Here is a 57671-nt window from a genome sequence, read left to right as displayed (position 1 = left end):
CTGAATACCAAGTAGGCGATAAGGTGAATCTAGAAAAAGCCATGTTGCCAACAACGAGATTGGGTGGACATATCGTTTCTGGCCATGTCGATGGGGTTGGTGAAATTGTCGAACGCAATTCAGTTGGCCGTGCGATAGAGTTTTGGGTTGCAATGCCTGCGGAAATTAGCAAGTACGTTGCAGAGAAAGGCTCGATTACTGTTGATGGTATTAGCCTAACCGTCAACGACTTACGTAAAAATGCTTTTAAGCTGACGATCGTTCCTCATACGAGTGAAGAAACTACGATTGACCAGTTTCAAGTGGGGCGCAAAGTCAACTTAGAAGTTGATGTACTTGCGCGTTATATGGAGCGTTTACTGCAAGGACAACAAGAAGATAAGGCCGAGTCTCGTATCACGATGGACTTTTTACAGCAAAACGGTTTTGCATAAGTCTTGGGAGTGGCTGCGTGAGGCATGCGATAAAGAGCAGACTCACAGAACACCGCGAGATTCATTGACTTGCTTAATGCAAAGCTCAAACTATTGACCTAACTAGCATTCACTGCAACGTGATTTTTCATTGCTGTCGCAATAACAAATTTAGAATAACGGGATAACAGACTATGCCAATCAGTACGCCACAAGAAATTATTGATGATATTCGCGCAGGCAAAATGGTCATCCTAATGGATGATGAAGACCGCGAGAATGAAGGTGACTTGATCATGGCTGCCGAGCATATTACGCCGGAAGCCATCAACTTTATGGCAACCTATGGCCGTGGCCTGATTTGTTTAACCATGACCAAAGATCGTTGCGAAAGCCTAGGTCTGCCACCAATGGTGCAAGACAATAATGCGCAATACACAACCAACTTTACCGTTTCTATTGAGGCGGCAGAAGGGGTAACGACGGGTATTTCAGCCGCGGATCGCGCACGTACCGTTCAAGCAGCAGTCGCGCCAAACGCTAAAGCTGCGGATTTGGTGCAGCCTGGTCACATCTTCCCTCTCGCAGCTCAAGACGGCGGTGTACTGACTCGCGCAGGTCACACTGAAGCTGGCTGTGATTTGGCTCGTCTTGCTGGTTTAGAGCCAGCATCGGTGATTGTTGAGATCTTAAATGACGACGGCACCATGGCTCGTCGCCCAGATCTAGAGATCTTTGCAGAGAAGCACGGTATTAAATTGGGCACTATTGCCGACCTAATTGAGTACCGCAATAACACTGAGACAACGATTGAACGTGTGGCTGAGTGCAAGTTACCGACAGAGTTTGGTGAGTTCACGTTAGTCACGTACAAAGACACCATTGATAACCAAGTGCACTACGCAATGTGCAAGGGCGATTTGAAAGAAAAAGCGCCACTGGTTCGCGTACATCTTCAAGACGTTTTTACCGACTTACTACGTAGCGATCGTAATGCAGAGCGCAGCTGGACACTAGATAAGGCCATGAAACGCATTGGCGAAGAGGGCGGTGTGCTGGTTGTTCTTGGCCATGAAGAATCGACCGATCTACTTATTCATCGTGTGAAGATGTTTGAAGCGCAAGACAAAGGTGAAGCACCAACGCTTGCTAAGAAACAAGGCACGTCTCGCCGTGTTGGTGTGGGGTCACAGATTCTTGCGGATCTCGGTGTACATGATATGCGCCTTTTGTCATCGACCAACAAAAAGTACCACGCGTTAGGTGGTTTTGGTCTGAACGTTGTTGAGTACGTCTGCGAGTAACAACCGAACAATAAGTTCCTAGTCTTTGACGTGCTTAACTCGTCAATGGCTAGGAACCGGTGATTTGCCTCCAATTTCCATTAGATATTGCTCACAAATTTGTGCTAGAATCCGGCGATTCTCACTTGATGAACATATTTCACTTATAAATAGAGTTAAAGGAAAGCTTATGAAAGTGATCGAGGGTGGCTTCCCAGCGCCAAATGCAAAAATTGCTATCGTTATTTCTCGTTTCAACAGTTTTATTAACGAAAGCCTACTTTCTGGTGCGATCGATACACTAAAGCGTCACGGACAAGTAAGCGAAGACAACATCACGGTTGTGCGTTGTCCAGGTGCCGTAGAACTACCTCTAGTAGCTCAGCGTGTTGCTAAAACTGGCAAATTCGACGCTATTGTTTCTCTAGGGTCTGTTATTCGCGGTGGAACGCCTCACTTTGACTATGTTTGTAGTGAAATGAACAAAGGTCTAGCACAAGTGTCTATGGAATTCAGCATTCCAGTAGCATTTGGTGTTTTGACTGTTGATACGATCGATCAAGCGATTGAACGCGCAGGAACCAAGGCTGGTAATAAAGGTGCAGAGGCTGCACTAAGCGCACTTGAAATGATTAATGTACTATCTGAAATTGATTCCTAATGGGGGCCAGTGTGAAACCAGCCGCACGTCGTAACGCACGTCAATTCGCTCTACAGGCGATCTACTCATGGCAAATTACTAAAGAGAATGTTGCCAAGATTGAAGAACAGTTTTTGTCTGGCGACAAATACGATGAAGAAGAACTTCATGCATCTGAGCCAGCGCTTGCTGCTCCAGAGACAGACGTAGCTTACTTCCGTGAACTATTAAGCGGTGTTGTACTTAGCCACGCTGAGCTAGATAGCAAAATTCGTCCATACATCTCTCGTCCTATGCAGGATTTAGATATGATGGAACTTGCTCTTCTTCGCCTTGCTATGTACGAGATGACTCGTCGCGAAGATGTTCCTTACAAAGTTGTTATCAATGAAGCGATTGAACTTGCAAAAGTTTTCGCAGCAGAAGATAGCCACAAGTTTGTGAATGGTGTACTTGATAAAGCAGCACCTCACATTCGTAAGAAATAACGATTTCTTCAATGAAAAGGTCAGCACATGCTGACCTTTTTTGTATCAAAAGCTTTTACATCAAAAAGTAAGTGAATTATGTCTGGTGAATTTAATCTGATAGACAAGTATTTCGTCGGTCGTCAGAGCCAACGTAAAGATGTCCATCTAGCCGCTGGTGATGATTGCGCTTTGGTCAAAGCGCCAGCTAATGTTCAGATTGCGATTAGCACGGATACATTGGTAGCTGGAACGCATTTCTTAGCCGACGCGAACCCAGCATGGGTCGCACACAAAGCATTGGCTTCTAACATCAGTGATTTGGCTGCGATGGGCGCAACGCCTGCGTGGGTGAGCTTCGCATTAACGATGCCTGAGCCAGATGAAGAATGGCTTGCACCTTTCTGTGATGCATTTTTTGAACTGGCTGATTACTATGGTATTCAGTTAATTGGCGGTGACACAACCAAAGGACCTTTGTGCTTAACGCTGACGGTGCAAGGTTTTGTGCCTGAAGGTAAAGCACTCACACGTTCCGGAGCAAAGCCAGGGGACTGGGTGTACGTAACAGGGAACCTTGGCGATGCCAAAGCTGGCTTGGATGTGATTCTAGATGGTTCTCTACGCAGCAGGGCAGGTGCGGAAGCACTAGAGCGAGCTCATTACCTCAGTTCTCCGCGTGTGCTTGCTGGACAAGCTCTGATTGGCTTAGCCTCTTCGGCGATAGATATTTCAGATGGTTTAATCTCTGATATTAAGCACATTTTACAGCGATCTCAGGTTGGGGTGAGTATTGATGTCTCTCAGCTACCGATCTCTTCAGAATTAGTCCAGTTTTTAGATGATAAGATCAGCGCGCAGCAGTATGCTTTAGCAAGTGGCGAAGAGTACGAATTGTGTTTTACCGTGCCGGAGCAAAATCGAGGCTCGTTACAAAGCGCTTTATCTCATACTGGCTGTAAGGTCACATGTATTGGTCAAATCCGACCAAATGGAACCTTCGAGCTGCATGATAACAATCAACCACTTGATTGGGACTTAAGTGGCTTCGACCACTTTAAATGATCTGAGCTAAGCTCTAGCCAAGAGCCTGTTACCATTGAGCAACTCGCAGGCGTGACGATTGAAACCAAACTAGCAGTATAGGTTTAAGGATATGACCAACCCTCTTTCTCTGATTTCATTAAAGAACCCGTGGCATCTATTGGCGACGGGTTTTGGCAGTGGATTATCCCCGTTTATCCCAGGAACAATGGGGACACTGGCGGCCGTGCCCTTTTTTTTGTTGTTGGCGCAATTGCCATTTTCGGCGTACGTCATTGTTGTTCTGATTTCGTGTGTGATCGGTATTCAAATCTGCCAAGTGACGTCAGCAGACATGAAAGTACATGATCATGGTTCAATCGTATGGGATGAATTTGCGGGTTTTTGGATTACGATGGGCATCGTCCCTGCGTTAAATATTCCTCTCACTGAGTGGAAGTGGTTGCTCACTGGTTTCATCTTGTTCCGTTTTTTCGACATGGTAAAACCGTGGCCAATTGGGTGGCTAGATAAGCGAGTTCACGGTGGGCTGGGTATTATGGTTGATGATATCGTGGCGGGAATTATGGCTGGTGTTGCCCTGTTTCTAGTCGCAAAATATGCGGGCTGGATGAACTAAACGCTGAACGTAAAAAAGGGATGCTATGAGCATCCCTTTTTACATTCTATTTTGCTAAATACTCCAAGATGGATTTTTCAATCCCTTTTGCATCGAGACCAAGCTCTTCATGCAGTTCATCTTGTGTTCCTTGATGAATAAACTCATCGGGTAAGCCTAGGTTTAAGACTGGCTTAATGATTTTATCTTTCATCATAAACTCAACGACACCTGCACCTGCACCACCTGCGATAACATTTTCTTCTAACGTCACGAGCACGTCATGATCTGCTGCTAATTGACGAATTAATGCTTCATCGAGCGGCTTCACAAAGCGCATATCAGCAACAGTGGCGTTAAGGTATTCTGCCGCTTCTAGCGCGTTACCCAAGAAAGTACCAAAGTTCAGAATAGCAACTTTTTCACCTTGGCGAACCATGCGTCCTTTACCGATTTCTAAAGCCGTAAACTCAGTTTCGATTTCTACGCCCATCCCGCTACCGCGAGGGTATCGAACCGCACTAGGGCCAGTATGTTTATGGCCAGTGTAAAGCATTTGTCGACATTCGTTTTCGTCACTTGGCGCCATGATCACCATGTTCGGAATACAGCGCATGAAGCTTAGATCGAATGCGCCTTGGTGAGTTTGGCCATCTGCACCAACGAGACCTGCACGGTCGATAGCGAACATTACTGGTAAATCCATGATCGCGATATCGTGGATCAGTTGGTCATAACCACGTTGCAAGAAAGTCGAATAGATAGCAACGATTGGATGATCGCCCGCAATTGCCATGCCTGTTGCAAGTGTCACAGCGTGCTGCTCAGCAATCGCCACGTCAAAGTATTGGTCTGGATATTCTTTTGAGAAACGTACCATACCAGAGCCTTCGCGCATTGCTGGCGTAATTGCCATTAGCTTAGGATCTTGGGCCGCCATGTCACATAAAAAGTCACCAAAGATCTTTGAGTAAGTTGGCTTACCGCCACTGCTTTTCGGTAGACAGTTATGCGTTGGATCGAATTTAGGAACACCATGGTAGCCGATAGGATCTTTCTCGGCAGGCTCATAACCTTTGCCTTTCTTGGTCATGATGTGTAGGAACTGAGGACCTTTGAGCTCACGCATGTTTTTTAGCGTTTTGACGAGTTCATTGACGTCGTGCCCATCAATCGGGCCAATGTAATTAAAGCCGAACTCTTCGAACAGAGTACCAGGCACTACCATGCCTTTGAGGTGCTCTTCCGTACGGCGAACCAACTCTTTAATAGGTGGAACACCAGACAGCACTTTCTTACCGCCTTCACGGATAGAAGTGTACAAGCTGCCAGAAAGTACCTTAGCAAGGTGGTTATTCAGCGCGCCTACGTTTTCTGAAATCGACATTTCGTTGTCGTTCAAAATCACCAACATATCAGGATGAACGTCGCCAGCGTGGTTCATGGCTTCGAATGCCATGCCTGCTGTAATTGCGCCATCACCAATCACACTGACGATTTTGCGACCTTTACCTTCTTTTTGTGCGCTGATGGCCATGCCAAGACCTGCACTAATCGATGTCGAAGAGTGGCCGACAGATAAGGTGTCATATTCACTTTCTTCACGCCAAGGGAAAGGGTGTAGACCATCCTTTTGGCGAATTGTTGGCATTTTATCGCGACGTCCGGTGAGGATTTTATGCGGGTAAGCCTGATGACCAACATCCCAGATCAATTTGTCGATAGGGGTGTTGTAAACATAATGCAGAGCGACAGTTAGCTCTACGGTGCCTAAGCCAGACGCTAAGTGTCCGCTAGATTGGCTCACTGAATTTAGCAGATACGTTCGCAGTTCATCACACAGATTTGGTAATGTTTCTTTCGGAAGAAGACGTAATTCTTCCGGTGTATTTGCTAACGCCAGTGTTGGGTACTTTGAAATATCAAGAGTCATATAAATGCGCGCTTATAGTGTTAATTTTTGCGCTCGATGACATATCGGGCGAACTCTTCGAGTAACTGAGTATTGTATGGGATAGCTTCCAATGCTTGAAGTGCTTCCTGTAACAGAGTGTGAGCTTTCTCTATGGCTCCCTCTAAACCCAGCAGGGAAGGATAAGTGCTCTTATTCAGACCTTGGTCGGAACCTTGAGGCTTACCCAGTGTTTCTGTGTCACTGATGATATCAAGAATATCGTCTTGAACCTGAAACGCCAAACCAATTGCTTTTGAGTAGCGCTCCAAGTGAGGTAAAACCTCGATACCTTTCTCACCAGCAGCTAATGCACCTAATTTTACCGCACAATCAATCAGAGCTCCGGTTTTTTTACGGTGTATCTCTTCCATTTCTTCAAGAGAAACTTGGCGATTTTCCGCGCCTAAATCTAAGGCTTGTCCAACACACATGCCGTTAGCGCCAGAAGAATGCGCCAACGCTTTGATCATGTTGATGCGTTGAGTCTCGGCTGCCGGGTTTAATTGACCATCGGCAATAATGGTGAAGGCGAGAGTTTGTAGTGCATCACCTGTCAGTATTGCGGTTGCTTCATCAAACTTAATATGACAAGTTGGTTGACCTCGACGCAGTTCATCATCGTCCATGGCTGGCAGATCATCATGAATGAGTGAGTAGGCATGTATACATTCGATAGCAGCGGCAGGAGTATCTAAGTCTTCTGGTTTACAGCCGAGCATTTGACCTGTGATGTAAACAAGAAAAGGGCGAACGCGTTTTCCACCTAGCAAAAGGCCGTATTTCATTGCCTGAATCAATGGCTGCTCTTGATATGGAAGCTGATCGAGCCACAAGTTCAATTGCTGATTGTTTCTTTGTTGAAAAGACGTCAATGTCTGTTGCATCACATTGCTCACTACTGATGGTTATTCTGAATCTGGTTTGAAGTCACTCAGTGGTGCTTCATCATCTTCGCTAAGAAGAATACTTACGCGCTGTTCGGCGTCGCTAAGTTTAGTTTGGCCGGCACGAGCTAAGGCAATGCCTCTTTCAAACTTACGTAGAGCATCATCTAGGGCAAGATCGCCATTTTCTAATTGATCAACCAAGCTATCAAGCTCTTCAATGGTTGCTTCGAAGGTCATGTTTTCTGGTTTCTTGACCGCCATCTTTTTTCTGCCTTAATCAAGCCTTGGAGAAGATGCACGAAAGTTACCTTAGCCTAGTAACTTGGTCAAATTTAACCTTATATAATTGTCACAAAATTAGCGTTAAACGAGCCTAAGCGCTGAAACCCCATATTTTGGTTAAGGTTGTTAAGTCTAATTTGTGATCCATTAGCTAAGATTTTTCTAAAAATTCTGCGCGAGTTGTCGATACAGGTAATAATCCGCCCAATGGCAGTATTTGAGTATAGCGTGAGGAGTGCTTTGTGGATTTAGCAACCCTATTAGGTTTGATTGGTGGTTTTGCATTCGTCATTATGGCGATGGTGCTTGGTGGCAGCATCGGCATGTTTGTCGATGTCACGTCGATCCTTATTGTCGTTGGTGGCTCAATATTTGTAGTACTGATGAAGTTCACAATGGGACAGTTCTTTGGTGCAACAAAGATCGCAGGCAAAGCCTTCATGTTTAAAGCGGATGAACCGGAAGACTTGATCGCAAAAATTGTGGAAATGGCCGATGCGGCACGTAAAGGTGGTTTTCTTGCTCTTGAAGAGATGGAAATTAATAACACTTTTATGCAAAAAGGTATTGATTTGCTTGTTGATGGCCATGATGCCGACGTGGTAAGAGCGGCCTTAAAAAAAGACATCGCGCTTACGGATGAACGACATACTCAAGGTACTGGCGTATTTCGCGCCTTTGGTGACGTTGCCCCTGCAATGGGGATGATTGGTACCTTGGTTGGCTTAGTCGCGATGCTTTCAAATATGGATGATCCAAAAGCGATTGGACCAGCAATGGCGGTTGCACTCTTAACCACATTGTATGGCGCGATCCTGTCCAACATGGTGTTTTTCCCTATTGCGGATAAGCTTTCTCTGCGCCGTGACCAAGAAACGCTAAACCGCCGTTTGATCATGGATGGTGTATTAGCGATTCAAGATGGTCAAAACCCGCGAGTGATTGATAGCTACTTGAAGAACTACCTCAACGAAGGTAAACGTGCCCTTGAGATTGACGAGTAACTTGGAGAGTAGTGATGGATGATGAAGATAACAAATGTGATTGTCCGCCACCCGGTCTCCCGTTATGGATGGGGACATTCGCGGACTTAATGTCGCTACTGATGTGTTTCTTTGTTCTTCTGCTCTCGTTTTCTGAGATGGACGTGCTGAAGTTCAAACAGATTGCGGGATCAATGAAATTTGCCTTCGGTGTACAAAATCAACTTGAAGTGAAAGACATTCCCAAAGGTACTAGCATCATTGCTCAAGAGTTTCGACCGGGCCGACCGGAACCAACGCCGATTGATGTCATCATGCAGCAAACCATGGACATCACTCAGCAGACGCTCGAATTTCATGAAGGGGAGTCTGACCGAGCTGGTGGCACAAAGCGTGATGAAGGCAAGTTAACGGGGGGCCAGTCGCCAGAAACGTCAACGCAAAACAATCAATCTGCAGAAGCGGACATGCAACAGCAGCAATCTGAAGAGATGTCGCAAGAGATGGAAACCTTGATGGAAAGCATCAAGAAAGCCTTAGAGCGAGAGATTGAACAAGGTGCCATTGAAGTTGAAAATCTTGGCCAACAGATTGTCATACGCATGCGTGAAAAAGGTGCATTCCCTGAAGGTTCGGCCTTCTTGCAGCCTAAATTCCGCCCTTTAGTTCGACAAATTGCAGAGTTAGTAAAAGACGTGCCTGGCATTGTGCGAGTATCCGGTCATACGGACAACCGACCGTTGGACTCAGAGCTTTATCGTTCTAACTGGGATCTCTCTTCTCAGCGCGCCGTATCGGTCGCACAAGAGATGGAGAAGGTGAGAGGCTTCTCTCATCAACGTTTGAGAGTGCGAGGCATGGCAGATACTGAACCATTGTTGCCGAATGATTCTGATGAAAATCGCGCGCTTAACCGACGGGTTGAAATCAGCATCATGCAAGGCGAACCACTATACAGTGAAGAAGTGCCTGTAATTCAATAACTAGACTTTAGTTTTAAGTCAGTAGAGGGATAAGAAAGCGAGCAGATTGCTCGCTTTTTTTGTTTTTCCAATCCGCTTGGGTGTATAATCTTGCGCCTTAAAAGTGAGCTCAGACTACTTTTTGTGACTGAAACGCGGTTTTACTGCGTATGAAGCATTGAAGTTGAGTGTCACTCTTTGTTGATTGCGAAACTAACCTGCGAATTAGACTATGAAATTTATTGTAAAGCCCCATCCAGAAATTTTTGTAAAAAGTGAATCTGTGCGTAAGCGCTTCACAAAGATTTTAGAGTGCAACATTCGTAACATCATTAAGAGCCGCACGGAATCTGTCGCGGTATTCAACCGTCGTGATCACATTGAAGTGACCTCTGAGAGTAACGAATTCCACGCTGAAGTTCTTGAGGTTTTGACTCATACACCAGGCATTCACCACGTACTGGAAGTGAAGCAGACCGAATTTAAAGACTTGCACGATATCTTCGAACAAGTACTGGAGCTAAATCGCTCTGCACTCGAAAATAAAACCTTTGTTGTACGTGCGAAGCGTCGCGGTAAGCACGACTTTACCTCTATCGAACTAGAGCGTTATGTCGGCGGTGGTTTAAACCAAGCGATTGAGAGCGCAAGAGTTAAGCTGCAAAACCCAGACGTGACGATCAAGGTGGAAGTCTCGAACGATAAGCTAAACCAAGTGCTGGCTCGTCATAAAGGTCTAGGCGGCTTCCCACTGGGCACGCAAGAAGACGTGTTGAGCTTGATCTCTGGTGGTTTTGACTCTGGTGTTTCTAGCTATCTGCACATCAAGCGTGGCTCAAAAGTACATTACTGCTTCTTTAACTTAGGTGGTCCAGCGCACGAAATCGGCGTTAAGCAGGTTTCTCACTACCTATGGAACAAATACGGCTCTTCAGCAAAAGTACGTTTCATCTCAGTTTATTTCGAACCTGTGGTTGCGGAAATCCTAGAGAAAGTCGATGACGGCCAAATGGGGGTTATCTTGAAGCGTATGTTCATGCGTGCAGCAGGCATGATCGCTCAGAAGATGAAGATCGAAGCATTGGTGACTGGCGAAGCGCTCGGTCAGGTATCGAGCCAAACGCTAACTAACCTCCGCCATATCGATAACGTAACGGACACGTTGATTCTGCGCCCACTTATCAACTGGGATAAAGAAGACATCATTAACCTAGCACGCGAAATCGGCACAGAAGACTTTGCGAAGACTATGCCAGAGTATTGTGGTGTTATTTCTAAGAAGCCGACAGTAAAAGCGATTAAAGCGAAGCTAGAAGCGGAAGAAGAGAAGTTTGACTTTAGCATTCTTGAGCAAGTAGTTCGTGATGCACGCATGATGGACATTCGTGATATCGCGAAAGAGTCTGAGCAAGCAGCACCAGAAGTCGAGCAGGTTGAAGCGGTAGAAGAGCACGCGGTTGTGCTAGATATTCGTAGTCCTGAAGAGGAAGACGATAACCCGCTCGAAATCGAAGGTGTGGATGTGAAACATATCCCATTCTACAAGTTGGGTACACAGTTTGGTGATTTAGACCAATCTAAGACATATCTATTGTACTGTGACCGTGGGGTGATGAGCCGTCTGCAAGCACTTTACTTGCAAGAGCAAGGCTTCAATAACGTAAAAGTTTACCGCCCATAGTTGACTGATAAAAAGACGTTAAAAGGCGCAAATTGAGACATCAATTTGCGCCTTTTTTGTTTTTGATCGCGTTACAGCTAATCATTACTTAGCATAATGTTGAGGCTTATCGCAAAGCCATACACTTTGTGTTGATATAACGATAATTAATCCGAAAGAAGAGTAATAAAGTGATGTTGCTGCCAGATATACGGATGAGATTTTCGATAGATAAAAAAACACCGCCTAATTTAGGCGGTGTAACAAATTTGACAGACAGGTCAAAAATAAATACAGGAAGTATATGTTTTGTCACAGGGAGTGTGGACAAAACATTATGGTAGAAATCTACCTAACTCGAAATACGAGTTTGCAAACACAACATCGCAACAACGAAGCCAATTGATTTCCAAAGAAATCAAGCCGTTCAGGCTCGTGTTGCGGGGTGAAATATAGAATTTATCTGGCTGTTCGACAACGGACATTTTATAATGTTTCAGATTAAAAAAACTAATCCTATTTGAGGTCCCATATGTCTCGCAGATTGCCTCCATTAAATTCGCTTCGAGTCTTCGAAGCGGCTGCTCGTCATCTCAGTTTTACGCGAGCGGCAGAAGAGTTGTTTGTTACTCAAGCCGCGGTCAGTCACCAGATTAAAGCACTCGAAGAGTTCTTATCGTTGAAGCTCTTTCGTCGCCGTAATCGTTCGCTATTGTTGACAGAAGAAGGACAAAGTTACTTTCTCGACATCAAAGATATTTTCACCTCGATTGCCGAGGCGACAGATAAGGTATTGGAACGTAGTGAAAAAGGGGCATTGACGATCAGTCTACCGCCGAGTTTTGCTATCCAATGGTTGGTGCCTCGTTTGGCCGATTTTAATGCTCAAGAGCCAGATATCGATGTACGTATTAAAGCTGTGGATATGGATGAAGGTTCACTGACTGATGATGTAGATGTGGCTATCTACTATGGCCGTGGGAATTGGCCGGGTTTGCGAGCGGATAAATTGTACCAAGAGTTTCTGATCCCACTTTGTTCACCTTCGTTACTTTTAGGCAACAAACCATTAGAATCTCTAAGTGACCTCAAATTACACACTTTGTTACATGATACTTCGCGTAAAGACTGGAAGCAGTTTGCGCGTCATTACAACATCGAAGGTATCAATGTAAACCACGGTCCTATTTTCAGTCACTCGACGATGGTGCTACAGGCTGCTGCGCATGGTCAGGGGGTTGCGCTTGGTAACAACGTACTCGCCAAGCCAGAAATGGAAGCTGGACGACTCATCGCGCCATTCGACGAGGTGTTGATCTCCAAGAATGCATTCTACGTGGTGTGTCATGAACAGCAGGCAGATATGGGCCGAATCGCAACGTTTAGAGACTGGATGTTAGCGACCGCGAGAAAAGAGCAAGAGGAAGTACTAGATGAGCCAATGGATAGTTGAGGGACCTAAAAGCGGTCCTCTATTTATCTTTGCCCATGGCGCTGGAGCGGGGATGGAACATGATTTCATGGCCGCCGTTGCCAAAGGATTAGTTGAGCAAGGAATTCGCGTGGTGCGATTTAACTTCCCGTATATGATTAAGCGAGCGGAAGATGGGAAAAAGCGTCCACCAGATCGTGCGCCAAAACTGCTGGAAGCCTATGAAGAAGTGATTGCTCACTTTACCTCTCAACCTATTGTCATTGGTGGTAAGTCAATGGGTGGCCGCATGTCGAGTTTACTGGCTGAAAATGAGCTGGTGGCGGGCATTGCCTGTTTAGGGTTTCCATTTCACCCACCGGGAAAGCCAGAAAAGTTCAAAGGCGATCACTTAGCGAATATCGAGAAACCTACGCTGATTCTACAAGGGGAGCGAGACACCTTTGGTAAGCGTGAGGAATTCGATGACTTTGTCCTTTCATCGCAAGTTAAGGTGAGTTTTTTACCCGATGGTGACCACAGCTTTAAACCGCGCAAGAGCTCAGGCCATACCGAGGCGGGTAACATCGAGCTCGCGGTAGAGCAGTTAGCGGCGTTTATCAAAGAGGTGTACCGTGAAAAGTAAGTGGTTACTCTCATTTTCTGGTCTGTCTGGGCTGGTTTCTGTCGCTCTAGGTGCCTTTGCTGCACATGGGCTAAAAGCTCAGCTGGCTCCGTATTTACTTGGCGTATTTGAGACCGGAGTGTTGTACCAATTTATTCACTCGCTGGCGATTGTGTTTTGTGCGGTTTTATTGCTATTGAATTTGGGACAAAAAGCACAAAAATATTTTTTCATTGCAGCGATTTGCTTTATCATCGGCATCTTTTGTTTTAGCGGCAGTCTTTACGCACTGGCGCTGACAGGCATTAAGTGGTTTGGGCCGATTACTCCAATGGGAGGATTGCTGTTCATGATTGGTTGGTGTCTGTTCTTTTTTGCTGCGTTCAATATCAAAGAGGTCTCCAAGTGAAACAACTAATGCTCTATTGCCGTTCTGGCTTTGAGAAAGAGTGTGCTGGTGAAATTCAGGACAAAGCGACACAGTTGGAAGTGTATGGCTTCCCTCGTGTGAAGAGAAACTCAGGTTATGTTGTCTTCGAGTGTTACCAAGATGGAGATGCGGACAAACTTGCGAGAGGTTTGGACTTTAAGTCGTTAATCTTCGCTCGCCAAATGTTTGCGGTAGCGGCTGAGTTTCAATCGCTGCCAAGTGATGACCGCATTAGCCCAATTTTGAATGAGCTAGCAGACATTGAAGCGTTTCCTCGCTGTGGGGATTTGAGAATTGAAACTCCGGATACGAATGAAGCGAAAGAGCTACTGAAATTCTGCCGTAAATTTACTGTCCCAATGCGTCAAGCGTTGCGCGGTAAAGGTTTAATGTTGAACAAAGACAACGCGAAGAAGCCAGTACTGCACATTTGTTTTGTGGAGTCTGGCCACTGTTATGTCGGTTATTCTTACACTGACAATAACTCTCAGTTCTTCATGGGTATTCCTCGCCTTAAGTTCCCAGCAGACGCCCCAAGTCGTTCAACGCTTAAACTGGAAGAAGCATTTCACGTCTTTATTCCTCGTGAAGAGTGGGATGAGCGTTTAGCACCAGGAATGTGGGGGGTTGATTTAGGCGCATGCCCAGGCGGTTGGACGTACCAATTGGTGAAGCGCTCGATGTTCGTTCACTGTGTCGATAACGGCATGATGGCAGACAGCTTGATGGAAACTGGCCAGATCAAGCATCATATGGTGGATGGTTTTAAATTCGAACCAGACCGTAAGAACGTAACATGGATTGTTTGTGACATGGTAGAAAAGCCAGCTCGTGTTGCTCACCTTATGGGCCAGTGGCTGTTAAAAGGTTGGGCGAAAGAGGCAATCTTTAACCTTAAGCTGCCAATGAAAGGCCGCTATGACGAGGTGCTGCAAGACCTTGAAAACCTGAAGCAGTTCCTGATTGATAATAAGGTAAAGTTCAGACTACAAGCTAAGCATTTGTATCATGATCGTGAAGAGATCACGATTCATATCCAGTGTCTATCGAACATTTCGCCGTACTAATTCTATCTCCGAGTCATTTGGGGATAGTCCCGAGAATAGAAAAAAGCGCCTTCAAATGGCGCTTTTTTATTGTCTGAGAGCTTTATGGTTTGAAACCATCATCAGACACTATTCCGCTTTATTTGGTCCTGTAAAGCGAATGTCCTGTAAGTTAAAGCCGAGTTCAATGTCGCACTTTAAAGCCGCGACGCGTTTACATAGGCGTGCAGACTCAATGTGCTCGTCTAATTTTTTACGGTATTTCGGTGCGAGGTCTTCACTGGCGTAGGCTGCTTCAATATTCTCAAACTGAGTAAGAATCTCTTTCGCCGCTTTTGGTCCAATGCCCGGAACCCCCGGCACTTGGCTAGAGCTGATCCCCGTTAACCCCCAATAATCGGCCAGTTGGCTCGGTTTTACGCCGAACTCTTTTTCGATAAACGGTTCATCTAACCAACGATGTTGGAAGTAATCACGGATCTGTAGGGTAGGAGAAAGCAGCTGACAGTAGCCTTTATCCGTAGAAACGATGGTGACTTTTTCACCATGACTGGCCACTTTAGTCGCGAGAGTAGCAACCAAGTCGTCCGCTTCATCGCCTTCAGAAAGCAATGAATCAATACCTTGTTCCCACCATGCTTGCTGAATCGCATCTAGACCTTGCATCAGCGGTTCCGGCATTGGTTTTCGATTTTGCTTATAGTCTGGGAGAATCTCAGCTCGCCATCCTCTGTCTTGTTCATGGTGATCGAAAACCGCGATGATGTGTGTCGGGTTGGCTTCTGACAGAATGCGAGTGAGGGTTCTTTGTGTCGTGGTGATGGTTCTTGCTATGTCGGTTGGATCCGGTTGTGCAGAGTGCACACGTCGGATCAGGTTTAGGGCATCAATAATAACAAGATGAATAGACATAATGACTTAGCAATAAAAAAGGGGCGTAATGCCCCTAGTGTAACGAATGCTAGCCTGACTATCGACCACCAATTTCTGGGTGAGCGATACGATAACACGGTTCGTAGTCTGAACCGCCAGGCAATTTCATTCGGTGTTGTTCGACAAAGTCTTGTAGTAACTTATCGAGCTTTTTCATTAGCACAGGATCACCGTGAATGGTGAAAGGGCCTCGACGTTCGATTTCTCGAATGCCTTCGGCTTTTACGTTACCAGCCACGATACCGGAGAAAGCTTGACGCAGGTTGGCCGCTAAGACTTGAGGTTCTTGATCTAAGCTTAAATCCAATTGCTCCATCGACTCATGAGTTGGATCGAATGGTAACTGGAAGTTAGGCTCGATTTTTAATGACCAGTTAAAGCTATAAGCATCGCCTTTTTCTTTTCGGTGAAGGCGTACAGAGTCCATGGAGCGCTTCATGATACGTGCCACTTCTGCCGGATCGTCAATGACGATCTCGTAATGCTTTTGACCTTCTTCGCCAAGTGTATCGCGAACAAACTCGTCGATAGAGCGGAAGTACTCTTCACTCTCTTTTGGTCCAGTTAACACGATAGGCATTGGTTGATCGGCGTTGTCTGGGTGCATCATAATGCCAAGAATATACAGCAACTCTTCTGCAGTACCCGGACCACCAGGGAAAATCACAATGCCATGTGCCATACGTACAAAGGCTTCCAAACGCTTTTCGATGTCTGGCATGATAACCAGCTCATTCACGATTGGGTTTGGTGGCTCGGCTGCAATAATCGAAGGCTCGGTTAAACCAAGATAACGTTGCTGAGTATAACGCTGCTTCGCATGTCCGATAGCGGCACCTTTCATTGGCCCTTCCATCGCACCAGGGCCACAACCCGTGCAGATATTAAGTTCACGCAAGCCAAGCTCGTTACCGACTTCACGTGTGTATTGATATTCCACGCCATTGATAGAGTGACCACCCCAACACACGACGAGGTTTGGCTCGATACCTGGTGTGAGGGCTCTGGCATTACGCAGAATACCGAACACGAGGTTAGTGATGTGAATTGGGTTCGTCAGGTTTAGCCGTTGTGCGTCTGCTAAGTGCATGTTGACATAAACGATATCGCGTAACACGGAGAACAGATGCTCTTGGATACCTTTAATTATTTCGCCATCGACAAAGGCGTGCTCAGGTGGGTTAGTCAGCTCAAGCTTAATACCACGCTCGCGGCGCACTACGTTGACATCAAACGACTGGTGTTTATCGAGTAGCTCTTTCGAGTTATCGGTATGACTGCCGGAGTTCAACACCGCTAACGTGCAGTTGCGGTACAGTTGATAAAGTTCACTCGAGGCCGTGTTCTTTAAGCGCTCTACTTCTAATTGAGATAGCAAGTCCATGCTACCAGCGGGGCTTATATGGGTAATCATAACGCCTCCTTGTGTTGCATTATTTTGAGGGAAAGTACCAACTCACCTTTTTGGGTTATACGTATGGTTTGATGAAAGGCAGTTGGCCGATTTGGTTTTATGGTTATTGACTCCCAAGCAACCTCAAGATGGTACATTCGCGTTCTGTAAATGCATCATCTTGAAGTGACTTGGGTTTTTACAGCTTAGCAGACTGAAAGGGAAGAAATGTGATAACTCGTTGAAAATGGGTGGTTATAAAGCGTAAATTGCGCCAATTCTGGTTTGTTTGTTCGCTTTTTGTACGAAATCTAGCTCCAGTTAAGCTGGTTTGTTCCACGTTTTTTAGCGTCCGCAAGCATCTTGCCGAGTCGATCGAGTACATACTCTGGCGTATCGGACTCTTTAAAAGAGGTCGACACTGCCGCTAGGGTGATCATGATATTTTGCTCGCGGAACTTAAATGGCAATTGGCTAATATCACGCTGGATATATTTAATGAGATCCAGTGTGTATTCTTCAGATTGTTCTGGAACGAGTAAAATAAACTCTTCACCACCAAAGCGAGCTACCGTTTCAGTTTCTGATACGCGTTTATTAATGGTGCGAGCGATGATCTTCAACGCTTTATCACCAGCCGTATAGCCATAGCTGTCATTCACCGCTTTGAAGTTATCAACGTCAAACAACACTACACGCAGGTTCTGTTGAGAGCGAATCCAACGGCGATACTCTAGCTCCAGTCGATCATTAAATGCGGTGCGGTTATAGACTTTAGTCAGAGGGTCTAGCAACATGCGCTGAGCTTGGTCATCTAAGCGTCGACGATGATCTTGGGTGGTTTCAAACACGGCTTCGAGCTGGTTCTTACTGTAATTCAAACGCTCTTGCAGCGCTTGTTCTCGTTCTTCCGTCATTTTAAGTCGCTCTGTCAGCGACGCCATTTTCGCAAGTAACGGGGCGATTTCTTTTTTTACATCCGCTAGATCTTGAGCTTGGTCGAGCGAAAGTTGACTCAATTCAACCAGACTGTTCATTTCTGTGTTGAGCTCTTGGCGGTGCTCAAAGTAGGTATGATGTTGGTCGACGTTCTGATGAACGGTTTTTAGGTTACTTGCGAGAGAAGTGTTCAGCTGATCAAGGAATTGGCTAGACGCTTCGCGCTCAAACTTTGTTGCTTCGACAACCAATTTCAGCGTTGAGAGCGTAAGCTCAATGAGAGACTCTGCACTCACGCCAAGAAGTAGCTTAGCCCGAATATCGAGCAATCGATCTCCCGTTTCTCCCTCAAAATCCAGCTCGGTGATGGTATGTTGTAGATCGCTGGCTAAGCACTCAAGTTGAGACTTATCAGGATTATTCTCAAACTCACTGAGATGCAAACGCGAGTTGGAAGTGATGATTTTCAGAGCGCGTTCGTAAATGCTCAGTAGCTTAGTGGCTTGATCGGCTTTATTGCTGGCATGAGCTTCTGAGAAACTCATTAAGTTCCGTAGTTCACGTTTTAACTGCGCAGGTAAACCTGTGACACGTTGGAGTGTTTCACCACTGTGTTTGATTTGTTCGTCTAGGTAGCCGTTCTGTTTGTCCATCGTCTTCGACTGCTGTTTGAGCATTCTCTCTAATACCGCTAAACGTGGGATAAGAGTACTGATATCTTTTTGATGTTGCAGCTCTTGTTGGATTTCAAACAGGTAATTGGATACCTGGGTATTCGAACCCTGGCAAGCTGAAGACAATGATGCCACAACGCGTTTAAGAACTTGTTGTTCACGTTTGAATTTTAGTGAAGTATCACGATGTGTCAGTCTGAGTTGATCAAGTTGACAACTCAGCTGATGAAGCTGCGACTGAATATCGGATTCCAAGATTCCCATGAAGTGACTACGGTTAAGTCCATGTACTACTGACAATTATCCGATAATAACAAAAAACGTTATAGCGTCATTAGTTATTGTGTCTAACAGGCGTTTAATTATCCATTTTTTAATATTTTCTTGATGTCGTCCTCATTCTTGTAGGACGAATGGATCTTAATCAGGCCTTGGCTAATGGCATGCTGACAGGCGGTTCTTATGTTACCCGTTGCAAAGCTCGCGGCGGGTGCGTTATCGATGGCTTTCAAGAAAACCCAGTGGCTTTGCTTATCCTTCAAGCTGACTTCTCGCGCAATGTGAGTCGCGAGCAGCAACAGATCGAGTAATTCCTCGTCGTTAATTGCAGTGTAGGCTCGGGGTAAGAACGGATAATCGCTGATACCCATGCGAATAATGCGGTTGACGTTGTGCTGCTGAGCGAACTCATCCACCCAAGTCTGGAATTTCTCGAACATGACTTCGGCAGAAGCATCACGGTCAGCGTTCGGCTCGATATAGAGTAGGTTTGCATCTGAGAAATGGTAAAGACGCGATGGCTTTTCTATCTTTTCCGCTAGAAAGTCGCCAAATGCGCGCTCCAGCTCTAGACCTGCTTTATAACCGTTGTGGACGTACATGCTTCGTAGGAATGGCAAGTCGATCATGACAAAGCGCAGGCGATCGTTAAGTGGCTCGTGGATCAATTCGCCCATTTGCCATTGCTCGAAAGTTTCGCTCGACTTTTTCAATGAGCGAGACAGCTTCACGTTCAGCATACGCAAGTTACGTAAACGGGAACGAGAGTGAGTGAAGAGATCATTACGCAGTTTTTCGATTTCACTTGCTTGGCGCTGCATGATCACGCCGCGGCGCATAATGAACAAAAACATCACCAACACAGTAATAAACAATGCGAATGAGATTTTCTGGAATTTGCGGTGTTCCCTTTCCACTTGCTCAAGGCGTTCCGATTGGCCGATATAGTGGATGGTTTGTTCAGCAAACTCTTTTTGTTGGCGGAATGCATCCTCACTGATTTGGTTGAGCTGTTTTTGCTCTAAACGCACAAGGTTGGTGTATTTCTTATAAGCCTGCAGAGAAAGTTGGTATTCGCCTGCCTGCTCGTAACCAAGCCCGAGTAAGCGGTAAGACTGCTGCTTAATGAAGTTGTTATTTTCAGGTGACTTTTCAGCAAGTGCTAACGCCAGCTTTGCATTGGTAATGACGTTTTTACTGTCGTTTTGATGATAAGCCAGGCCTGACTGAAGCAACGCTGCCTTTGCTTCAAGCTTAGGAATGTCAGTGTATTCTAAAAGCTCTTTAGAACGGTCTAGGTATTGTTCAGCTAGCGCGTAGTTGTAGAGTTGCAGATAGGTAGCCGCTAAGCTTAAGCGAATCTTAATGATCCGATTAATGTTCTTACTGGTGCTTTCATGGTCCAGCACGTTGAAGTAGTGCACTAAGGCAAGGTTAAACTTGCCTTGGTAAAAATAAATGTCACCCATTTGCTCAAGGACATCCGCTAGGATGGGAGAGCTAGGGTAGGAGTCATAGAAGTCTGCGGCTTGAGATAAGTATTCGATCGCTTTGTCGTAAACTCGACGCTCTTGGAAGAGTCTCGCCAACAGGCGATTAACTTTTGCTAACCTTGCGCCACTGTCACTCTCAATAGATTGCCAATAACCGTAAAGCAGTTCCGACAAAGCCAAATTGTATTTCTTGCTATTCAGATAAAACTCGCCGACGGCTGTGTAATAGTCGATCAAGGCTAAGTCAGATCGGCTGTCTTCAAGCATAGTTTTGGCTTGAGAATACAAACTTTCCGCTTTAATCAGATCGCCACTATGTGAAGCGAGGAGCGCTCTTTGCATCACTAATCGATAGCGGACGCTGTCGGTACGTTGCAATACCGCATCGGCTTCATCGAGTTGCTGCTCAATTTGGTTAAGCGTATCTTCCGCTTTTGAATAGTTTTTGTCGTACATCCAAATCATTTGGTTGCGCATCAGCTGGAGATCTAAGTCCATGTACGGCAATTGATATTCTTGCGCTAAGCGCTCGGCTTTGTTTAGGTGTTCGATAGCCGAACGAACGTTACCCATGGCGTAGTCTGCCTGAGCGATAATCTTGTGTGCTTCGATGGTGCTGCTTGGTGTGCGAACGCTACGATCGGTCTCGTCACGAGACATAGCAGAAGGGCTGTCACTCTCTTTGCGTTCCGTTAGCTCACGTTGTGACAAGTAGTTGGTTGCCGCTTGTTTTGCTTGTGATGGCTCTATTTCCGCCAATTGTTGTGCTTCGTTGAGTAACGCGGACGATAAAATGGTCGCGTGAAGCGGCTGTACAAACAGCAAGCAAAGAAAGCCAATCAACTTGAATAGACGCGAACTGTCCCAAAACATCCTTTCGTTCCCTCGAACTGTTTTTAGATATGGCGGATAACGGTAAAAGACCTCAACAAGCCTCTTAAATGCAGGTTGAAGCCATTTGATATAGTAACATGCTTGGACAATAAAAACGTCCGGTAACCCTTTAGATTACCGAACTTATTTCTGTCACTAACGCGATTACTGACGAGCCATGCGGTGGTTGTGATCTGGCTTGTCTTGTTCCGTTGAGCGGTACGGGTTGATGTCCAAGCCACCACGGCGCGTGTAGCGGGCGAATACGGTCAGTTTGCTTGGTTGGCAGTATTTCATTAGATCAGTAAAAATACGCTCAACACACTGTTCGTGAAATTCGTTGTGCTCGCGGAAAGATACCAAGTAACGCAGTAATTTCTCGCGATTTATTTTCGCACCTTGGTAGCGAATTTCTACACTGCCCCAGTCAGGCTGGTTAGTGATTAAACAGTTTGACTTCAATAGATGGCTATGTAGGATTTCTTCCACTTGCTCTTCACCTGCTGCGCCTTCAAGCAAATCGGCATCAAAATCGTAACTGGTGATGTCAATGTCTTGGTCATCAATGCATTCGCCTTCCATTGTCACAATAGGCTGATTGGTGTAGTGAGTAACCGGGTTCACCTCGACCAACACCTTTTCACCTGCACATTCAGATAGGTCTTGCGTTAAACGCTCTTCAACTTCTTCCCAGCTTGAAAAACGGGTTTGGTTGTAGCTGTTTAAGTACAGTTTGAAAGACTTCGACTCAATCAAGTTTGCACTGGTGGCTGGAATGTATACTTCGCCAACGGCCACTTGTGGTAAGCCTTTACTATTTAACCAAGATAGCTCGTACAGCGTCCAAATGTCGTGGCCCATAAAAGGAAGGCTGTCGCCTAACTGAAGGTCATCTCGGTTTAGGCTACGAGGAACTGGTTGCAGCAAGCTTGGGTCGTATTGGTTCGCATACTCGGTCTTTTTACCTAGTGTTAGGCCAGCAAGCTCCTTAGCGTCAGAATATTTGCTCATACTTTGTGGTCGTTTTCGATTAGAATGGCGAGAATTTTACTGAATCCGCTGGTCAATTGCCATCCGGCAAACACGGCTATCTGATAAATAAGGAATGAGGAGACCTTCATGACCCAAAACGTTACTCAGGCGCTACAAGAGTTCAGCCTGCGCTACCAACAAGCTTGGCAAGCTAAATATAATGAGTTGCCAAGCAGTGAAGAGCTTGCAGATCTTGTTTCTCCTTGTGTCGAAGAGAAGCGTGATGGAAAGGTGCTTTGGAAAGCGGTCGCGCGTAATGAGATGGCCGATTTCACTAATGTGGAAAATGCGATTGAGTTGTCACTGCAAGATGATGTAAAAGCCTTTTATGGTTCTCAATACAGCGCCGATATGGAGGCAACTTGGCAAGGTAATTCGTTGACGCTGCTGCAAGTGTGGAGCGATGATGATTTTGTGCGCCTACAAGAAAATATTCTTGGTCATTTGGTAACGCAACGTCGCCTGAAACTTAAACCAACGGTATTTATCGCGGCGACAGATGAGGAAATGGATGTGATCTCGATTTGTAACCTCACTGGTAATGTGATTTTAGAGCGTTTAGGTACGTCTAAACGCGATGTGCTGGCGGATTCATTGGCTGAGTTCTTGAGCAAGTTAGAGGCTGCCGTCTAAGTATGTATGTTGTTGAGTTGCAGTTTGAGTGTTTTGATAACACCACCGTCAGCGCGGTAGACAAAGCCATTAATGGCTTGATGGATGCGTTGCGTTATAACGGCCAAGTACTAGGCCGAGAATTCCCGATAGTGATGGGAGATGGCGAGTTTTATGTTCGTGTCGTTTGCCCAGAGCAAGACAGTTTGCATCCACGTTATCACTCAGATTTTGTCAAAGTGTGCATGAACCGTTTGTCAGACGCGTCTTTGCTTGCACCGAAAATGCGTATGCTTGGCCGTGATTTAAATTCAGAACAAGCGGCCGAAGAAGAGACACCTAGCTGGCAAGTGTTGTACACGACTTATGTTCATACGTGTTCGCCATTGCGCAGTGGGGAAACGTTGTTGCCGATTCCTTTGTATCGCAATGAGCCGACGCTAAATGGTGACCATAAAGCCGTCATCAAATGGCAGACAGAATGGCAAGCGTGCGATGAAATCCAAATGGCTGGCGGTTGCCGAGCAGAACATGCGGCGCTGCACGAAATTTGCGATGTGGATAGTGTGCTGTTTCGCCGAGGTTGGGACTTACGTGGCCGTATCGAATACATCACCAAGATCCCTACGTACTATTACCAGTATCGTGTCGGCGGTCAGTCGCTGGAGAGCGAGAAAGCGCGCAAGTGCCCAAAATGCGGTGGAGAGTGGCTACTCGATGAGCCACTACATGACATATTTCATTTTAAGTGTGATGACTGCCGAATCGTGTCGAACATCTCTTGGGACCACCTTAAGTAGCGAATTGAAGTTACTTAAATGGGTGGATAGAGAAATAAAAAGGGCTGATGTTTTCACATCAGCCCTTTTATGTTCAGACTATTATTTTCAGTACGGTTTAGAAAAGTGGGATTACCAACCTTTCACTACGCCGCCTTTGAATAGCTCTTTTGCCGCTTCGTAAACTTCTTCCGTTTGGTAAGCTTTTACGAAGTTTTGTACGTTTTGCGCATTAACATTTTCTTCGCGAGCAACAATTAGGTTTACGTATGGTGAGTCTTTATCTTCAACAAACACACCGTCACGCTCTGGCGATAGGTCGATAGAGCTTGCGTAAGTGGTGTTGATGATAGATAGCGTTACGTCATCCAATGAACGTGGAAGTTGTGGCGCTTCTAACTCAATGATTTCGATATTTTTAGGGTTGCCTACGATATCACGTACTGTAGCGAGTAGACCAACGCCATCACGCAGCGTAATCAAACCTTGTTGCTCAAGAAGCAGTAGTGAGCGACCTAGGTTCGTTGGATCGTTTGGAACTGCGATGCGTGCGCCATCTTGGATTTCATCGATTGACTTCACTTGCTTAGAGTAACCAGCAATAGGGTAAACGAATGAGTTACCCGCGATAGCCAGTTTGTAGCCGCGGTCTTTCACTTGTTGGTCTAGGTATGGTTTATGTTGGAACGCATTCGCGTCTACTGAACCATCATCCAGAGCGGCATTTGGGGTTACGTAATCGGTAAATGTTACTAATTCAACGTCTAGGTTGTACTTTTCTTTTGCTACTTTAGCTGCAACTTCGGCAACTTGTGCTTCAGCACCAGCAATAACGCCAACTTTTACTTTATTTACGTCTACTTCTTTGTCGCCACAACCCGCTAGAACAAGAGCAGAAGCGGCCGTTGCTACAGTCAAAAGACCTTTAAGGCTAAATTTCATCTTTATCTCCTTATAATTTGTATTTTCAATGCTTATCTGTGGTCTACACGGCGCACCACTGCGTCACCGATAGACTGAATAATCTGTACTAGAACAATCAACATCACGACAGTCACGGCCATGATAGTTACATCGTAGCGATGGAAGCCGTAACGGATGGCTACGTCGCCGAGGCCGCCGCCGCCTACCGTTCCCGCCATGGCCGAGTAGCTAACGAGAGTGACTAAGGTGATCGTTACTGAGTTAACAATAGTCGGCATTGCTTCAGGTAGTAGAACTTTTGTGATGATCTGTGTTGGTGTCGCCCCCATTGACTGCGCCGCTTCCACCAAGCCTGTTGGTACCTCTAACAAAGCACCTTCAATAAGACGGGCAACAAACGGAATGGCACCAATAGTCAGTGGGACGATTGCTGCGGTTGTACCGATAAAGGTTCCAACTAGCATTTTTGTCACTGGAATAATCGCAACCATCAGGACGAGGAATGGCACAGAACGACCAATGTTAACGACAGCGCCTAAGCTGCTATTTAATTTGGTGTTTTCAAGTAGGCCGCCTTTCTTAGTAATATGGAGGATTACGCCTAATGGAATACCCACGGCAAAGCCGACTAATCCGGCAACCGCAACCATGTAAAGCGTTTCCCACGTTGCACCTAAAAGTAGTTTGCTGTTTAAACTCAGCCATTCAGAAATTGTATTAAAGGACATAACCAAGTACCTCTACTTTTACGTTGTGCTTACGCAGGTATTCCAATGCTGCGTTGTCATCTTCTTCGTTACCAAATAGCTCTGCGACCATCATGCCGAATTTCACGCCGCCAGCGTAATCGAGGTCGGAGCTCAAAATACTCACATCAATATTGTATTTACGAGAAATTTGCGACATTAGCGGTGCATCGACGGTTGCGCCAGTAAACTCTAAGCGAACTAATGGGTAGCTGCCTTCAACACGCTCTGCTTGCAGACGTGCTTGGTAATCTTCAGGAATGGATAGATCCAGCGTTGAGCGAATGAATTGGTGCGCCAGCTCCGTTTTAGGGTGCGCGAAAATATCGCCAACGGTGCCTTTCTCCACCAGCTCACCACCACCGATGATCGCCACTTCGTGACAGATGCTTTTTACCACTTCCATTTCATGGGTGATCAGTAGAATCGTGATGTTGAGTTTACGGTTGATCTCTTTCAATAGCTCAAGGATGGATTGAGTTGTTGCAGGATCCAGTGCGCTAGTGGCTTCGTCACACAGTAGTACGCTTGGATCGGATGCCAATGCGCGAGCAATAGCCACACGTTGTTTTTGACCGCCACTTAGGTTGGACGGATAGCTTTCGTGTTTGTCGGCTAAGCCAACAAGTTTTAGTAACTCAGTGACTTTTGTTGTGATTTGCGATTTGTCTTTGCCTGCCAGTTCCAGTGGTAGCGCCACGTTATCAAATACAGTACGAGACGAAAGCAGATTAAAATGCTGGAAGATCATGCCGATGTTACGGCGTGTTTCGACCAACTGCTTTTTGCTGAGTTTTGTTAAATCAATGCCATCAACGATGATGGAGCCAGATGTTGGTGCTTCTAACATGTTTACGCAGCGGATCAGCGTACTTTTACCAGCACCAGATGAACCGATAACACCGAAGATGGTGCCCTTGGCGATGTGTAGGTTAATGTCTTTCAGGGCAAGGATTTCCTTACTGCCTTGGTAGAACACTTTATTAACGTTTTTTATTTCTATCATGTTTCAACCTGCCCAAAGATACGGGGAACTTCGCTGTCAAAAACGGCCTTTGACAGAACTTAATGTTGAGCTTTATCTCACTTCTCAGTTGATGCTATGGGTTAACCAGAATGAAGTCAATAGATATTTTTACGTCTAGACGTCTAAATGTATAGATGTTCTGTTTTGAAGAGAATGAGGAGTAAGTTACGAGGAGAAGATAAGTGGAGAGCCCACTCAGAATTACCGATTCTTGCCCAACAAATCAACTGTTTTGTCGAGGCCCAGAACGAATTAGATAGTGTTGAAGTTTATAAGGTATGTAATAATCTGATTAAACCGAGTTAATAGAGAAATATGTTTTGGCAAAACCTGCTGTTTTTATCGATCGTGATGGCGTGATAAACGTTGACCACGGCTACGTTCATGACGAACATGATTTTGAGTACATTGATGGTGTATTTGAAGCGACGAAAGCGCTGAAAGATCAAGGTTACCTCTTAGTGCTAGTGACGAATCAATCGGGCATCGCACGTGGTAAATTCAGTGAAGACCGTTTCTTGTCTCTGACTCAATGGATGGACTGGAACTTTGTTGATCATGGTGTTGAGTTTGATGGTATCTACTACTGTCCGCATCACCCTGAGCATGGCATTGGCGATTACAAGCAGGATTGTGATTGCCGCAAGCCTAAACCTGGTATGTTTATCTCTGCTCGCGACTTCTTGAAAATCGACATGGAAAAATCTGTGATGATTGGTGATAAAGCCGAAGACATGATGGCAGCAGAAGCCGCAGGTGTTGGCACTAAGATTCTGGTTCGCACAGGTAAGCCAATCACCGAGCAAGGTGAAGCATTGGCAACGGTTGTGCTTGATAGTGTTGCTGACGTGCCTGCATATCTAAAGAAATAATCTGCACAATTCGCATATTTAAGGGAAGCGTTTGCTTCCCTTTTCTCTTATTACTGTTAAAGTTCAGTCACCTAAGCATTCATCCATTCTAGTTTGATCACTTATGAGCAAAAAACTCACCATTCTTGATATCGCGAAATTGGCAGGCGTTGGCAAATCAACAGTAAGCCGTGTGCTTACCAACGATCCAAAAGTGAAACCTCAAACGCGAGAGAAAGTAGAGCAAATCATTCGTGAATCTGGTTATGTACCGTCCAAATCTGCGCAATCAATGCGTGGCGGTAGCCAAAAAGTCATTGGTGTTATCATCTCCCGTCTAGACTCACCATCAGAAAATCGCGCCGTTGGTACAATGCTCAATGCATTGTATTCCGCTGGTTATGATGCAGTGATCATGGAGAGTCAGTTTGACCGCGACAAAACCAATGAGCACTTGAGTGTGCTTAAGCGTCGCAATGTGGATGGCGTGATTGTATTTGGCTTTACTGGGTGCGATGAGCAAGCTTTAGCCGAGTGGGGCAATCGCATTGTGGTGATTGCGATGGATACCGATAACGTCTCTTCCATCAATTATGATAACCAAGGCGTGATAGACATGGCTTTGTCTCACCTTGAGCAGCAATCTTTATCTCGCATTGCTTATATTGGTGTTGATCCTGAAGACAAAACCACTGGCTTAGCTCGTCTAAATGCTTATAAATCGTGGTGTCAACGCAAGCAACTTACGCCTTGTTTCCAAACCGGTAAGCTTAGCCATGAAAGTGCTTATCAGTTGGTGGACCACGTTCTGAAAGCAGACACGCAAGCCATTGTGTGTGCCAGCGATACCATTGCATTGGGCGTAATCAAGCGTCTTCAAGAGTTAGGTCGTGAAGACGTGGTCGTGACAGGCGTGGGTGGTAACGAGTTGCTTTCTTTCCTTTTCCCTAAAGTATTTAGTGTCGATCCTGGTTATACCCTTGCGGGTGAAAAGTCCGCTAAAATGCTGATTAATCAATTAAATGGCGATGAAGAAGTCGTTCACTTCACTCAACAACCTATTTGCCGCTAATCCACACTACAACGATTTGCTCTAAAATTATACTGTGATCATTCTCAATTAATGGGACTGTTCCCATTTTGTTTTTTGTCTTTGAGTGGCAATATTAAAATCAAGAAATGGGAATGTTCCCATTTATAAAAAATAAAATGATGAATCGAATGTATCCAATACAGGGTGGACAAAGTTATGAGTAAGATTGCGCGTAAAGACGTGGAGCGTCTTATTGAGCTGGTCGGGGGGCCGGACAATATTGCCAGTGTAAGCCACTGTTTAACTCGCTTGCGTTTTGTTCTAAACGATACGGACAAAGCAGATACAAAACAGTTAGAAGCATTACCGATGGTGAAGGGCTGCTTTACCAACGCAGGTCAATTCCAAGTCGTCATCGGCACTGAAGTTGATGAGGTTTACAAAGTACTGATCGAGCTAAGCGGTAAAAGTGAGGCGAGCAAAGACGAATCCAAGAATGCTGCTCGTCAAAACATGAATATCGTTGAGCGTGGTATCTCCCACCTTGCAGAAATCTTTGTACCACTGTTGCCTGCGATCATTACTGGTGGTTTGATTCTTGGTTTCCGTAATGTGATTGGCGACATCAAGATGTTTGATGGTCAAACCCTGACGGAAATCAGTCAGTTTTGGGCGACTGTTCATTCATTCCTATGGTTAATTGGTGAAGCAATTTTCTTCTTCCTACCCGTTGGTGTGTGTTGGTCGACCGTGAAAAAGCTCGGCGGTACACCGATTCTGGGTATCACGCTTGGTGTGACATTGGTTTCGCCGCAGTTAATGAACGCCTACCTGATTGGTAAGCAAGTACCTGAAGTGTGGGACTTTGGGTTGTTTGCGATTGAGAAAGTCGGTTACCAAGCGCAGGTGATTCCCGCGATGTTAGCAGGTATCGCACTAGCGTTTATCGAAACACGCTTAAAACGCATCATTCCGTCTTACCTTTACCTAGTAGTAGTACCGTTTGTTTCTATCATTGTGTCTGTGATTCTTGCGCACTCTATCATTGGCCCATTCGGTCGTATGTTGGGTGACGGCGTAGCATTCGCAGCAAAAGCAGCCATGACGGGTGACTTTGCGATGATTGGTTCAACCATCTTCGGCTTCTTATACGCGCCACTTGTGATCACAGGTATCCACCACACAACCAACGCCGTTGACTTGCAGTTGATGCAAGAATTGGGTGGCACGCCGATTTGGCCTTTGATTGCACTATCGAACATTGCTCAAGCATCGGCAGTGGTTGGCATCATTATCATCAGTAAAAAGCAGGATGAGCGTGAAATCTCAGTGCCAGCAGCGATTTCTGCCTACCTTGGCGTAACAGAGCCGGCGATGTACGGCATCAACTTGAAATACAAGTTCCCAATGTTGAGTGCGATGATCGGTAGTGCATGTGCTGCTGCTATCTGTGGTAGTGCGGGCGTCATGGCGAACGGTATCGGTGTGGGCGGCTTGCCGGGCATCTTATCTATCCAACCGCAGTTCTGGGGCATCTTTGCTCTGGCGATGCTAGTCGCGATGGTGGTACCTGCCGCATTAACATTAATTCTCTATAAGCGTGCACAAGCGAAAGGTGAGCTTGAGGCGGCAAACGCGTAATTCAATTTGAGGCAGTGACTTGGCTGCCTCCTCCTATTTTTCTTTTCAAATTTTAAGTTTCCGATTACTGGTAAGTGAGTGTTAGAAATGGCTATGACCAAGCATGATAAGAGCTGGTGGAAAACCGCAACCATCTATCAAATTTACCCAAAAAGCTTTTGTGACAGCGGCAGTAAAGGCACGGGCGATATTAAAGGGATCATTTCTAAACTGGATTATCTAAAACACCTCGGTGTGGATGCGATTTGGCTGACGCCGGTTTACCAATCGCCAATGATCGACAACGGTTATGACATCTCTGATTACTACTCGATCAACCCCGAGTTCGGCACGATGCAAGATTTCGATACCCTGTTGGCAGAGGCTCATCAGTTGGGCATTCGAATCATCATGGACATCGTGGTCAACCATACTTCGACAGAACACAAGTGGTTCCAATCGGCGTTAGGTGATAAAAACAGCCCTTACCGTGATTACTACATCTGGAAAGATCCGGTTGATGGCGTAGAGCCCAACAACTGGCAATCGAAGTTTGGAGGCAATGCTTGGGAATTGGATGAAGCGACAGGGCAGTACTACTTGCACCTTTTTGCTAAAGAGCAGGCGGATTTGAACTGGGAAAACCCAGTGGTGCGTGAAGAAGTCAAAGAAGTCATCAGCTTCTGGGCAGACAAAGGCGTGGATGGTTTCCGTCTTGATGTCATCAACCTGATTTCTAAACAACAAGATTTCCCAAGCGATGAGATTGGCGATGGCCGCCGTTTCTATACTGATGGTCCTCGCGTGCACGAATATCTGCAAGAAATCAGCGAAGCCGTGTTTCAAAAGTACGGCAGCGTCACGGTGGGGGAAATGTCTTCCACTACGCTAGAGCACTGCCAGCAATACTCTTCGCTCGACGGCAAAGAGCTATCCATGGTGTTTAACTTCCACCACCTGAAAGTGGATTATCCGAATGGTGAAAAATGGACCAAAGCGCCGTTTGATTTCATTCAGTTAAAGCAGATCTTCAACCATTGGCAAACGGGCTTAAATGGCAAAGGGTGGGGGGCGCTGTTCTGGTGTAACCACGACCAACCTCGTGTGGTCAGCCGCTTAGGCGATGATAAACAATACCGCGTCGAATCAGCCAAAATGTTGGCGGCGTCTGTACACATGATGCAAGGCACACCTTATGTTTACCAAGGGGAAGAGATTGGCATGACCAACCCAGGTTACACGGAGATCAGCCAGTACCGCGACGTAGAAAGCACAAACATGTACGACATCATGGTCAACCGCGATGTCGTATCACACGAGGAGATGATGGCGATTTTGGCGCAGAAGTCGCGTGATAACTCACGTACGCCAATGCAATGGAACAGCCAAAAGCACGCTGGTTTTACCGAAGGCACACCGTGGCTTGAAGTGGCGCAGAATTACTCTGAAATCAACGCAGAAGCAGCGGTTGCTGATTTGAACTCGGTGTTCTACTTCTACAAACGTTTGATTGAGCTACGTAAACAGGTTCCGGTGATCACCGATGGCCGTTATGAAGATTTATTGCCAGAGCATCAACGCATTTTTGCTTACGCTCGCCAGAACGACAAACAAACGCTGCTGTGTATCAACAACTACTACGCTGAAGAGGTGGAATGCGTTCTGCCAGAGCGTTTTGATATGAATAAAGCGAAAAACTTGCTATCCAACTATCAAAACTCAGCGAGTGCAGTCGCGTCAAACCATCAAGTATTACGACCTTACGAAACTCGTATTTTATTGATAGAAGAATAAACTCGGGTGTCACCCCCTAAGATTGATGTTCGAGATAAAGGCTTTGGTGTGCTCCCCAAAGCCTTTTTATTGAGATGCGAGATACTTGTGGAGTACAGGCTTATTTTGTTTCAATTGCTGTTAGCAGCACTTTCTCTTCATTGATTTGTACTTGTTGTACTTTTAGCAGCTCGATTTGCTCAATCAGACCTAAGCTCGGGTTAAACCAACGTTCTGCCGAAGTGGCGAACTCCATTGAGTCCATACCATCGCAGTTTAGGTTGTAAGTATTTTCTTCCGTCAGGTACGCCGCTTCAATTTTCTTGCTTGAAATCGAGAACGTTTTACGTACGCCAGTCTCTCGGATTTGCTGCTGCCAAACCACTTGGCAAGATGCTGTCATTGGCAGGTTTTGCACCCACTCATGATCTTCAAAACTGTCTAGTAGGTTATGAACTGCGTAGCCTGTTAGAGTGGTTTGCAGAGATATGGTCTCTTCACCGATATCAATGTTCGGGCTTTTCTCTTTTACGTCGTCACCGTTGAGACGGAAAATAGGGCTGCTGTGCATCAGCATTGCAACAAACTGCTGGTTAATGGAATAAGCGTCGGTGACTTCATGAAGTGCGCCATCAGAGCCTGCAAAATAAAGCGTATTGCTCTCTTCATCGTCGTTGTACTGTTCGTCAGAATAGTAGAACTGTTTGGCGCCGTAGTTCACCAAGTCATTAACCAACTGGACCATTGCTTCGCTGTTTGGGATTTGTGCCAATGCTGTCAACAATTGCTCGTTATCCATCGCTTGGAAACTCAGTTTCATCTCGCCTTCAGGTTGGCCATCCAGGCTAAACGCGTAGTTTAGTTGTGTGCTTGGCGTGGGAGCGAAGATTGAGTGTTGAATCGCGACGTCAAAACTTTCTTGAGGCACTTTGTTTGGATTAGCACTGCCAGAAGACGAACCACCGCCACAGCCGTAAAGAGCCAGAGTTGCTGCTGCGATAAGCGTCATTTTGTTTAGCATGGTTTACATTCCTGATTGATTAGGCCGCTTCATGTTGGGCCGTTGCTTGAATGCGAGCATGCTAAGTTTAGTGAGATAAAAAGGGCAAAAAACAAAAGCTAATAGGGCTTAACGAAAGCTTAATTTTATATTTAGGTCTTTGTTTTATTTGGGCTTAATTCGTTAGCTACGTTGGTGCAATACTCGTTGATGAGCGCTTTCCATCGGCTGATAATTTCTTGATCGGTCAAACTGACATGCAACGTTTTCCATGGTTGAAGGCAAGTTTCTTTCGATTCAGATTGAGAAAGACGTTCAAACAATGTCTCGGAAGGCAAAACGCGCAGCAGTGCCACCAGTGATTCCATGTAGTTGAGACGGAACTGTTCGAGTTTGTTTTGTTTATAAGCGATGTGAGACACAAACGTATAAATCAGCGCGTTTTGAATACGTGAGTCGCCATCTGGAGTGGTCAGCAGAACTTTTGCTCGGTCTAGGTTACCTAGTTTGAAATGCAATACGCCCAACCAGAGGCTTAGCTCATCTGGCAAAACATCGAACGACGACTGCACTTGCGTCAAATACGCTTCCAGCTTTTGAGGTTCTTGCTCGTACAAAGCGAGATGCCTTGCGGTTGTGATCGCTGCAAACTCATCAGCTTGTTGGAGAGGTTGGTTAGAAAAGACATTCTCAAACAGCATTTTTTGGTGAACGTCTGACAGCTGCCATGTGCTTGCCGAAGGTGCAGGCAAGTTGAAGTATTGCGCGACATCTGAGTGAATTTGGAAGATATCCGATTGTAGGTCGGATAAGCGCAGTGTGTATTCGTTGCGAAACGCCAGCTTCCCTGTCGCAGGATAAATAAGGTTCATCTGCGCTTTCAAGGTGCCTTGCTCTGCGCCGTCTTTTAACTCTATGTTGAGTTCGTAATCACTGGTCTGCATGTTTCGCGCGCCAGGGAAATACGGCGTATGACCGATAGGATCAAGAAAGTAACTGGGAGCGTCTTGGTTGGCGATGTCGGTGTATGGATATTCGACCTGTTGTTGCAGCAAGATGGCTTTGACAAGTATGCGATACTTTCTTGCTTGGGAGCCAATCGCATCGACACGGTTGAGCAGCAGTTCGACTTTGGGGATAAGTAACTGATGACGTGTTTGTTGCGTTGAAATCTCTTGGCGTTGCCATAACAAGCTTGCGAGCGTCACGCTACAAACCGTAAGTACGGCACATAAGCTATAAGTAAAAATCAACTTTATGCTCTTACGGTTCGTAACTTGAGCTGTGATAACGCGTCGATGGTTTTTCGCTGGTGGCACTAAACGGATATTCGCTGGGTTTAGAAAGTAACCTTTGCGAGGATAAGTGACCAAGAGCTTAGTCGCATCGTACTCGGGGAGATGCTGTTGTAGCAGCGCACGTAAGGTGCTAATGCGGTTAGTGAGTACATTCTTAGAGATGAATTTGCTCTGCCAAATGGTTTCGATAATAGTATCGGCAGAGAGCGGATGTCCCACGCTTGTTAGCAGCAGCTCTAATAACTCAATGGTACGAGGTTCGAGATCAATCGCGACAGTGTCTTGATGAAGAGTTTGTGTCTTCGGATTATAGACCAACTCGCCAATCGCAATACAACTGTGAGTTTGTTTGGCTTGTTGCAAAAAATCGCGCATACCGCACCGCGTTATTTGGAAATGGCGAAATATTATATAGCGATTGGAGCGCGAAATCTTATAAATTGCGCTCCAATTATCATCAAAAGTTTATGAACCGTAGGTCACGGAGTAGCGATGAGGCTTGTGGTTCATCGCTAACACGACATTCAGTGCAAACGCGCCCAAAATCGAAAGACCAATTACTTCTGGAGTAACAAAGAAGAATGACGCAAACAGAATGCACGCATCGATTGCCATTTGGCTTTTGCCAACTGAAATGCCAAATTTATCCTGAATAAATAAACACAGCACGTTAAAGCCACCTAAGCTGGAGCGATGTCGGAACAAGATCAGCATACCGAGTCCCATTAAAAGCCCACCTGCGACGGCACAATAAACTTCATTTACCGATTCGAGCGAGATTAGCAAATAAAGATGATCGGCAAAGATAGAAACCAAAGCGCCAGAAATGGCACTATTAATGGCGAAATGACGGCCGAAGCGTTTCCATGCTAGCAAGTAAAAGGGACTGTTTGCTAAAAAGTACAGCACACCAAACGTAAAAGGTGTAAATTGGCTAATAAGCAGAGCCAATCCTGTCGTCCCCCCTGTTAGGAGGTTTGCGGATTGGAGAAAGAAAACGCCTTGAGCTACCAAAAAGGTACCCGTGAGAATCGCTATCCAGTCTTCTTTTAATGAGTGTTTTTCCATCAATGTTGCAGTCATTAGTGATAAATAAGGCGTGCATAGTAGTAAAAAGATGATCTTTTCGGTAGCTAGAGGGTAAAATTTACGGTAAACCTATGTAATTGCTGTTTTACAGGGTGTAAAGCACAAAATTGACAGGCAATAAATCGTCGTTATGCAATTGCAATGCGGGCGTGATACAGATTGCTTGCCATCATGAAAAAACTGCATGAGAAAAATTGTAAATTTCTCTTTATGACCCAGATCAAATTATGTAGAATGCGCGCCATTAGGGTGACGAAAACGTTTGCGCAGGGTCATTCAACAGTTTTTTTTGCAACTTTCAGTACTAATCTGAGTCAGGAGATACAGATGCTTAAGCGTGATATGAACATCGCAGATTACGATGCGGAACTGTTCGCAGCTATCCAGGAAGAAACTCTTCGCCAGGAAGAACACATTGAACTTATCGCTTCTGAAAACTACACAAGCCCACGTGTAATGGAAGCGCAAGGTTCTCAGCTAACGAACAAATACGCTGAAGGCTACCCAGGCAAGCGTTACTACGGCGGTTGTGAGTACGTAGATAAAGCGGAGCAACTTGCTATCGACCGTGCATGCAAACTGTTCGGTTGTGAATACGCGAACGTACAGCCTCACTCAGGTTCTCAAGCAAACAGCGCGGTTTACATGGCGCTTCTTAACCCAGGCGATACAGTTCTAGGCATGAGCCTAGCGCACGGTGGTCACCTGACTCACGGTTCTCCAGTTAACTTCTCTGGTAAGCACTACAACGTTATCCCTTACGGTATCGATGAAGCGGGTCAAATTAACTACGACGAGATGGAACAGCTAGCGCTTGAGCACAAGCCTAAGATGATCATCGGTGGTTTCTCTGCTTACTCGCAAATCGTTGATTGGAAGCGCATGCGTGAAATCGCTGACAAAGTAGATGCTTACCTTTTCGTTGATATGGCGCACGTAGCGGGTCTTATCGCAGCAGGCGAATACCCAACACCTGTTCCACACGCTCACGTGGTAACAACAACGACGCACAAAACACTAGCAGGTCCTCGCGGTGGTCTTATCTTGTCAAATGCTGGCGAAGATATGTACAAGAAATTGAACTCAGCAGTGTTCCCTGGTGGTCAAGGTGGCCCTCTAATGCACGTTATCGCTGGTAAAGCAGTAGCGTTCAAAGAAGCGATGGAGCCAGAGTTCAAAGCTTACCAAGCTCGCGTAGTGAAAAACGCAAAAGCAATGGTTGGTCAATTCCAAGAGCGTGGCTACAAAATCGTATCTAACGGCACAGAAAACCACTTGTTCCTTGTGGACCTGATCGACAAAGACATCACTGGTAAAGACGCAGACGCGGCACTAGGTGCAGCAAACATCACAGTGAACAAAAACTCAGTACCAAATGACCCACGCAGCCCATTCGTAACGTCTGGTATTCGTGTAGGTACGCCAGCGATCACTCGTCGTGGCTTCACTGAAGAAGACGCAAAAGAGCTAGCAAACTGGATGTGTGACGTTCTAGATAACATCGGCAACGAAGAAGTTATCGAAGCGACTAAACAGAAAGTGCTCGAAATTTGTAAGCGTCTACCGGTTTACGCCTAACTATTCTTCATAGAATGAGTCAATTTCGGTGTCGAACATACTCACTTGCTCGCGCAAACTCCGTGTGTTCTCCTAGAACTCGACTCATCTATTTTGAACATTGATATACTAAAGGTCCTCAATTGAGGGCCTTTTTGTTTGTCTGGCGTTTGGAATGAGATATAGCGAAGAGTGTGTGATAAGGGGATGGCTACCAACACTGTCCCTTTTCAATATATCCAAACCACGTCATTCCGACGAGCCTAGGCGAGATCAGGAATCTTGTTGAGGCACACTCTTTTACTCAGCGTTTCCCTAAAAATCATCAGTACTCTGAAAACAGATTCTGAATCACGCTCGTTCCTCGCTGTTCAGAATGACGGTGGTAGAATGGCTTTTTATCATCATTTGACAGATACAAAAAAGGTTGGCACTGAGCCAACCTTTCTTTTCAAAACAAGCAAGAGCTTATTTAATCTCGATACCTTGAGCCTGCATATCGGCATGGTAAGAAGAGCGAACAAATGGACCACACGCTGCGTGCGTGAAGCCAAGCTCTAGTGCAACTTCTTTTAGCTCGTCAAACTCTGATGGCGGAACGTAACGCTCTACTGGCAAGTGGTGACGGCTTGGCGCTAAGTACTGACCTAGAGTCAGCATCGTTACGCCGTGTGCGCGTAGATCTTTCAGTACTTCGATGATTTCTTCTTTGGTTTCACCAAGACCCATCATCAAACCAGATTTGGTCGGTACATCTGGATGCTGCTCTTTGAACTTCTTAAGAAGCTCCAGCGACCACTTGTAGTTTGCACCTGGGCGAGCTTTACGGTAAAGACGTGGCGCTGTTTCTAGGTTGTGGTTGAAGACATCTGGCGGGTTATCTTTCATTAGATCAAGCGCTACGTCCATACGACCACGGAAGTCAGGAACCAGAGTTTCAATCTTAATATGCGGGTTCAACGCACGGATCTCGCGGTTACAGTCGGCAAAGTGCTGTGCACCACCATCACGCAGATCGTCACGGTCTACAGAAGTGATTACTACGTATTTCAGCTTCATATCGGCGATGGTTTTCGCCAGTTTTTGAGGCTCTTCTGCTTCCGGTGGTAATGGGCGGCCATGAGCAACGTCACAGAAAGGACAACGACGAGTACAAATAGCACCTAGGATCATGAAGGTAGCTGTACCGTGGTTAAAACATTCCGCTAGGTTAGGGCAAGATGCTTCTTCACATACGGAGTGAAGTTTATTCTTGCGCATCGCCGCCTTGATGTCTTGAATTCGTTGGCTGTCGGCTGGTAGCTTGATCTTCATCCAATCAGGCTTACGTAGCACTTCTTTCTGCTCTGTAGGCATGTTCTTTACGGGAATCAATGCCATTTTATCGGCGTCACGATATTTAACGCCTTTTTCCATCTGGATTGGTTTGCTCATGCTTTATTACCTTGAGAAGGTGCTTCTGTGCTGAATTCTACTTGCTCATAGTCGAGCAAAGTAACGAGTTCTTCTATTAATTGTTTTTCTACGGCTTCTACATTGTCTGGACCGCCGAATTGGCTGACCTGAACCATTTCCATACCTTCATAACCACAAGGGTTAATACGCAGAAACGGTGTTAAATCCATATTTACGTTCAAGGCTAAGCCATGAAACGAGCATCCTTTACGAATGCGTAAACCGAGAGAGCATATTTTTTTACCGTCAACGTAAACGCCTGGTGCGTCAGGTCGCGCGGCCGAATCGATATTGTATGCTTTTAGCGTGTTGATCACGAGGTTCTCGATAGTGGTAACGAGATCTCGTACACCTAATTTTTTGCGGCGTAAGTTGATCAAGAAATAGGCGACCAACTGACCAGGGCCATGATACGTAACCTGGCCTCCGCGATCACTTTGTACAACAGGAATGTCACCAGTGTTAATAAGGTGCTCAGCTTTACCTGCCTGACCTTGCGTAAATACTGGGTTATGTTCTACCAACCAGACTTCATCAGGGGTTTCTTCTGTGCGTTGGTCGGTGAACTCATGCATCGCCTTCCATACAGGCTCATAGTCTTGGCGGCCAAGTCGTTTTACAACAAGTTGGTGTTGCATGGGAATTCCTGTTGCTAATATATAAAGTTTTTGGATTATAAACCGGATAACCCTGATGCTCTACCGCTGAGTAACAGATTTTTAACTGAAAGCAGTGTAAAGTTTTGTTATCTGATTGATAAATAAAAAGAAAGCAGCCGAAGCTGCTTTCAAAAAAAATTTAATCTATCAAAAAATTATAGAACCATGCGCACGATGTCAATTTCACCTAACTCTTTGTATAGCGTCTCAACTTGCTCGATAGACGTTGCAGTGATGTTGATTGATACCGAGTGGTAGTTGCCCTTAGCACTTGGTTTAACGGTCGGGCTGTAGTCACCTGGAGCATGGCGCTGAATAACTTCAAGAACAAGCTCTGGAAGTTCAGGCTTTGCATGACCCATTACCTTGTAAGTAAATGAACAAGGGAACTCAAGCAGGTCTTTTAATTTTGCATCAGAGTTGATGGTTAGCATATCGATAACTCCAGTAGATATTCGTTGCGGTGCGAAATAGTACAGTCAAATTAGGGGGAACTCAAGACGAGGATCTCAAACTTAAAAAGCCGCCCTTTCAGGCGGCTTTGCGAATAAGTTTGCTACTCTAACGTTCTTCTTAGAAGAAGCTCTTGAATAACAATACGATGTAATCCCACATGCGGCTAAATAGACTACCTTGCTCTACGGTTTCTAGTGCCATTAGTGGGTATTCGGCAATATCTTCACCATCGATCTGATAGTATAGCTTACCAACTACATCACCTTTATTAATTGGGGCTTCTAGCTCTTTTTCAAGGACGAAGCTGGCTTTTAGGTTTTTCGCTTCACCACGTGGTAGTGTTACGTAAGTATCTTGGTCAAGGCCCAACGCTACAGTGTCTTTGTTACCCATCCACACTTTTTCTTCAACGAACGTTTCACCTGCTTTGTGCGGCGCTACTGTTTCGAAGAAACGGAAGCCGTAGCTTAGTAGCTTTTTGCTTTCTGACTTACGAGCATTGGCATCTTTAGTGCCCATTACGACCGCAACCAAACGCATTTGGCCTTCAGTTGCTGAACTTACTAGGCTGTAACCTGCATTGCTTGTGTGACCCGTTTTGATGCCATCAACGTTCATACTCTTGTCCCAAAGTAGACCGTTACGGTTGTATTGGGTGATGCCGTTGTAAGTAAATTTCTTCTCTGAGTACACGCGGTACTCATTTGGTACGTCACGGATCAGGGCCTTACCTAGCAATGCCATGTCGTATGGTGTCGAGTACAGCTCGGCGTTATCTAGACCATGAACGTTGGCAAAGTGCGAGTTCGTCATACCCAGTGTGTTGGCCCAAGCGTTCATTAGGTCAACAAACGCATCTTCTGAGCCTGCAATGTGTTCAGCCATCGCTACACAGGCATCGTTACCAGACTGGACAATGATACCGCGGTTTAGGTCACGTACTTTTACAGTTGTGCCTACTTCAATGAACATTTTTGATGATTCAGGGAAGTTTTTCGCCCATGCATTTTTACTGATGGTGACATCGTCATCTTCTGAGATATTACCACGCGCTAGTTCTTGGCCGATTACGTAGCTTGTCATCATCTTAGTCAGACTAGCTGGAGACAATTTTGTGTTCATCTCTTTCTCTGCCAGTACTTTACCTGAATGGTAATCCATCAGTACGTAGCCCTTCGCCGCGATTTGAGGGGCATCTGGAACAACGATAGGTGATGCAAGAGCAGATTGAGCGAAAGTTGCAGAAAGGGCAACCGAAGAAACGAGAATAGATTTCACAAACTTATTTTTATTCATGGTAATTCAAATTTTTGGGTTAACTGCGGACATCTTATCAGAATCCCCAGCTATGTAAGAGGGGATCGAGGAGAAATTCATGACACTAGGTCATTTGGCAGTGTTGTGTTTTTTAATAAATGCAGACGAATAGCCGAGCAACTTTACTTTATCTAGAGTGGCTTGCGTCAGGGAATAGTCAGTAAATGGCCCTAACAACAAGCGATAAGACTCTTTCGCATTTTCTAGGAAAGTTTCTGTATCCAATTTTTGACCAAGCTCGGTGCCTAAAGTTCGCGCGCGCTCTTCATTTTTTGATGATGCCACTTGAATAACGTACTTAGGGTGCGCTTCTAATGACTTTTTGTCCGTGGGCTGATTGATACTGATCACTTCAATTTCCACGTTCGCGGTGCCTGTTTTTATCACATCTAACTTATGTGCTGCGGCATAGCTTAAATCGATAATACGGCCATCGTGAAACGGACCTCGGTCATTAACTCGTACTACGGTAGTTTTGCCGTTGTCAGTGTTGGTGACTTTTACGTAACTCGGTAACGGTAGCGTTTTATGAGCCGCTGTCATTGAGTACATGTCATAGATTTCGCCATTAGAAGTCAAATGACCTTGGAACTTCTTCCCATACCAAGATGCGCGGCCTTTTTCTTTAAAGCCTTTGGCATCGCGAACTATTTTGTAGTCTTTGCCACGCAAGTGGTAATCTTTGTTCCCACCTAGGCTGTACGGTTCATATTTAGGGTGCGCATCCTCGATGTGTTCGACTGAAAGCGGTGTATCCGGTGCAACATCGGATTCGAGTTCGTAACGGCCTTCTTGTTCTTTTTGGCTAGTTGATGAACAGCCTGCCAAAATAAGAGCAGAGAAAACCAAGGAATATAAAGCGCGTTTTTGCATGTCTAGGTCGCCTTAGAGAATGCTTTTCGGTGCGTATGAATTGACATCAGAATACCAAAGCCAGCCATCAAGGTTACCATTGATGTGCCGCCATAACTAATGAGTGGCAACGGTACACCTACTACAGGTAGGATGCCACTTACCATGCCAATATTTACAAAAATATACACGAAGAAGCTGAGTACAATACTGCCTGCCATCATTCGTCCAAATGCAGTTTGCGCTTGGCTGGCGAGGTATAAACCTCGTCCAATAATAAATAGATAGATGGCTAAAAGGCAAAGGAAGCCAATCATACCCCATTCTTCAGCAATTACTGCAAAGATAAAGTCAGTGTGTCGTTCAGGAAGAAATTCCAGTTGTGATTGAGTGCCTTGCAACCAACCTTTGCCTGAAATACCACCAGAGCCAATCGCGATTTTACTTTGGATAATGTGGTAGCCCGCACCAAGCGGATCTGACTCTGGGTTAAACAGAGTACGAACTCGTACTTTTTGATACTCACGCATCAAGAAAAACCACAAAATCGGAATGAAACCACCCAGTGCAATCGCAGCACCAGCGATGATTTTCCAACTAATGCCCGCGAGGAAGATAACAAAAATACCGGAAGCGGCGATTAGAATAGAGGTCCCTAAGTCAGGCTGTTTTGCAATGAGGATGGTTGGCAAGCAGACCATAATCAGTGCAACGATGAGTGTTTTTAGCGTTGGCGGAAGGGGCTGTCGACCAACATAGCGTGCCACCATTAATGGCACCGCGAGCTTCAATAACTCGGAAGGTTGAAAGCGCACAAAACCGAGGTTAAGCCAACGCTGTGCGCCTTTCGAGGCTTCACCGAAAAACAGCACGCCAAAGAGCAGTATGACGCCGCCGACGAACATCAAAGGTGCCAAGCTCTCGTAGGTTCGTGGAGAAAGCTGCGCAAGAACGATCATCACAACGAGTGAAAGCACCATTCGCATAGCTTGTCGATCCATCATTAGTAAACTTTGGCCACTAGCGCTGTACATGATCACCAGGCCAAACCCCATCAGGGCCAGTATGCCAAGTAGGAGTGGTAAGTCGATATGGAAGCGTTCAAACAGGGCGCGATTTTTACCTGTAGAGGGATCCATCTTCATTACTGTTTTACCTCTTTCTTCGCATTGTTATCAGGCTCAATTTCTTCTGGGCCAAGTACGACTCGATCAAAGATCTTTCTCACTACTGGGGCTCCGTTGCTAGAACCACCGCCGGCGTTTTCTAGCACTACAGTGACGACCACTTTAGGATCATCAAATGGTGCAAAGCCAGTAAATAACGCATGGTCACGTAAGTGTTCGGCGATCTCATCTGCGTTGTACTCTTCGTTTTCACCCAGACCGAAGACTTGCGCAGTACCTGATTTACCCGCTGTTTGATAACTCATTTTGTAGAATGAGCGGCGAGCTGTTCCGCGCGTGCCATGGTTTACACGACGCATGCCTTCTTTCGCCATATCCCAGTACTTTTTCGGTACATTCTTGATTGGCGGGTAAGTCACGTATTCTGTTGTTTGTTGTTCTTCGAAGTCGTTGCCGTTCTCTATCGTCGCTTTTAGTAAGTGAGGTGCGATCACTTCTCCCTCATTTACTAATACGGAGGTCGCTTTGGCGATTTGCATTGGTGTTGCTGTCCAATAACCTTGGCCGATACCCACAGGGATCGTATCGCCTTTGTACCACGGGGTTTTATGGCGAGACATTTTCCAGTCACGAGTCGGCATATTCGCCTTACTTTCTTCGTAGATATCGATGCCAGTGTAATCACCAAAACCGAACATCATCATCCAATTCGAAATACGGTCAATACCCATGTCATAAGCGATTTGATAGTAAAAAGTATCAACAGACTCTTCGATCGACTTAATGATATCGACGCGTCCGTGCCCCCAACGCAACCAGTCCCGGAACGGACGTGTGTTAGAGTTTGGTATGCGCCAATAACCAGGATCATTTCGTGTGGTGTTAGGTGTGACGACGCCTTCTTGCAGCGCGGCTACCGCCATAAATGGCTTGATGGTAGACGCAGGTGGGTAAATGCCAAGTGTGGTGCGGTTGACCAGAGGACGGTTTTTATCGTTCAAAAGGGCACGATAGTCTTTACCTGAGATTCCGTGCACGAACGAGTTAGGGTCGTAGCTAGGGCTTGAAACCATAGCCAGTACGCCGTTGTCTCTAGGATCGATCACTACAGCACTGCCTCGGCGGCCGTCCAACAATTGGTGTACGTACAACTGCAAGTTGATATCAAGGTTTAAAACGATGTCTTTTCCGGGTACAGGTGGAACGTACTTTAAGGTACGAATTACTCGGCCGCGGCTGTTTACCTCGACTTCTTGATATCCGGCTGTACCGTGTAAGAGGTCTTCGTAGTATTTTTCGATACCCAGCTTACCAATGTCGCGAGTGGCTTGATAGTTTGCGTCTTTTTCTTCTCGGATCAGGCGCTGCATGTCGCGATCATTGATTCGAGAAACGTAACCAATCACGTGGGTTAAGACTTCGCTGAAAGGGTAATAGCGCTTTAAGGTCGCACTTATTTCTACACCCGGAAAGCGGTACTGATTGACGGAGAATACCGCTACTTGTTTTTCGTTCAGTTGGGTAAGCAGTGGGACCGACTTAAATCGACGAGTCCGTTTACGCTCTTGGTGGAAACGTTCAATCTGATCTGGGGTAATTTCCAGAATGGTTTGTAGTTCTTGGATGGTTGCATCAATGTCTTTAATTTTTTCTGGAGTCAGTTCTAAGTTAAAGACGGGACGGTTCTCTGCCAGTAAAACACCATTTCGATCATAAATCAGACCTCGGTTAGGCGCGATAGGAACCACTTTGATACGGTTATCGTTCGAGCGGGTTTGATAATCTTGAAACTGGTTCACCTGAATGTTGTACATGTTGGCGACCAGAGCTCCCATCAAGAGAACAATACCGATAAAAGCGACAATAGCGCGGCTGGCAAACAGACGCGCTTCGGCTTGATAATCTCGGATTTGACTGCGGCGCTTACGAATCATTAACGCTTGGCTCTAAAGTTAAACAACGATTATTCGCGGTGGTAAGGATGGTTCGCGGTGATGCTCCACGCTCGGTACAAGCTTTCTGCCATTACGATACGCACTAAAGGGTGGGGTAGCGTTAAGGCAGACAATGACCAGCTTTGGTCTGCTGCAGCTTTGCATGCACGAGCGAGTCCTTCAGGACCGCCGATTAAGATTGATACATCACGGCCATCTAATTTCCAAGCTTCTAACTGCTCAGCGAGTTGAGGAGTGTCCCATTTTTTACCTGGGATATCTAACGTGACGATACGGTTGCCTTTTGGTACCGCAGCGAGCATCGCTTCCCCTTCTTTTTGCAGGATACGAGCGATATCGGCATTTTTTCCACGTTTGCCAGCAGAGATTTCAATCAACTCCAATGGCATATCATGTGGGAAACGGCGACGATATTCTTGAAAGCCTTCCTCAACCCATTTTGGCATTTTTGTGCCAACAGCAATTAGTTGAATTTTCAAAAGATTAACCCCAGAGTTTTTCTAGCTGGTAGAGTTCGCGGTGCTCTTCTTGCATCACGTGAAGCATGGCGTCGCCCATATCTAGGACTACCCATTCACCTTCGTTTTCACCTTCCATTCCTAGTGGCTCAAGACCGGCTTTTTTCACTTCTGTTGCAACGTGGTCAGCGATGGATGAAACGTGGCGTTTGGATGTGCCAGTACAGATGATCATGTAATCTGTCACGCTTGATTTATCTTCCACATTTAGGACGATAATGTCTTCCGCTTTCATGTCGTCGGCTTTATCAGCTAAAAAGTCTTTCAGTTCTTCGCGAAGCACTCGGTTTTCCTCGGTTTGTCTCTTATCTCTACAGTGTTTTACATTCTTGCTTGCAAAACAGGTCGCGCACTATATCACGCTTTGATTTTTAAATTGCCAGCTTAATATCAGGAGAGCAGGTTTCTAAGCTCAACTGATGAATAGTTGGCCATACAGACTCGTCATATTGAGTTTTGGCTTTTATCTCTGCTTGAGCCAACAAGGAGAGCAATGCACAAATACGACTCGCCGATAAGCGGGTCAGTGCTGCGTTATAGAGTGGACGCTTGTTTTGCCAAACTCGATATTTCTCAAATACCTGGTTCATTCCCATTTGAGTTAAGTCTTGATACATATTTAAAAGTTGGCTCAACTCTTTTTGTACACTTCGAATCAAGATCACGGTCTCGACCCCTTCCGCCTCAAGTTGGCGAAGAATACGTTGTGCACGGTTTGCTTTACCTGCCAGTAAGGCGTCGATCCAGTTAAACGTAGTGAAGTGATTATGGCGACTTAGGGCTTCCTCTAAACGTATGATGGTCAGCTCACCATCCGGGTAGAGTAGGGCCAATTTCTCTAAGCTTTGTGACAATGCAAATAGGTTACCTTCATGCCATTGAGCCAACATTTGCAGTGATTGTTGATCGGGTTTTAGTCCCAACGTGCGGCAACGTGTCTGAATGAACATAGGTAAGCGTTGTAGATCTGGCGACAAACAGCTTACCCAGTCGCCTTTTGAGCTTAATGCTTTGAACCATTTCGCATTTTCTTGGGCTTTGGTCAGTTTGCTACCAACAATGACGAGCATGATGTCATCATGCAGCATATCACACAGTGTTTGCAGCTCTTTGCTGACGGCGGTTGTCACGCCACTTTCTGGAATTTCAAGCTCGATCAATTGACGGTTTGAGAACAGGCTCATCGCTTGGAAGCAATCGTAAACTTGATTCCAGTCGATGCTTGCGTCTACCGCAAAACGGTGTTTTTCCTCAAAACCTTGTTGAAACGCTGCCTTTTGGATTGCTTGGCGGCTCTCTTGAATCAGTAACGGCTCATTACCAAAGATTAGGTAAACTTGTTTAACGTGTTTAGTTAAATGATCCGTTAATTTATCGGCATAAATTCGCATAGTGATTAAGAGTTTGTGTTCGCTGGCTCAGAGATTTGTCCTGCTTCATATTCGGCACGAATACGGCCCAACTGGCGCATCATCTGTTTTGCAGCTTGCAAGCGCATCTCGTCTTCAATTACGTCACGTTCAACAGATTTTGCAAGTGCGGTCAACGGGTTGTCTAGGTAGTTGCGGTTTACTGTTGTCGTAAAGTTTTTAGAACCATAGCCAGGAATCGTCACACGGTATTTTACTACGTATGTCAGCTCTTTTTCTGCTGCACGGCTATTTTGATAAAGTGATAGTGTACGCTCATCGATTGTCGCTTCCGTCAAATGAAGGTTGGGTACAGTCGATGATGGTTGAACAAGTTCAACTTTGTTCAGTTCGAGTTGAGAGCGTACATAGCGAGTTAATTCACTGTATTCATCGTAGCTGGAGAAAGACATGGTGTGCAGCTCTTCCGGTACGGAATACTCGCCGCGAAGGTGAAAACCACAGGCAGAAAGAAGCCCCGCTAATACCAATACCACTGGTAGTTTAATCAAAGAGAAAAAGCGCATTGATTGTATTCATCCTAAATTGAAGGGGTTATTTACCTTAAACCACTCATGTGAATGGTTTGAGGTAAATAAACAGGGTAGAAAACTACCCTGTTTAATGACTCTTGGTTAACAAATAAGTTCGTTAAACAGAGACAAATTGCAAGCTGTGATTAGTTTGCAACGATGTTCAGCAGTTTACCTGGAACGTAAATGACTTTACGAATAGTCAGGCCATCAGTGAACTTAACCACGTTTTCGTCGTTTAGACCAAGCTGTTCGATATCGTCTTTAGAGATATCCGCTGGGACTGTTAGTTTCGCACGTAGCTTACCGTTAACTTGAACTACGATAGTTTTTTCGTCTTCAACTAGCGCTTTTTCGTCAAACGTCGGCCATGCCGCGTTATCAATGTCTGTTTCACCTAGTGCTGCCCATAGCTCGTATGAGATATGCGGAGTGATAGGGTAAAGCATGACAACAATAGCTTTCAGTGCTTCGTCAAGGATTGCACGATCTTGCGCAGATTCTTGAGGCGCTTTCGCTAGTTTGTTCATCAGCTCCATGATCGCTGCGATCGCGGTGTTGAATGTTTGACGACGAGCGATATCGTCCGTCACTTTCGCGATGGTTTTGTGAACGTCACGGCGAAGTGCTTTTTGATCACCAGAAAGCGCTGCGGTATCTACTGCTTCTGCTGCGCCTTTCGCTGTGTGCTCTTTCACTAGTTTCCAAACACGTTTCAGGAAGCGATTCGCACCTTCTACGCCAGACTCTTGCCATTCAAGCGTCATGTCTGCTGGAGACGCGAACATCATGAATAGGCGTACTGTGTCAGCGCCGTACTTATCTACCATTTCTTGAGGGTCGATACCGTTGTTCTTAGACTTAGACATCTTGATCATGCCTGAGTGCGTTACATCGCGACCTTCAGTGTCTTTAGCAGAAGTAATGCGGCCTTTACCATCACGTTCAACGGCTACGTCTGTTGGAGCTACCCACTCTTTACCACCTTTCTCGTTCTCGAAGTAGAACGCATCAGCCAGTACCATGCCTTGACACAGTAGTTGCTTGAACGGTTCGTCAGACGTTACGTAGCCCGCGTCACGTAGCAACTTGTGGAAGAAGCGTGAGTACAGTAGGTGCATACAAGCGTGCTCGATACCGCCGATGTACTGGTCTACTGGTAGCCAGTAGTTTGCTTTTTCTGGATCTAGGATGTCGTCTGCTTGCGGTGAACAGTAACGCGCGTAGTACCAAGAAGATTCCATGAACGTATCGAACGTATCTGTCTCACGTAGAGCAGGTTCGCCGTTGAATGTGGTCTTCGCCCATTCTTTATCTGCTTTGATTGGGCTGGTTACGCCGTCCATTACCACGTCTTCTGGAAGAATCACTGGTAGTTGGTCAGCGGGTACTGGGTGAACTTCACCGTCTTCAGTCGTTACCATTGGGATTGGTGCGCCCCAGTAACGTTGACGAGATACACCCCAGTCGCGTAGACGGAAGTTTACAGTCTTAGTGCCTTTTCCTTCTGCTTCTAGCTTCGCTGCAATTGCATCGAACGCCGCTTGGAATTCTAGGCCGTCGAACTCACCAGAATCGAACAGTACGCCTTTCTCAGTGTATGCTGCTTCAGAGATGTCTAGCTCGCTGCCATCAGCAGGCTTGATAACTGGCACGATGTCTAGACCGTACTTCGTTGCGAACTCGTAGTCACGTTGGTCGTGTGCAGGTACTGCCATTACCGCGCCTGTACCGTAGTCCATCAGTACGAAGTTTGCTACGTAAACAGGAACTTCACGGCCGTTCAATGGATGAATAGCAGTAAGGCCAGTAGCCATACCTTTCTTCTCCATTGTCGCTAGCTCAGCTTCTGCAACCTTGTTGTTCTTACATTCGTCGATAAACGCTGCAAGCTCTGGATTGTTCTCTGCAGCAAGAGCTGCAAGAGGGTGACCAGCAGCGATGCCCACGTAAGTCACACCCATTAGCGTATCTGGACGTGTTGTGTAAACTTCTAGGTCTTGTTGACCCTTAACTTCAAACTTCAGTTCAACACCTTCAGAACGACCAATCCAGTTGCGCTGCATGGTTTTTACCATTTCAGGCCAACCTTCAAGCTTATCTAGGTCGTCTAGTAGCTCTTGAGCGTATTCAGTGATTTTGATGAACCATTGAGGGATTTCTTTTTGCTCTACAGGCGTATCACAACGCCAGCAACAACCGTCTTCAACCTGCTCGTTTGCAAGAACAGTTTGGTCGTTAGGACACCAGTTAACAGAAGAAGTCTTTTTGTAAACTAAACCTTTCTCGTAAAGTTTAGTGAAGAACTCTTGTTCCCAGCGGTAGTACTCCGGTGTACATGTTGCGAATTCACGGTTCCAATCGTAACCAAAGCCTAGAAGCTTAAGTTGGTTCTTCATGTATTCGATGTTTTCGTAAGTCCAAGGTGCTGGCGCAGTTTTGTTTTTTACTGCTGCGTTTTCTGCAGGTAGACCGAATGCGTCCCAACCGATTGGTTGCATCACGTTTTTGCCTTGTAGGCGTTGGAAACGAGATACTACATCACCGATAGTGTAGTTGCGCACGTGACCCATGTGCAGTCGACCACTTGGGTATGGGAACATGGACAGACAGTAGAATTTTTCTTTATTTGGGTCTTCACTTACAACAAAGGTTTTGTTGTCATCCCAGTGCTTTTGAACTTTTTGTTCAATATCTTGTGGGTTGTATTGTTCTTGCATCGATGGTATCCGTTATCTTGGAATTTGTGAGTTCGGTTAGAACAGACTTAAATAGATCGTCATAGAATACCTAAAGCTAGGGATCACAACAATAGCCAATCTGTACCCATGCGCCCTTAAGTGACGCAGGTAGGAGAAAGATGGAGGTCAGTTATGCCTAAACGTAAAACAGGTTATGAGGAAATGCTCGAGGATGTGATTGAAACCTTGAAGCACAGTCCGGAAGAAGTTAACAAAGCGATTGAGACGTCGGGCAAAGTGGTGGATGCTGCTAATGACTTGACCAAAGATGAATTGGCTTTAATCAAAGCGTACCTTAAAGCCGACTTAAAAGAGTTTTCAGAGAGTTACGAGGACAGTAAAAGCGGCCCGTTTTACTTAACGATTGCGGACTCGATATGGCAAGGGCTGTTAGAGATTACAGACCGAACTAAAGTTGAGTGGGTTGAGTTGTTCGATGACTTAGAGCATCAAGGGCTATATGAAGCAGGAGAGGTGATAGGCTTAGGCACTTTGGTCTGTGATGAGTGTGGTCACAAGACAACGTATAACCACCCAACTGTAATCATTCCGTGTATTAAATGTGGTCACAAAGGCTTTACTCGCCAGTCATTAAAACCATAAATGGCGCGTAACGACTGTATAATGCAATGAATAAAAAAGAGGCTTGGTCGCCTCTTTTTTGTCTTTTCTACTTTCAAGCTGCTCTTAATACCAATCGTAGTAAATAACTGGTCATTCTAGCTTGTTAAAATACTCGATAACTGCGTTAAGAATTTTGATTGTAGAATAACTACTTATCGAAAATTTTTGCCTTGTTCTCAAGCATTTTTCCTACGCTATTTCTGATTACTTATTTACTGTGATTGGTATAACTCTGTTTTCTTCTTAAGCCGAAAGCCAGCGCTAAACTTAACCCAACCCAAATATACAATGGCCAAGTACCAACGATTCGATATGGCGTTTGTCCATTGGTTGGGGTGAGCTCTGCGCGCAGTACTGCAGTTTCAAACTGCGGTACTTGCTCAACGATTTTACCCTTGTGATCGGTTACCGCTGTTAATCCGTTGTTAGTCGAGCGGATGAGCGGTTTACCTAATTCTAAGGCGCGCATACGGGCGATCTCCATATGCTGAAGAGGGCCGATAGAGTGACCAAACCATGCGTCGTTCGATAACGTTAGAATGAAGTCTGTTTCGTCAGTCACATTTTGACGCACTTGTTCATTAAAGATGATCTCATAGCAAAGCGCTGGTGCCATGTGCATGCCATTCGCAACGATGTTGGGCTGCACAAAAGCTCCCCGGCTAAACGACGACATCGGTAAGTTAAAGAATGGCGCTAATGGGCGCAGAATATCCTCAAATGGAACAAACTCACCAAACGGTAATAGGTGATGCTTATGGTAGCGTTCGCTCAAGTCGAAACTGTAGTCACCGTATGGTGTGATGCCAAGGGACAGAATACTGTTGTAGAACTGTCGATCTTCAGCTTGGTTGACGACACCAGTGATGATTGCGCTGTTATTCATTTTTGCTGCACTGTCGATATTGCTCAAAAATGAAGGCACTTCAATTTCAAAAGCAGGAATTGCAGCTTCTGGCCAGACGATAATATCAGCGTCCCAGTTTTCACGAGTGAGATCGGCGTATTTCATGATGGTTGGCCAACGTTGGCTTGGCAGCCACTTGAGGTTTTGGTCAACGTTACCTTGAATCAGCGCGAGCTTAGTCGTGTCTTCTGGCCGAGGTGTTACCCAATCGTAGTTTCGAATCCCAAAGCCTGTGCTGAGTAGTACCGCAGGAATAATCACCATCAGCCACTGTTTATGAACCCAAGCATAGGCTAATGCCCCCGCACTAATAAGGATAAACAGAGTGAGCAGTTCCACGCCACCGATAGGCGCAAAGCTTGCTAGTGGAGCATCAATCTGGCTGTAGCCTAGCCATAGCCACGGGAAGCCGGTCATCACCCAACCACGCAACCAATCACTGATTAGCCATAAAGAGGGCGCAGCGAGAAGCGCTTTTGTGAGTGTGAATTGAGGAAATAGCTTGTTGTTAAGCCAAGCAAATAAGCCTGAATAAACAGCCAAGTAGGCGACAAGCAAGCCCATTAAAAATAAATTGGCAATCAGTGGCATGCCACCAAAGCCGGAGATACTGACGTACACCCAGCTAACGCCAGTTGCAAATTGACCCAACCCCCAAGCATAGCCAATCCACAGTGCGCGTTTCGGAGTTTGGTTAGCAAGAAGAATCAGTAGAATAGCTGGGCTAAGAATGGCAACAGGCCACAACTGGTAAGGTGCAAAAGCGAGCGTAGTAGAGGCGCCAACAAAAGCGGCCACTAAGGGCCGCTTGAGGCGATGAAAGAGTTCATTCATCATTATAATTTTCTGAGATTCCCAATGGGTATCGCGTTACTCTTGAGTGGCTTCAACCAGGGTTTCTTCGTCTGGGATCGTCACTTGGAGTTGAATGACACGACGGTTATCGGCAGCGGTGACTTTGAAGTTATAACCTTCAATTTCAACCAGTTCACCACGAGAAGGTAAGTGACCAAAGGCAGTCATGACCATGCCACCAACGGTATCTACTTCCTCATCGCTGAAGTTAGTTCCAAATGTCTCATTAAACTCTTCGATGGTTGTCAGCGCTCTGACAGCAAACGTATGCTTGCTAAGCTTACGAATGTCTGTCTCTTCGCTTTCATCGAATTCATCTTCGATATCCCCGACGATTTCTTCAAGGATATCTTCAATGGTCACAAGACCAGAAACACCACCGAATTCATCGACAACAATGGCCATATGATAACGTTCTTCACGGAATTCTTTCAGCAGTCGATCAACGCGTTTACTTTCCGGTACTACAACCGCTGGTCGAATAACTTCTTCGATATCAAATGGATTACTGCCTGAGCCTAAGTATTTAAGTAAGTCCTTCGCTAGAAGTATGCCTTCCACATGGTCTTTATCTTCGCTGATCACAGGGTAGCGAGAGTGTTGAGCATCGGTAATCAAAGCAACCAAGGTATCAAGGTCGTGAGTACGCTCAACGGTAACCATTTGCGAACGCGGGATCATAATGTCACGCACACGCATTTCGGAGATTTCCATAACACCTTCAAGCATATCGCGGGTGTCATGGTCAATCAGGTCATTGACTTCAGAGTCACGGATAACATCCACAAGCTCTTGGCGATCTTTTGGTTCGCCCTGAAATAATTGACCTAGACGTTCAAAGAAGGACTTTCTACTCGGACCTTCTGCCTTTTCTTTCTTATCTTCGTTAGAAGAGGGAGAATTATCTTCGTTCATTGTTTCTCAATTAAGTAACGCTATCAGAAGTGTGATAGCACACATAGAGAGGCGAACACGAGAATCATTTAGGTGGTTCGCCTTTCCCTGCTGAATAGCCAATGGCTACTCTTTTTCAGCAATGTAAGGGTCTTCATAGCCCATACCTTGCATGATTTCGGTTTCGAGGGACTCCATCTCTTCGGCTTCGTCATCCTCAATATGATCATAACCTAGCAGATGCAAGCTGCCATGTACAACCATATGCGCCCAATGTGCTAACAGAGGCTTGTTCTGTTCAATTGCCTCTTTTTCAACGACTTGGCGGCAAATAATTAAGTCGCCAAGTAAATCTATTTCCATACCTGGAGGGGCTTCAAATGGAAAAGACAACACATTGGTCGGTTTATCTTTACCACGATACTCATGGTTAAGCGTGTGACTTTCTTGTTCATCCACAATGCGAATGGTGACTTCGGCTTGTGGCTGGAAGAGAGGAATCGTTTTCTCTAGCCACAATTGGAAATCTTGCTGCGAAGGCAGCCCTTCTTCATTTTCGACTGCCAGTTGCAGATCAAGTTCAATCGCCATGATTATTCCTTAGTGGAAGCAACTTGTGCATTCAGTTCAGCTTTTGCTGCTTCTAGTAACTTCGCATCGCGTTCTTCACGACGACGCTTCTCGAACTCTTTACGCTCTTTCTGGTCTTGTGCTTCCCACTTCTCATACGCGTTAACGATACGAGCAACCACTGGGTGACGTACAACGTCGTCTGCTAAAAAGAAGTTAAAGCTGATGTCGTCGACTTCGCTTAGTACTTCAATAGCATGACGAAGACCTGATTTTGCACCACGAGGTAAGTCGATTTGCGTGACGTCACCAGTGATAACTGCGCGAGAGTTAAAACCAATACGTGTTAGGAACATCTTCATCTGCTCAACCGTGGTGTTCTGACTCTCATCAAGAATGATGAAAGCGTCGTTTAGAGTACGACCACGCATGTAAGCAAGAGGGGCTACCTCAATCACGTTACGTTCAATCAGCTTCTCTACGCGCTCAAAGCCCAACATTTCAAATAGGGCATCGTATAGCGGACGTAGGTATGGGTCGACTTTCTGGCTTAAGTCACCAGGTAGGAAGCCCAGTTTCTCACCGGCTTCAACCGCAGGGCGCGTCAATAGAATACGACGGATCTCTTGGCGCTCTAGTGCGTCAACTGCTGCTGCAACAGCAAGATAAGTTTTACCTGTACCAGCTGGGCCAATACCAAAAGAAATATCATGCGTGACCATATTAACCAAGTACTGAGCTTGGTTTGGCGTACGTGGTTTGATCACGCCTTTCTTGGTTTTGACGAAGACTTCTTTACCATGCTCGATATTAGACTCAGTATTCTGCTCAAGAACACCAGACTCTTTAATCGCTAAATGGATCTGTTCAGGCTCAATGTCTGGGATCTCACCTCGTACAGGTGCGGTATCAACATACAGAGTTTTCAGGATATCCAGCGCAGCTGATGCGGTATGAGGTTTACCGACAATTGTAAAATGGTCACTACGGTGGTTAATTTCAACGCCTAGACGACGTTCTAAATGCTTGATGTTGTCATCGAATGGACCGCACAGGCTAGCAAGTCGTCGGTTGTCGGAAGGTTCTAGGTTAATTTCTAGAGTTACGATTTTATTACTCAATGTTGCCTCTCATTTTTTGCCACTTAATGAGAGCCTGATAACGACCAGGCTCTCCATGGCTATTTATACGAGCTTATGGCGTAAAAGTAGCTACACCCAGCTCATCTTCGCGACGTGTTTTCGCCATCATCTGCGTTGGGGAAATCACACTACGAAGATCCATGTCTTTTTCAGTACGTACTAGCTCACCACGCAGTGAGTTCGCAAATACGTCTACGATCTTCACATCAACGAACTGACCAATTAGGTCTGCACTACCTTCAAAGTTTACTACACGGTTGTTTTCTGTACGAGCGCGCAGTTCCATTAGGTTTTTCTTCGAAGGACCTTCAACTAGAACACGTTGTTCTGTGCCAAGCATCAAGCGAGAGTAACGCATCGCTTGAGCATTGATAGTTTGCTGTAGTTCGTAAAGGCGCTCTTTCTTCACTTGTTCTGATACATCACAAGGGTAATCCGCTGCTGGCGTACCTGGACGTGGAGAGAAGATGAAGCTGAAGCTCATGTCAAAGTCTACATCTTTGATTAGCTTCATGGTGTCTTGGAAGTCTTTGTCTGTCTCACCAGGGAAACCAACAATAAAGTCTGAACTGATTTGAATATCAGGACGAGCTTTACGCAGTTTACGGATGATCGACTTGTACTCGATAGCGGTGTGAGGGCGTTTCATCATAGTTAGGATACGGTCACTACCACTTTGCACAGGTAAGTGCAGGAAGCTCACAAGCTCAGGCGTATCTTCGTAAACCGCGATGATGTCGTCAGTGAATTCTAGCGGGTGGCTCGTTGTGAAACGAATACGGTCGATACCATCGATAGACGCAACCAAACGAAGCAGTTCTGCAAATGAACAGATTTCACCGTCGTGTGTTGGACCGCGGTACGCGTTTACGTTTTGACCCAGTAGGTTTACTTCACGTACGCCTTGTTCAGCAAGCTGTGCGATTTCGAACAGCACGTCATCCATTGGACGGCTTACTTCTTCACCACGAGTGTACGGTACGACACAGTAAGTACAGTACTTCGAGCAGCCTTCCATAATAGAAACGAATGCTGTCGCGCCTTCCGCACGAGGCTCTGGTAGGCGGTCGAACTTTTCGATCTCTGGGAACGAAATGTCCATAACTGGTGCGTCATCCGACTGAGATTGTTTGATCATCTCAGGTAGGCGGTGCAGAGTTTGTGGGCCAAAAATAACGTCGACGTATGGTGCACGTTCACGAATATGGTCACCTTCTTGCGTTGCTACACAACCACCTACACCGATAACTACGCCAGGTTTTTTATCTTTTAGTGTTTTCCAGCGGCCAAGCTGGTGGAAAACTTTCTCTTGCGCTTTTTCACGGATCGAACAGGTGTTAAGTAGAAGTACGTCTGCTTCCTCTGGCTCTTCCGTCAGCTCGTAGCCGTTTGCAGCATTAAGCAGGTCGGCCATTTTTGATGAATCGTATTCGTTCATCTGGCAGCCCCAGGTTTTAATTAGCAGTTTCTTACTCATCTCACTTTCGCTCGTTCAGTTGTACTTAAATTGGAGAGCTATTGCTCAAATTATAGCCGCCATCACGGCGGTAAGCGGCGTATTGTACTGCTTTAAAAAGCACCTGACTAGTGATCTGGCTAATTCTCTGCAAAGCCTGATGAAATCTAGTTTTTCGCCCTATGCAGAACAAGGTTTTTTGTTAAACAATTTTGTAAAAATAGCCATGGAAAGTACAATAAAAAACGCCAATTAATCAGCACGATGAAGAGTAAAAAATGAACAAGTATGACATCGCCGTGATCGGTGGCGGTATGGTTGGGGCAGCCGTCGCTGTTGGATTTGCCAAGCAGGGCAGAAGCGTTGTCTTGGTTGAAGGTGCAAAACCCAAAGCTTTTGATGCCGCTCAGGCGATGGATATTCGCGTATCTGCGATTTCGCACCAGTCGGTGGAGTTACTTGATTCACTCGGCGCATGGTCAGAAATTAAAAGTATGCGAGTTTGCCCTTATCGGCGTTTAGAAACTTGGGAGCACCCGGAGTGCCGTACTCGTTTTCACTCTGATGAACTGTCATTGGAGCAGCTAGGTTATATCGTTGAAAACCGCCTAATCCAATTAGGTCTTTGGCAAGTCTTCTCTCAGTATGAAAATCTAACCGTGATGTGTCCTGAGCGATTAAAAGCCATTGAGTTTGCAGATGTAAATCTTGTGACACTAGAAAGTGGGGCGCAGTTTGAAGCTAACTGGGTGATTGGTGCTGATGGTGCAAACTCTAAAGTTCGTCAATTGGCTGGAATTGGTGTGACTGCGTGGGATTACCGACAACACTGCATGTTGATTAACGTGAAAACAGAATTGCCACAGCAAGATATCACTTGGCAACAATTTACTCCTTCAGGCCCGCGTTCATTTTTACCTTTGTGCTCTTTGACTAATGAAGACGGTCAAGAAGTAGGCCAAGGTTCGTTGGTTTGGTATGACTCGCCAAAACGCATTAAACAACTGTGTGCGATGGGTAAGCCTCAACTAAGGGAAGAAATCTTACGTCATTTCCCTGCTGAATTGGGCGATATTGAAGTTTTACAGTTTGGCTCATTTCCACTCACTCGTCGTCATGCGCAAGGCTACTCAAGCAAAAATTGCGTATTAGTGGGTGACTCTGCTCATACGATCAATCCGCTTGCAGGGCAAGGGGTAAACTTAGGCTTCAAAGATGTAGACGTTCTCCTTTCGGTAACAGAACACAAAGAACAGCTGGAAGATGCCTTACTCGCGAAATACGAACGTGCACGTCGACCTGACAACTTACTCATGCAGACAGGCATGGACTTTTTCTATAAAGGTTTTAGCAACGATCTTGGGCCATTGAAGTTTGTACGTAATGCTGCATTGAAGTTTGCTGAAAACTCAGGACCGATCAAGGCTCAAGTACTGAAATATGCGTTAGGTATGTAGTAAGTTACTCAATCCACAGATAGAAAAAAAGCGAGCCATGAGCTCGCTTTTTTAATTCGGCAAATCTAATGATTTCCCGAGTCCAGAACCAAAAAAAGAAAAAACCCAGCAAAATCATGCTGGGTTTTCCGATA

At 45.7% G+C, this 57671-nt stretch carries 53 protein-coding genes (1 of these 53 running past the window's edge); 22 read left to right on the top strand and 31 right to left on the bottom strand.

The annotated features are described in order from the left end of the window. The 6 genes from LIX84_RS18900 to pgpA form a co-directional block, all read left to right on the top strand. A protein-coding gene (locus tag LIX84_RS18900; protein WP_005381574.1) for a riboflavin synthase crosses the window boundary here: on the top strand, positions 1 to 434 show its 3' portion. It extends 220 nt beyond the left edge of the window; only the last 434 of its 654 coding nucleotides appear in the window; the start codon falls outside the window, past its left edge; the stop codon is at positions 432 to 434. A gap of 173 nt (positions 435 to 607) precedes the next feature. Then, a complete protein-coding gene (gene ribBA, locus LIX84_RS18895) occupies positions 608 to 1717 on the top strand; it encodes a bifunctional 3,4-dihydroxy-2-butanone-4-phosphate synthase/GTP cyclohydrolase II (RefSeq protein ID WP_005381573.1) in 1110 nt (369 codons plus the stop codon). A 169-nt stretch (positions 1718 to 1886) separates the two neighbouring features. After that, positions 1887 to 2357, top strand: coding sequence for a 6,7-dimethyl-8-ribityllumazine synthase (ribH, locus tag LIX84_RS18890; RefSeq protein ID WP_005381572.1), 471 nt, complete (start codon positions 1887 to 1889; stop codon positions 2355 to 2357). After that, positions 2357 to 2824 carry a transcription antitermination factor NusB gene (gene nusB / locus LIX84_RS18885; protein ID WP_005381571.1) on the top strand — a complete coding sequence of 156 codons (468 nt, stop codon included), beginning with the start codon at positions 2357 to 2359 and terminating at the stop codon, positions 2822 to 2824. Before ribH ends, nusB begins: the two co-directional genes overlap by 1 nt. A gap of 78 nt (positions 2825 to 2902) precedes the next feature. Then, positions 2903 to 3868 carry a thiamine-phosphate kinase gene (gene thiL, locus LIX84_RS18880; RefSeq protein ID WP_193447840.1) on the top strand — a complete coding sequence of 322 codons (966 nt, stop codon included), beginning with the start codon at positions 2903 to 2905 and terminating at the stop codon, positions 3866 to 3868. A gap of 91 nt (positions 3869 to 3959) precedes the next feature. After that, positions 3960 to 4466 (top strand): phosphatidylglycerophosphatase A, encoded by a 507-nt coding sequence (gene pgpA / locus LIX84_RS18875; RefSeq protein ID WP_104974415.1) that lies wholly within the window; start codon positions 3960 to 3962, stop codon positions 4464 to 4466. Between the two features lie 46 nt (positions 4467 to 4512). Here the strand turns inward: pgpA and dxs are convergent, their stop codons facing one another. Genes dxs through xseB form a run of 3 tightly spaced genes read right to left on the bottom strand, consistent with a single transcriptional unit; the run spans position 4513 to position 7547 of the window. Continuing rightward, a complete protein-coding gene (gene dxs, locus LIX84_RS18870) occupies positions 4513 to 6378 on the bottom strand; it encodes a 1-deoxy-D-xylulose-5-phosphate synthase (protein ID WP_226421963.1) in 1866 nt (621 codons plus the stop codon). A 20-nt stretch (positions 6379 to 6398) separates the two neighbouring features. Beyond that, positions 6399 to 7283 (bottom strand): (2E,6E)-farnesyl diphosphate synthase, encoded by an 885-nt coding sequence (ispA, locus tag LIX84_RS18865; protein WP_005391389.1) that lies wholly within the window; start codon positions 7281 to 7283, stop codon positions 6399 to 6401. A 21-nt stretch (positions 7284 to 7304) separates the two neighbouring features. Beyond that, positions 7305 to 7547, bottom strand: coding sequence for an exodeoxyribonuclease VII small subunit (gene xseB / locus LIX84_RS18860; protein ID WP_005381566.1), 243 nt, complete (start codon positions 7545 to 7547; stop codon positions 7305 to 7307). A gap of 263 nt (positions 7548 to 7810) precedes the next feature. Between xseB and pomA the strand changes: the two genes are divergently transcribed. From pomA to rlmM, 7 genes are all read left to right on the top strand, one after another. Beyond that, on the top strand, positions 7811 to 8572 hold the full coding sequence (gene pomA / locus LIX84_RS18855) for a flagellar motor protein PomA (protein ID WP_005381564.1): 762 nt from the start codon (positions 7811 to 7813) through the stop codon (positions 8570 to 8572). Between the two features lie 14 nt (positions 8573 to 8586). Next, positions 8587 to 9534, top strand: coding sequence for a flagellar motor protein MotB (locus tag LIX84_RS18850; RefSeq protein ID WP_006741833.1), 948 nt, complete (start codon positions 8587 to 8589; stop codon positions 9532 to 9534). A 211-nt stretch (positions 9535 to 9745) separates the two neighbouring features. Beyond that, positions 9746 to 11194: a tRNA uracil 4-sulfurtransferase ThiI gene (thiI, locus tag LIX84_RS18845; RefSeq protein WP_226421962.1), complete on the top strand. Its 1449-nt coding sequence runs from the start codon at positions 9746 to 9748 to the stop codon at positions 11192 to 11194. Between the two features lie 511 nt (positions 11195 to 11705). After that, entirely contained in the window at positions 11706 to 12626 is a 921-nt protein-coding gene (locus LIX84_RS18840; protein ID WP_005391378.1) for a transcriptional regulator GcvA, read from the top strand. Beyond that, the gene (locus LIX84_RS18835) at positions 12607 to 13230 is read left to right on the top strand and encodes an alpha/beta fold hydrolase (RefSeq protein ID WP_226421961.1); all 624 of its coding nucleotides are present in this window, start codon (positions 12607 to 12609) and stop codon (positions 13228 to 13230) included. The genes LIX84_RS18840 and LIX84_RS18835 overlap by 20 nt, the downstream gene beginning before the upstream one ends. After that, the gene (locus tag LIX84_RS18830; protein WP_226421960.1) at positions 13220 to 13618 is read left to right on the top strand and encodes a DUF423 domain-containing protein; all 399 of its coding nucleotides are present in this window, start codon (positions 13220 to 13222) and stop codon (positions 13616 to 13618) included. Before LIX84_RS18835 ends, LIX84_RS18830 begins: the two co-directional genes overlap by 11 nt. After that, the gene (rlmM, locus tag LIX84_RS18825) at positions 13615 to 14706 is read left to right on the top strand and encodes a 23S rRNA (cytidine(2498)-2'-O)-methyltransferase RlmM (protein ID WP_226421959.1); all 1092 of its coding nucleotides are present in this window, start codon (positions 13615 to 13617) and stop codon (positions 14704 to 14706) included. Before LIX84_RS18830 ends, rlmM begins: the two co-directional genes overlap by 4 nt. Positions 14707 to 14814: 108 nt before the next feature. Here the strand turns inward: rlmM and xni are convergent, their stop codons facing one another. From xni to queF, 5 genes are all read right to left on the bottom strand, one after another. Next, a complete protein-coding gene (gene xni / locus LIX84_RS18820) occupies positions 14815 to 15597 on the bottom strand; it encodes a flap endonuclease Xni (RefSeq protein WP_005391374.1) in 783 nt (260 codons plus the stop codon). A gap of 58 nt (positions 15598 to 15655) precedes the next feature. Next, the gene (ppnN, locus tag LIX84_RS18815; protein ID WP_005391372.1) at positions 15656 to 17032 is read right to left on the bottom strand and encodes a nucleotide 5'-monophosphate nucleosidase PpnN; all 1377 of its coding nucleotides are present in this window, start codon (positions 17030 to 17032) and stop codon (positions 15656 to 15658) included. 290 nt (positions 17033 to 17322) lie between these two features. Continuing rightward, on the bottom strand, positions 17323 to 18888 hold the full coding sequence (locus tag LIX84_RS18810; RefSeq protein ID WP_226421958.1) for a GGDEF domain-containing protein: 1566 nt from the start codon (positions 18886 to 18888) through the stop codon (positions 17323 to 17325). A 98-nt stretch (positions 18889 to 18986) separates the two neighbouring features. Beyond that, on the bottom strand, positions 18987 to 21269 hold the full coding sequence (locus tag LIX84_RS18805; RefSeq protein ID WP_005391368.1) for a tetratricopeptide repeat protein: 2283 nt from the start codon (positions 21267 to 21269) through the stop codon (positions 18987 to 18989). A gap of 165 nt (positions 21270 to 21434) precedes the next feature. Beyond that, positions 21435 to 22280, bottom strand: a complete 846-nt coding sequence (gene queF / locus LIX84_RS18800; RefSeq protein ID WP_199803771.1) for an NADPH-dependent 7-cyano-7-deazaguanine reductase QueF — start codon at positions 22278 to 22280, stop codon at positions 21435 to 21437. A 108-nt stretch (positions 22281 to 22388) separates the two neighbouring features. Here queF and syd point away from each other — a divergent pair, with 108 nt between their 5' ends. Both syd and LIX84_RS18790 read left to right on the top strand, forming a co-directional pair. Next, positions 22389 to 22934 carry a SecY-interacting protein gene (syd, locus tag LIX84_RS18795; protein ID WP_005391362.1) on the top strand — a complete coding sequence of 182 codons (546 nt, stop codon included), beginning with the start codon at positions 22389 to 22391 and terminating at the stop codon, positions 22932 to 22934. A 2-nt stretch (positions 22935 to 22936) separates the two neighbouring features. Further along, positions 22937 to 23713, top strand: a complete 777-nt coding sequence (locus LIX84_RS18790) for a Zn-ribbon-containing protein (protein ID WP_053808746.1) — start codon at positions 22937 to 22939, stop codon at positions 23711 to 23713. 111 nt (positions 23714 to 23824) lie between these two features. Here the strand turns inward: LIX84_RS18790 and LIX84_RS18785 are convergent, their stop codons facing one another. Genes LIX84_RS18785 through metN form a run of 3 tightly spaced genes read right to left on the bottom strand, consistent with a single transcriptional unit; the run spans position 23825 to position 26368 of the window. Next, positions 23825 to 24634 carry a MetQ/NlpA family lipoprotein gene (locus tag LIX84_RS18785; RefSeq protein WP_005391357.1) on the bottom strand — a complete coding sequence of 270 codons (810 nt, stop codon included), beginning with the start codon at positions 24632 to 24634 and terminating at the stop codon, positions 23825 to 23827. Positions 24635 to 24666: 32 nt separating this feature from the next. After that, entirely contained in the window at positions 24667 to 25344 is a 678-nt protein-coding gene (locus tag LIX84_RS18780; protein WP_005391355.1) for a methionine ABC transporter permease, read from the bottom strand. After that, entirely contained in the window at positions 25334 to 26368 is a 1035-nt protein-coding gene (gene metN / locus LIX84_RS18775) for a methionine ABC transporter ATP-binding protein MetN (RefSeq protein WP_047010146.1), read from the bottom strand. The genes LIX84_RS18780 and metN overlap by 11 nt, the downstream gene beginning before the upstream one ends. A gap of 341 nt (positions 26369 to 26709) precedes the next feature. On the opposite strand from metN, the gene gmhB reads away from it, so the two are divergent. From gmhB to treC, 4 genes are all read left to right on the top strand, one after another. Next, entirely contained in the window at positions 26710 to 27261 is a 552-nt protein-coding gene (gene gmhB, locus LIX84_RS18770; protein WP_005391350.1) for a D-glycero-beta-D-manno-heptose 1,7-bisphosphate 7-phosphatase, read from the top strand. A gap of 103 nt (positions 27262 to 27364) precedes the next feature. Further along, positions 27365 to 28312: a trehalose operon repressor TreR gene (gene treR / locus LIX84_RS18765; protein WP_226421957.1), complete on the top strand. Its 948-nt coding sequence runs from the start codon at positions 27365 to 27367 to the stop codon at positions 28310 to 28312. Positions 28313 to 28489: 177 nt separating this feature from the next. Further along, positions 28490 to 29914, top strand: a complete 1425-nt coding sequence (treB, locus tag LIX84_RS18760) for a PTS trehalose transporter subunit IIBC (RefSeq protein ID WP_046874302.1) — start codon at positions 28490 to 28492, stop codon at positions 29912 to 29914. Positions 29915 to 30001: 87 nt separating this feature from the next. Next, positions 30002 to 31687: an alpha,alpha-phosphotrehalase gene (gene treC, locus LIX84_RS18755; protein WP_226421956.1), complete on the top strand. Its 1686-nt coding sequence runs from the start codon at positions 30002 to 30004 to the stop codon at positions 31685 to 31687. Positions 31688 to 31787: 100 nt separating this feature from the next. Here the strand turns inward: treC and LIX84_RS18750 are convergent, their stop codons facing one another. The 3 genes from LIX84_RS18750 to LIX84_RS18740 all read right to left on the bottom strand — a co-directional run bounded on the left by LIX84_RS18750 (position 31788) and on the right by LIX84_RS18740 (position 35032). Continuing rightward, complete coding sequence (locus LIX84_RS18750) at positions 31788 to 32687, bottom strand: hypothetical protein (RefSeq protein ID WP_226421955.1); 900 nt, start codon at positions 32685 to 32687, stop codon at positions 31788 to 31790. A 131-nt stretch (positions 32688 to 32818) separates the two neighbouring features. Beyond that, positions 32819 to 34339, bottom strand: coding sequence for a winged helix-turn-helix domain-containing protein (locus LIX84_RS18745; protein WP_226421954.1), 1521 nt, complete (start codon positions 34337 to 34339; stop codon positions 32819 to 32821). Positions 34340 to 34429: 90 nt separating this feature from the next. Beyond that, positions 34430 to 35032 (bottom strand): YitT family protein, encoded by a 603-nt coding sequence (locus LIX84_RS18740; protein ID WP_031780204.1) that lies wholly within the window; start codon positions 35030 to 35032, stop codon positions 34430 to 34432. A gap of 348 nt (positions 35033 to 35380) precedes the next feature. On the opposite strand from LIX84_RS18740, the gene glyA reads away from it, so the two are divergent. Further along, a complete protein-coding gene (glyA, locus tag LIX84_RS18735; protein ID WP_005391333.1) occupies positions 35381 to 36631 on the top strand; it encodes a serine hydroxymethyltransferase in 1251 nt (416 codons plus the stop codon). Positions 36632 to 37078: 447 nt separating this feature from the next. On the opposite strand, the gene lipA is transcribed toward glyA, so the two are convergent. From lipA to leuS, 12 genes are all read right to left on the bottom strand, one after another. After that, the gene (lipA, locus tag LIX84_RS18730; RefSeq protein WP_005391329.1) at positions 37079 to 38044 is read right to left on the bottom strand and encodes a lipoyl synthase; all 966 of its coding nucleotides are present in this window, start codon (positions 38042 to 38044) and stop codon (positions 37079 to 37081) included. Then, positions 38041 to 38703 carry a lipoyl(octanoyl) transferase LipB gene (lipB, locus tag LIX84_RS18725; protein WP_005391320.1) on the bottom strand — a complete coding sequence of 221 codons (663 nt, stop codon included), beginning with the start codon at positions 38701 to 38703 and terminating at the stop codon, positions 38041 to 38043. The genes lipA and lipB overlap by 4 nt, the downstream gene beginning before the upstream one ends. 176 nt (positions 38704 to 38879) lie before the next feature. Then, the gene (ybeD, locus tag LIX84_RS18720) at positions 38880 to 39158 is read right to left on the bottom strand and encodes a DUF493 family protein YbeD (RefSeq protein WP_005384135.1); all 279 of its coding nucleotides are present in this window, start codon (positions 39156 to 39158) and stop codon (positions 38880 to 38882) included. Positions 39159 to 39297: 139 nt separating this feature from the next. Further along, positions 39298 to 40476 carry a serine hydrolase gene (locus tag LIX84_RS18715; RefSeq protein ID WP_012842069.1) on the bottom strand — a complete coding sequence of 393 codons (1179 nt, stop codon included), beginning with the start codon at positions 40474 to 40476 and terminating at the stop codon, positions 39298 to 39300. Positions 40477 to 40566: 90 nt separating this feature from the next. Further along, positions 40567 to 41370, bottom strand: a complete 804-nt coding sequence (locus LIX84_RS18710) for a septal ring lytic transglycosylase RlpA family protein (RefSeq protein ID WP_046874297.1) — start codon at positions 41368 to 41370, stop codon at positions 40567 to 40569. Between the two features lie 2 nt (positions 41371 to 41372). Continuing rightward, the gene (gene rodA, locus LIX84_RS18705; protein WP_005391317.1) at positions 41373 to 42494 is read right to left on the bottom strand and encodes a rod shape-determining protein RodA; all 1122 of its coding nucleotides are present in this window, start codon (positions 42492 to 42494) and stop codon (positions 41373 to 41375) included. Next, complete coding sequence (gene mrdA, locus LIX84_RS18700) at positions 42494 to 44410, bottom strand: penicillin-binding protein 2 (RefSeq protein ID WP_012842067.1); 1917 nt, start codon at positions 44408 to 44410, stop codon at positions 42494 to 42496. The genes rodA and mrdA overlap by 1 nt, the downstream gene beginning before the upstream one ends. Positions 44411 to 44439: 29 nt before the next feature. Then, complete coding sequence (gene rlmH, locus LIX84_RS18695; protein ID WP_226421953.1) at positions 44440 to 44910, bottom strand: 23S rRNA (pseudouridine(1915)-N(3))-methyltransferase RlmH; 471 nt, start codon at positions 44908 to 44910, stop codon at positions 44440 to 44442. A 4-nt stretch (positions 44911 to 44914) separates the two neighbouring features. Next, positions 44915 to 45232 carry a ribosome silencing factor gene (rsfS, locus tag LIX84_RS18690; protein WP_005373015.1) on the bottom strand — a complete coding sequence of 106 codons (318 nt, stop codon included), beginning with the start codon at positions 45230 to 45232 and terminating at the stop codon, positions 44915 to 44917. Between the two features lie 88 nt (positions 45233 to 45320). Continuing rightward, positions 45321 to 46340 carry a DNA polymerase III subunit delta gene (gene holA, locus LIX84_RS18685; protein ID WP_226421952.1) on the bottom strand — a complete coding sequence of 340 codons (1020 nt, stop codon included), beginning with the start codon at positions 46338 to 46340 and terminating at the stop codon, positions 45321 to 45323. Positions 46341 to 46345: 5 nt separating this feature from the next. Then, a complete protein-coding gene (locus tag LIX84_RS18680) occupies positions 46346 to 46885 on the bottom strand; it encodes an LPS-assembly lipoprotein LptE (RefSeq protein WP_005373019.1) in 540 nt (179 codons plus the stop codon). 152 nt (positions 46886 to 47037) lie between these two features. Further along, on the bottom strand, positions 47038 to 49611 hold the full coding sequence (gene leuS, locus LIX84_RS18675; RefSeq protein ID WP_005391313.1) for a leucine--tRNA ligase: 2574 nt from the start codon (positions 49609 to 49611) through the stop codon (positions 47038 to 47040). 153 nt (positions 49612 to 49764) lie between these two features. Between leuS and LIX84_RS18670 the strand changes: the two genes are divergently transcribed. Beyond that, positions 49765 to 50235: a zinc ribbon-containing protein gene (locus LIX84_RS18670; protein ID WP_005373024.1), complete on the top strand. Its 471-nt coding sequence runs from the start codon at positions 49765 to 49767 to the stop codon at positions 50233 to 50235. A gap of 229 nt (positions 50236 to 50464) precedes the next feature. Here LIX84_RS18670 and lnt read toward each other — a convergent pair whose 3' ends face one another. From lnt to miaB, 5 genes are all read right to left on the bottom strand, one after another. Further along, entirely contained in the window at positions 50465 to 52000 is a 1536-nt protein-coding gene (lnt, locus tag LIX84_RS18665) for an apolipoprotein N-acyltransferase (RefSeq protein WP_226421951.1), read from the bottom strand. Positions 52001 to 52033: 33 nt separating this feature from the next. Next, a complete protein-coding gene (gene corC, locus LIX84_RS18660) occupies positions 52034 to 52933 on the bottom strand; it encodes a CNNM family magnesium/cobalt transport protein CorC (RefSeq protein ID WP_005384118.1) in 900 nt (299 codons plus the stop codon). Positions 52934 to 53038: 105 nt separating this feature from the next. Next, on the bottom strand, positions 53039 to 53503 hold the full coding sequence (gene ybeY, locus LIX84_RS18655) for an rRNA maturation RNase YbeY (RefSeq protein ID WP_226421950.1): 465 nt from the start codon (positions 53501 to 53503) through the stop codon (positions 53039 to 53041). Between the two features lie 2 nt (positions 53504 to 53505). Next, positions 53506 to 54603: a PhoH family protein gene (locus tag LIX84_RS18650; RefSeq protein WP_005373033.1), complete on the bottom strand. Its 1098-nt coding sequence runs from the start codon at positions 54601 to 54603 to the stop codon at positions 53506 to 53508. Positions 54604 to 54676: 73 nt separating this feature from the next. Beyond that, on the bottom strand, positions 54677 to 56101 hold the full coding sequence (gene miaB, locus LIX84_RS18645; protein WP_005391310.1) for a tRNA (N6-isopentenyl adenosine(37)-C2)-methylthiotransferase MiaB: 1425 nt from the start codon (positions 56099 to 56101) through the stop codon (positions 54677 to 54679). Between the two features lie 257 nt (positions 56102 to 56358). Between miaB and LIX84_RS18640 the strand changes: the two genes are divergently transcribed. After that, positions 56359 to 57537 (top strand): 2-octaprenyl-3-methyl-6-methoxy-1,4-benzoquinol hydroxylase, encoded by a 1179-nt coding sequence (locus LIX84_RS18640; RefSeq protein ID WP_226421949.1) that lies wholly within the window; start codon positions 56359 to 56361, stop codon positions 57535 to 57537. The last annotated feature ends 134 nt before the right edge of the window (positions 57538 to 57671 follow it).

It is taken from the genome of Vibrio sp. E14, from assembly GCF_020515785.1.
GTDB classification, from domain to species: domain Bacteria; phylum Pseudomonadota; class Gammaproteobacteria; order Enterobacterales; family Vibrionaceae; genus Vibrio; species Vibrio diabolicus.
The sequence above is the reverse complement of the archived record's forward strand: the minus strand, read 5'-3'. Positions and strand labels throughout refer to the sequence as shown.

Bases quoted from the DNA above. Each gene is read 5' to 3' on its own strand.
- ribBA (WP_005381573.1), top strand. From the start codon at position 608: ATGCCAATCAGTACGCCACAAGAAATTATTGATGATATTCGCGCAGGC.
- ribH (WP_005381572.1), top strand. From the start codon at position 1,887: ATGAAAGTGATCGAGGGTGGCTTCCCAGCGCCAAATGCAAAAATTGCT.
- nusB (WP_005381571.1), top strand. From the start codon at position 2,357: ATGGGGGCCAGTGTGAAACCAGCCGCACGTCGTAACGCACGTCAATTC.
- thiL (WP_193447840.1), top strand. From the start codon at position 2,903: ATGTCTGGTGAATTTAATCTGATAGACAAGTATTTCGTCGGTCGTCAG.
- pgpA (WP_104974415.1), top strand. From the start codon at position 3,960: ATGACCAACCCTCTTTCTCTGATTTCATTAAAGAACCCGTGGCATCTA.
- dxs (WP_226421963.1), bottom strand. From the start codon at position 6,378: ATGACTCTTGATATTTCAAAGTACCCAACACTGGCGTTAGCAAATACA.
- ispA (WP_005391389.1), bottom strand. From the start codon at position 7,283: ATGCAACAGACATTGACGTCTTTTCAACAAAGAAACAATCAGCAATTG.
- xseB (WP_005381566.1), bottom strand. From the start codon at position 7,547: ATGGCGGTCAAGAAACCAGAAAACATGACCTTCGAAGCAACCATTGAA.
- LIX84_RS18850 (WP_006741833.1), top strand. From the start codon at position 8,587: ATGGATGATGAAGATAACAAATGTGATTGTCCGCCACCCGGTCTCCCG.
- thiI (WP_226421962.1), top strand. From the start codon at position 9,746: ATGAAATTTATTGTAAAGCCCCATCCAGAAATTTTTGTAAAAAGTGAA.
- LIX84_RS18840 (WP_005391378.1), top strand. From the start codon at position 11,706: ATGTCTCGCAGATTGCCTCCATTAAATTCGCTTCGAGTCTTCGAAGCG.
- LIX84_RS18835 (WP_226421961.1), top strand. From the start codon at position 12,607: ATGAGCCAATGGATAGTTGAGGGACCTAAAAGCGGTCCTCTATTTATC.
- xni (WP_005391374.1), bottom strand. From the start codon at position 15,597: ATGTCTATTCATCTTGTTATTATTGATGCCCTAAACCTGATCCGACGT.
- ppnN (WP_005391372.1), bottom strand. From the start codon at position 17,032: ATGATTACCCATATAAGCCCCGCTGGTAGCATGGACTTGCTATCTCAA.
- LIX84_RS18810 (WP_226421958.1), bottom strand. From the start codon at position 18,888: ATGGGAATCTTGGAATCCGATATTCAGTCGCAGCTTCATCAGCTGAGT.
- LIX84_RS18805 (WP_005391368.1), bottom strand. From the start codon at position 21,269: ATGTTTTGGGACAGTTCGCGTCTATTCAAGTTGATTGGCTTTCTTTGC.
- queF (WP_199803771.1), bottom strand. From the start codon at position 22,280: ATGAGCAAATATTCTGACGCTAAGGAGCTTGCTGGCCTAACACTAGGT.
- syd (WP_005391362.1), top strand. From the start codon at position 22,389: ATGACCCAAAACGTTACTCAGGCGCTACAAGAGTTCAGCCTGCGCTAC.
- LIX84_RS18790 (WP_053808746.1), top strand. From the start codon at position 22,937: ATGTATGTTGTTGAGTTGCAGTTTGAGTGTTTTGATAACACCACCGTC.
- LIX84_RS18785 (WP_005391357.1), bottom strand. From the start codon at position 24,634: ATGAAATTTAGCCTTAAAGGTCTTTTGACTGTAGCAACGGCCGCTTCT.
- LIX84_RS18780 (WP_005391355.1), bottom strand. From the start codon at position 25,344: ATGTCCTTTAATACAATTTCTGAATGGCTGAGTTTAAACAGCAAACTA.
- metN (WP_047010146.1), bottom strand. From the start codon at position 26,368: ATGATAGAAATAAAAAACGTTAATAAAGTGTTCTACCAAGGCAGTAAG.
- treR (WP_226421957.1), top strand. From the start codon at position 27,365: ATGAGCAAAAAACTCACCATTCTTGATATCGCGAAATTGGCAGGCGTT.
- treB (WP_046874302.1), top strand. From the start codon at position 28,490: ATGAGTAAGATTGCGCGTAAAGACGTGGAGCGTCTTATTGAGCTGGTC.
- treC (WP_226421956.1), top strand. From the start codon at position 30,002: ATGGCTATGACCAAGCATGATAAGAGCTGGTGGAAAACCGCAACCATC.
- LIX84_RS18750 (WP_226421955.1), bottom strand. From the start codon at position 32,687: ATGCTAAACAAAATGACGCTTATCGCAGCAGCAACTCTGGCTCTTTAC.
- LIX84_RS18745 (WP_226421954.1), bottom strand. From the start codon at position 34,339: ATGCGCGATTTTTTGCAACAAGCCAAACAAACTCACAGTTGTATTGCG.
- LIX84_RS18740 (WP_031780204.1), bottom strand. From the start codon at position 35,032: ATGGAAAAACACTCATTAAAAGAAGACTGGATAGCGATTCTCACGGGT.
- glyA (WP_005391333.1), top strand. From the start codon at position 35,381: ATGCTTAAGCGTGATATGAACATCGCAGATTACGATGCGGAACTGTTC.
- lipA (WP_005391329.1), bottom strand. From the start codon at position 38,044: ATGAGCAAACCAATCCAGATGGAAAAAGGCGTTAAATATCGTGACGCC.
- lipB (WP_005391320.1), bottom strand. From the start codon at position 38,703: ATGCAACACCAACTTGTTGTAAAACGACTTGGCCGCCAAGACTATGAG.
- ybeD (WP_005384135.1), bottom strand. From the start codon at position 39,158: ATGCTAACCATCAACTCTGATGCAAAATTAAAAGACCTGCTTGAGTTC.
- LIX84_RS18715 (WP_012842069.1), bottom strand. From the start codon at position 40,476: ATGAATAAAAATAAGTTTGTGAAATCTATTCTCGTTTCTTCGGTTGCC.
- LIX84_RS18710 (WP_046874297.1), bottom strand. From the start codon at position 41,370: ATGCAAAAACGCGCTTTATATTCCTTGGTTTTCTCTGCTCTTATTTTG.
- rodA (WP_005391317.1), bottom strand. From the start codon at position 42,494: ATGAAGATGGATCCCTCTACAGGTAAAAATCGCGCCCTGTTTGAACGC.
- mrdA (WP_012842067.1), bottom strand. From the start codon at position 44,410: ATGATTCGTAAGCGCCGCAGTCAAATCCGAGATTATCAAGCCGAAGCG.
- holA (WP_226421952.1), bottom strand. From the start codon at position 46,340: ATGCGAATTTATGCCGATAAATTAACGGATCATTTAACTAAACACGTT.
- LIX84_RS18680 (WP_005373019.1), bottom strand. From the start codon at position 46,885: ATGCGCTTTTTCTCTTTGATTAAACTACCAGTGGTATTGGTATTAGCG.
- leuS (WP_005391313.1), bottom strand. From the start codon at position 49,611: ATGCAAGAACAATACAACCCACAAGATATTGAACAAAAAGTTCAAAAG.
- LIX84_RS18670 (WP_005373024.1), top strand. From the start codon at position 49,765: ATGCCTAAACGTAAAACAGGTTATGAGGAAATGCTCGAGGATGTGATT.
- lnt (WP_226421951.1), bottom strand. From the start codon at position 52,000: ATGATGAATGAACTCTTTCATCGCCTCAAGCGGCCCTTAGTGGCCGCT.
- corC (WP_005384118.1), bottom strand. From the start codon at position 52,933: ATGAACGAAGATAATTCTCCCTCTTCTAACGAAGATAAGAAAGAAAAG.
- ybeY (WP_226421950.1), bottom strand. From the start codon at position 53,503: ATGGCGATTGAACTTGATCTGCAACTGGCAGTCGAAAATGAAGAAGGG.
- miaB (WP_005391310.1), bottom strand. From the start codon at position 56,101: ATGAGTAAGAAACTGCTAATTAAAACCTGGGGCTGCCAGATGAACGAA.
- LIX84_RS18640 (WP_226421949.1), top strand. From the start codon at position 56,359: ATGAACAAGTATGACATCGCCGTGATCGGTGGCGGTATGGTTGGGGCA.